54 protein-coding genes, 2 tRNA genes and 2 other RNA genes (1 of these 58 cut by a window edge) are annotated in these 56,592 nt (G+C 57.6%); 33 read left to right on the top strand and 25 right to left on the bottom strand.

Annotation, left to right across the window (positions count from 1 at the left end; all coding sequences use genetic code 11):
- Positions 1–8 precede the first annotated feature (8 nt).
- Positions 9–2,117 carry a DNA polymerase I gene (locus ACRAWE_RS06145; protein WP_432525104.1) on the top strand — a complete coding sequence of 703 codons (2,109 nt, stop codon included), beginning with the start codon at positions 9–11 and terminating at the stop codon, positions 2,115–2,117.
- On the opposite strand, the gene ACRAWE_RS06140 is transcribed toward ACRAWE_RS06145, so the two are convergent.
- On the bottom strand, positions 2,114–2,476 hold the full coding sequence (locus tag ACRAWE_RS06140) for a hypothetical protein (RefSeq protein WP_432525103.1): 363 nt from the start codon (positions 2,474–2,476) through the stop codon (positions 2,114–2,116). The genes ACRAWE_RS06145 and ACRAWE_RS06140 overlap by 4 nt on opposite strands.
- Positions 2,477–2,495: 19 nt before the next feature.
- Between ACRAWE_RS06140 and ACRAWE_RS06135 the strand changes: the two genes are divergently transcribed.
- Genes ACRAWE_RS06135 through ACRAWE_RS06110 form a run of 6 tightly spaced genes read left to right on the top strand, consistent with a single transcriptional unit; the run spans position 2,496 to position 5,027 of the window.
- A complete protein-coding gene (locus tag ACRAWE_RS06135; RefSeq protein WP_432525102.1) occupies positions 2,496–2,756 on the top strand; it encodes a hypothetical protein in 261 nt (86 codons plus the stop codon).
- A complete protein-coding gene (locus tag ACRAWE_RS06130; RefSeq protein WP_432525101.1) occupies positions 2,746–3,042 on the top strand; it encodes a DUF4406 domain-containing protein in 297 nt (98 codons plus the stop codon). Before ACRAWE_RS06135 ends, ACRAWE_RS06130 begins: the two co-directional genes overlap by 11 nt.
- The gene (locus tag ACRAWE_RS06125; RefSeq protein ID WP_432525100.1) at positions 3,039–3,308 is read left to right on the top strand and encodes a VRR-NUC domain-containing protein; all 270 of its coding nucleotides are present in this window, start codon (positions 3,039–3,041) and stop codon (positions 3,306–3,308) included. The genes ACRAWE_RS06130 and ACRAWE_RS06125 overlap by 4 nt, the downstream gene beginning before the upstream one ends.
- Positions 3,305–3,433 (top strand): hypothetical protein, encoded by a 129-nt coding sequence (locus tag ACRAWE_RS06120; RefSeq protein ID WP_275042955.1) that lies wholly within the window; start codon positions 3,305–3,307, stop codon positions 3,431–3,433. The genes ACRAWE_RS06125 and ACRAWE_RS06120 overlap by 4 nt, the downstream gene beginning before the upstream one ends.
- Positions 3,430–4,824, top strand: a complete 1,395-nt coding sequence (locus ACRAWE_RS06115) for an SNF2-related protein (protein WP_432525099.1) — start codon at positions 3,430–3,432, stop codon at positions 4,822–4,824. The genes ACRAWE_RS06120 and ACRAWE_RS06115 overlap by 4 nt, the downstream gene beginning before the upstream one ends.
- Complete coding sequence (locus ACRAWE_RS06110; RefSeq protein WP_046687211.1) at positions 4,824–5,027, top strand: helix-turn-helix transcriptional regulator; 204 nt, start codon at positions 4,824–4,826, stop codon at positions 5,025–5,027. The genes ACRAWE_RS06115 and ACRAWE_RS06110 overlap by 1 nt, the downstream gene beginning before the upstream one ends.
- 1 nt (position 5,028) lies before the next feature.
- Here ACRAWE_RS06110 and ACRAWE_RS06105 read toward each other — a convergent pair whose 3' ends face one another.
- Positions 5,029–6,210, bottom strand: a complete 1,182-nt coding sequence (locus ACRAWE_RS06105; RefSeq protein WP_432525098.1) for a tyrosine-type recombinase/integrase — start codon at positions 6,208–6,210, stop codon at positions 5,029–5,031.
- A gap of 362 nt (positions 6,211–6,572) precedes the next feature.
- Between ACRAWE_RS06105 and ACRAWE_RS06100 the strand changes: the two genes are divergently transcribed.
- Positions 6,573–7,523, top strand: a complete 951-nt coding sequence (locus ACRAWE_RS06100; RefSeq protein ID WP_432525097.1) for an amidohydrolase family protein — start codon at positions 6,573–6,575, stop codon at positions 7,521–7,523.
- Positions 7,524–7,608: 85 nt separating this feature from the next.
- Here the strand turns inward: ACRAWE_RS06100 and ACRAWE_RS06095 are convergent, their stop codons facing one another.
- The 3 genes from ACRAWE_RS06095 to ACRAWE_RS06085 form a co-directional block, all read right to left on the bottom strand.
- On the bottom strand, positions 7,609–9,495 hold the full coding sequence (locus ACRAWE_RS06095) for a hypothetical protein (RefSeq protein WP_248004883.1): 1,887 nt from the start codon (positions 9,493–9,495) through the stop codon (positions 7,609–7,611).
- A 168-nt stretch (positions 9,496–9,663) separates the two neighbouring features.
- Positions 9,664–10,665: a LacI family DNA-binding transcriptional regulator gene (locus ACRAWE_RS06090; RefSeq protein WP_063918448.1), complete on the bottom strand. Its 1,002-nt coding sequence runs from the start codon at positions 10,663–10,665 to the stop codon at positions 9,664–9,666.
- Between the two features lie 71 nt (positions 10,666–10,736).
- Entirely contained in the window at positions 10,737–11,291 is a 555-nt protein-coding gene (locus ACRAWE_RS06085) for a D-lyxose/D-mannose family sugar isomerase (RefSeq protein WP_019452726.1), read from the bottom strand.
- Between the two features lie 228 nt (positions 11,292–11,519).
- Between ACRAWE_RS06085 and ACRAWE_RS06080 the strand changes: the two genes are divergently transcribed.
- The 6 genes from ACRAWE_RS06080 (at position 11,520) to ACRAWE_RS06055 (ending at position 18,210) form a co-directional block, all read left to right on the top strand.
- Positions 11,520–12,554: an NAD(P)-dependent alcohol dehydrogenase gene (locus tag ACRAWE_RS06080; RefSeq protein ID WP_063918449.1), complete on the top strand. Its 1,035-nt coding sequence runs from the start codon at positions 11,520–11,522 to the stop codon at positions 12,552–12,554.
- 4 nt (positions 12,555–12,558) lie between these two features.
- Positions 12,559–14,076 carry a xylulokinase gene (xylB, locus tag ACRAWE_RS06075; protein ID WP_063918450.1) on the top strand — a complete coding sequence of 506 codons (1,518 nt, stop codon included), beginning with the start codon at positions 12,559–12,561 and terminating at the stop codon, positions 14,074–14,076.
- Complete coding sequence (locus ACRAWE_RS06070) at positions 14,073–15,578, top strand: sugar ABC transporter ATP-binding protein (RefSeq protein ID WP_074054059.1); 1,506 nt, start codon at positions 14,073–14,075, stop codon at positions 15,576–15,578. The genes xylB and ACRAWE_RS06070 overlap by 4 nt, the downstream gene beginning before the upstream one ends.
- A gap of 16 nt (positions 15,579–15,594) precedes the next feature.
- On the top strand, positions 15,595–16,632 hold the full coding sequence (locus ACRAWE_RS06065; RefSeq protein WP_043128958.1) for an ABC transporter permease: 1,038 nt from the start codon (positions 15,595–15,597) through the stop codon (positions 16,630–16,632).
- Between the two features lie 33 nt (positions 16,633–16,665).
- On the top strand, positions 16,666–17,673 hold the full coding sequence (locus ACRAWE_RS06060; RefSeq protein ID WP_019452731.1) for a substrate-binding domain-containing protein: 1,008 nt from the start codon (positions 16,666–16,668) through the stop codon (positions 17,671–17,673).
- A 273-nt stretch (positions 17,674–17,946) separates the two neighbouring features.
- A complete protein-coding gene (locus ACRAWE_RS06055) occupies positions 17,947–18,210 on the top strand; it encodes a hypothetical protein (RefSeq protein WP_019452732.1) in 264 nt (87 codons plus the stop codon).
- Positions 18,211–18,257: 47 nt separating this feature from the next.
- Here ACRAWE_RS06055 and ACRAWE_RS06050 read toward each other — a convergent pair whose 3' ends face one another.
- Complete coding sequence (locus ACRAWE_RS06050; protein ID WP_019452733.1) at positions 18,258–18,809, bottom strand: TetR/AcrR family transcriptional regulator; 552 nt, start codon at positions 18,807–18,809, stop codon at positions 18,258–18,260.
- Between the two features lie 128 nt (positions 18,810–18,937).
- Between ACRAWE_RS06050 and smfY the strand changes: the two genes are divergently transcribed.
- Together smfY and ACRAWE_RS06040 are read left to right on the top strand one after the other, a co-directional pair.
- Positions 18,938–20,410, top strand: coding sequence for a multidrug efflux MFS transporter SmfY (gene smfY / locus ACRAWE_RS06045; RefSeq protein ID WP_432525096.1), 1,473 nt, complete (start codon positions 18,938–18,940; stop codon positions 20,408–20,410).
- Between the two features lie 200 nt (positions 20,411–20,610).
- Positions 20,611–21,102, top strand: coding sequence for a Dps family protein (locus tag ACRAWE_RS06040; protein WP_019452735.1), 492 nt, complete (start codon positions 20,611–20,613; stop codon positions 21,100–21,102).
- Positions 21,103–21,147: 45 nt separating this feature from the next.
- Here the strand turns inward: ACRAWE_RS06040 and ACRAWE_RS06035 are convergent, their stop codons facing one another.
- Positions 21,148–21,324, bottom strand: a complete 177-nt coding sequence (locus tag ACRAWE_RS06035; RefSeq protein WP_025159792.1) for a YciY family protein — start codon at positions 21,322–21,324, stop codon at positions 21,148–21,150.
- Positions 21,325–21,566: 242 nt separating this feature from the next.
- Here ACRAWE_RS06035 and cls point away from each other — a divergent pair, with 242 nt between their 5' ends.
- Together cls and ACRAWE_RS06025 are read left to right on the top strand one after the other, a co-directional pair.
- The gene (gene cls / locus ACRAWE_RS06030) at positions 21,567–23,027 is read left to right on the top strand and encodes a cardiolipin synthase (protein ID WP_025159793.1); all 1,461 of its coding nucleotides are present in this window, start codon (positions 21,567–21,569) and stop codon (positions 23,025–23,027) included.
- A 56-nt stretch (positions 23,028–23,083) separates the two neighbouring features.
- The gene (locus tag ACRAWE_RS06025) at positions 23,084–23,407 is read left to right on the top strand and encodes an HI1450 family dsDNA-mimic protein (RefSeq protein WP_004932139.1); all 324 of its coding nucleotides are present in this window, start codon (positions 23,084–23,086) and stop codon (positions 23,405–23,407) included.
- 73 nt (positions 23,408–23,480) lie between these two features.
- On the opposite strand, the gene oppF is transcribed toward ACRAWE_RS06025, so the two are convergent.
- The 7 genes from oppF to ACRAWE_RS05990 all read right to left on the bottom strand — a co-directional run bounded on the left by oppF (position 23,481) and on the right by ACRAWE_RS05990 (position 32,196).
- Positions 23,481–24,482, bottom strand: a complete 1,002-nt coding sequence (oppF, locus tag ACRAWE_RS06020) for a murein tripeptide/oligopeptide ABC transporter ATP binding protein OppF (protein WP_019452737.1) — start codon at positions 24,480–24,482, stop codon at positions 23,481–23,483.
- The gene (locus ACRAWE_RS06015; protein ID WP_074054054.1) at positions 24,479–25,495 is read right to left on the bottom strand and encodes an ABC transporter ATP-binding protein; all 1,017 of its coding nucleotides are present in this window, start codon (positions 25,493–25,495) and stop codon (positions 24,479–24,481) included. The genes oppF and ACRAWE_RS06015 overlap by 4 nt, the downstream gene beginning before the upstream one ends.
- An 11-nt stretch (positions 25,496–25,506) precedes the next feature.
- Positions 25,507–26,415: an oligopeptide ABC transporter permease OppC gene (oppC, locus tag ACRAWE_RS06010; protein WP_019452739.1), complete on the bottom strand. Its 909-nt coding sequence runs from the start codon at positions 26,413–26,415 to the stop codon at positions 25,507–25,509.
- A gap of 14 nt (positions 26,416–26,429) precedes the next feature.
- Positions 26,430–27,350, bottom strand: coding sequence for an oligopeptide ABC transporter permease OppB (gene oppB, locus ACRAWE_RS06005; protein ID WP_004932150.1), 921 nt, complete (start codon positions 27,348–27,350; stop codon positions 26,430–26,432).
- A gap of 82 nt (positions 27,351–27,432) precedes the next feature.
- Positions 27,433–29,070, bottom strand: a complete 1,638-nt coding sequence (oppA, locus tag ACRAWE_RS06000; RefSeq protein ID WP_019452741.1) for an oligopeptide ABC transporter substrate-binding protein OppA — start codon at positions 29,068–29,070, stop codon at positions 27,433–27,435.
- Positions 29,071–29,219: 149 nt separating this feature from the next.
- Positions 29,220–30,857 (bottom strand): ABC transporter substrate-binding protein, encoded by a 1,638-nt coding sequence (locus tag ACRAWE_RS05995; RefSeq protein ID WP_154746315.1) that lies wholly within the window; start codon positions 30,855–30,857, stop codon positions 29,220–29,222.
- 694 nt (positions 30,858–31,551) lie between these two features.
- Positions 31,552–32,196: a YchE family NAAT transporter gene (locus tag ACRAWE_RS05990; protein WP_015378089.1), complete on the bottom strand. Its 645-nt coding sequence runs from the start codon at positions 32,194–32,196 to the stop codon at positions 31,552–31,554.
- 531 nt (positions 32,197–32,727) lie between these two features.
- Here ACRAWE_RS05990 and adhE point away from each other — a divergent pair.
- Positions 32,728–35,400, top strand: a complete 2,673-nt coding sequence (gene adhE / locus ACRAWE_RS05985) for a bifunctional acetaldehyde-CoA/alcohol dehydrogenase (protein WP_019452743.1) — start codon at positions 32,728–32,730, stop codon at positions 35,398–35,400.
- A gap of 118 nt (positions 35,401–35,518) precedes the next feature.
- On the opposite strand, the gene ACRAWE_RS05980 is transcribed toward adhE, so the two are convergent.
- Complete coding sequence (locus ACRAWE_RS05980; RefSeq protein ID WP_063918455.1) at positions 35,519–36,103, bottom strand: thymidine kinase; 585 nt, start codon at positions 36,101–36,103, stop codon at positions 35,519–35,521.
- A gap of 690 nt (positions 36,104–36,793) precedes the next feature.
- Between ACRAWE_RS05980 and hns the strand changes: the two genes are divergently transcribed.
- Positions 36,794–37,201 (top strand): histone-like nucleoid-structuring protein H-NS, encoded by a 408-nt coding sequence (gene hns / locus ACRAWE_RS05975; protein ID WP_004932170.1) that lies wholly within the window; start codon positions 36,794–36,796, stop codon positions 37,199–37,201.
- Positions 37,202–37,387: 186 nt separating this feature from the next.
- On the opposite strand, the gene ACRAWE_RS05970 is transcribed toward hns, so the two are convergent.
- The 5 genes from ACRAWE_RS05970 to rssA form a co-directional block, all read right to left on the bottom strand.
- Positions 37,388–38,398, bottom strand: coding sequence for an NAD-dependent epimerase (locus ACRAWE_RS05970; RefSeq protein ID WP_019452745.1), 1,011 nt, complete (start codon positions 38,396–38,398; stop codon positions 37,388–37,390).
- Between the two features lie 9 nt (positions 38,399–38,407).
- Positions 38,408–39,751 carry a UDP-glucose dehydrogenase family protein gene (locus ACRAWE_RS05965; RefSeq protein WP_432525095.1) on the bottom strand — a complete coding sequence of 448 codons (1,344 nt, stop codon included), beginning with the start codon at positions 39,749–39,751 and terminating at the stop codon, positions 38,408–38,410.
- A 43-nt stretch (positions 39,752–39,794) separates the two neighbouring features.
- Positions 39,795–40,712: a UTP--glucose-1-phosphate uridylyltransferase GalU gene (gene galU / locus ACRAWE_RS05960; RefSeq protein WP_432525094.1), complete on the bottom strand. Its 918-nt coding sequence runs from the start codon at positions 40,710–40,712 to the stop codon at positions 39,795–39,797.
- Between the two features lie 213 nt (positions 40,713–40,925).
- Positions 40,926–41,939 (bottom strand): two-component system response regulator RssB, encoded by a 1,014-nt coding sequence (gene rssB, locus ACRAWE_RS05955; RefSeq protein WP_025159797.1) that lies wholly within the window; start codon positions 41,937–41,939, stop codon positions 40,926–40,928.
- A gap of 103 nt (positions 41,940–42,042) precedes the next feature.
- Positions 42,043–42,945 carry a patatin-like phospholipase RssA gene (gene rssA / locus ACRAWE_RS05950; protein WP_432525093.1) on the bottom strand — a complete coding sequence of 301 codons (903 nt, stop codon included), beginning with the start codon at positions 42,943–42,945 and terminating at the stop codon, positions 42,043–42,045.
- 117 nt (positions 42,946–43,062) lie between these two features.
- On the opposite strand from rssA, the gene ACRAWE_RS05945 reads away from it, so the two are divergent.
- The 9 genes from ACRAWE_RS05945 (at position 43,063) to ACRAWE_RS05905 (ending at position 47,363) form a co-directional block, all read left to right on the top strand.
- On the top strand, positions 43,063–43,527 hold the full coding sequence (locus ACRAWE_RS05945) for a YchJ family protein (RefSeq protein WP_019452750.1): 465 nt from the start codon (positions 43,063–43,065) through the stop codon (positions 43,525–43,527).
- A gap of 67 nt (positions 43,528–43,594) precedes the next feature.
- On the top strand, positions 43,595–44,443 hold the full coding sequence (gene purU, locus ACRAWE_RS05940; RefSeq protein ID WP_019452751.1) for a formyltetrahydrofolate deformylase: 849 nt from the start codon (positions 43,595–43,597) through the stop codon (positions 44,441–44,443).
- A gap of 176 nt (positions 44,444–44,619) precedes the next feature.
- Positions 44,620–44,704 (top strand) — tRNA-Tyr (locus ACRAWE_RS05935).
- 189 nt (positions 44,705–44,893) lie between these two features.
- A tRNA-Tyr gene (locus tag ACRAWE_RS05930) sits at positions 44,894–44,978 on the top strand.
- Positions 44,979–45,025: 47 nt separating this feature from the next.
- Positions 45,026–45,152: non-coding RNA, RtT sRNA (locus ACRAWE_RS05925), on the top strand.
- A gap of 50 nt (positions 45,153–45,202) precedes the next feature.
- Positions 45,203–45,326: non-coding RNA, RtT sRNA (locus ACRAWE_RS05920), on the top strand.
- 112 nt (positions 45,327–45,438) lie between these two features.
- On the top strand, positions 45,439–46,011 hold the full coding sequence (locus ACRAWE_RS05915) for a TIGR00730 family Rossman fold protein (protein ID WP_019452752.1): 573 nt from the start codon (positions 45,439–45,441) through the stop codon (positions 46,009–46,011).
- Between the two features lie 100 nt (positions 46,012–46,111).
- On the top strand, positions 46,112–46,918 hold the full coding sequence (xthA, locus tag ACRAWE_RS05910) for an exodeoxyribonuclease III (RefSeq protein WP_063918456.1): 807 nt from the start codon (positions 46,112–46,114) through the stop codon (positions 46,916–46,918).
- 43 nt (positions 46,919–46,961) lie between these two features.
- On the top strand, positions 46,962–47,363 hold the full coding sequence (locus ACRAWE_RS05905; protein WP_197668031.1) for a pyrimidine (deoxy)nucleoside triphosphate diphosphatase: 402 nt from the start codon (positions 46,962–46,964) through the stop codon (positions 47,361–47,363).
- Positions 47,364–47,384: 21 nt separating this feature from the next.
- On the opposite strand, the gene ACRAWE_RS05900 is transcribed toward ACRAWE_RS05905, so the two are convergent.
- The 5 genes from ACRAWE_RS05900 to ACRAWE_RS05880 form a co-directional block, all read right to left on the bottom strand.
- Positions 47,385–47,681 carry a YnjH family protein gene (locus ACRAWE_RS05900; RefSeq protein WP_063918458.1) on the bottom strand — a complete coding sequence of 99 codons (297 nt, stop codon included), beginning with the start codon at positions 47,679–47,681 and terminating at the stop codon, positions 47,385–47,387.
- Positions 47,678–49,603, bottom strand: coding sequence for a DNA topoisomerase III (locus ACRAWE_RS05895; RefSeq protein ID WP_019452756.1), 1,926 nt, complete (start codon positions 49,601–49,603; stop codon positions 47,678–47,680). Before ACRAWE_RS05895 ends, ACRAWE_RS05900 begins: the two co-directional genes overlap by 4 nt.
- Positions 49,603–50,721 (bottom strand): tRNA 2-selenouridine(34) synthase MnmH, encoded by a 1,119-nt coding sequence (gene mnmH / locus ACRAWE_RS05890; RefSeq protein WP_019452757.1) that lies wholly within the window; start codon positions 50,719–50,721, stop codon positions 49,603–49,605. Before mnmH ends, ACRAWE_RS05895 begins: the two co-directional genes overlap by 1 nt.
- A complete protein-coding gene (gene selD, locus ACRAWE_RS05885) occupies positions 50,721–51,764 on the bottom strand; it encodes a selenide, water dikinase SelD (protein WP_019452758.1) in 1,044 nt (347 codons plus the stop codon). Before selD ends, mnmH begins: the two co-directional genes overlap by 1 nt.
- Positions 51,765–51,922: 158 nt before the next feature.
- Positions 51,923–52,474 (bottom strand): NAD(P)H nitroreductase, encoded by a 552-nt coding sequence (locus ACRAWE_RS05880; protein WP_019452759.1) that lies wholly within the window; start codon positions 52,472–52,474, stop codon positions 51,923–51,925.
- A gap of 160 nt (positions 52,475–52,634) precedes the next feature.
- Between ACRAWE_RS05880 and sppA the strand changes: the two genes are divergently transcribed.
- The 4 genes from sppA to ACRAWE_RS05860 form a co-directional block, all read left to right on the top strand.
- On the top strand, positions 52,635–54,491 hold the full coding sequence (gene sppA, locus ACRAWE_RS05875) for a signal peptide peptidase SppA (protein ID WP_103101069.1): 1,857 nt from the start codon (positions 52,635–52,637) through the stop codon (positions 54,489–54,491).
- A gap of 93 nt (positions 54,492–54,584) precedes the next feature.
- The gene (ansA, locus tag ACRAWE_RS05870) at positions 54,585–55,601 is read left to right on the top strand and encodes an asparaginase (RefSeq protein WP_025159798.1); all 1,017 of its coding nucleotides are present in this window, start codon (positions 54,585–54,587) and stop codon (positions 55,599–55,601) included.
- A gap of 22 nt (positions 55,602–55,623) precedes the next feature.
- Complete coding sequence (gene pncA / locus ACRAWE_RS05865; RefSeq protein WP_063918462.1) at positions 55,624–56,256, top strand: bifunctional nicotinamidase/pyrazinamidase; 633 nt, start codon at positions 55,624–55,626, stop codon at positions 56,254–56,256.
- 232 nt (positions 56,257–56,488) lie between these two features.
- Positions 56,489–56,592, top strand: the beginning of a protein-coding gene (locus ACRAWE_RS05860) for a glycoside hydrolase family 18 protein (RefSeq protein ID WP_019452763.1). 1,174 nt of this gene lie beyond the right edge of the window; the window shows 104 of its 1,278 coding nt (coding positions 1–104); it begins with the start codon at positions 56,489–56,491; its stop codon lies off the right edge, out of view.

Below are 56,592 nucleotides of genomic sequence, written 5' to 3'. Positions count from 1 at the left end.
ACCTACCCATGCAAAAACTCTGGCTCGACCTCGAAACCTTCTGCGAAACCCCGATTAAGAACGGCACCCATGCCTATGCGGAAGACGTCGAGATCATGCTGTTCGCCTGGGCAATCGATGACGGCCCTGTAAGCGTGCACGATTTCACCGAAGACCAGCACCTGCCGGCGCAATTGCTCGCTGCGCTCGGCGACGAGAACGTGCTGATCTACGCGCACAACAGCCATTTCGACCGCACCATGTTGCGCCACGCGCTGCAGCGCTTGCTCCCTGGAGTCGTTGCGGGCGGCGTTGAGCGCTGGCGCGATACGATGGTAAAAGCGCTGGCGCACGGCCTCCCCGGCGCGCTGGGTGCGCTGTGCGAAGTGCTCAACGTCGACACCGATAAGGCCAAAGATAAGGCCGGCAAGCAGCTGATCCAGCTGTTTTGCAAGCCACGGCCGAAGAACAGCAAGCTGCGCCGCGCAACGGCCAAATCGCACCCGGTGGAGTGGCAGCGCTTCGTTGAGTACGCCGGCCTCGATATCCACGCCATGCGCGCCGTCGACGCCAAACTGCCGAGCTGGAACTATCAGGGCGCCGAGCTGGCGCTGTGGCACCGCGATCAGAAGATCAACGACCGCGGCGTATGCGTCGACGTCGAACTTGCCGAAGCGGCGATCGCCGCCGTTGGCGATGAACAGCAGCGCCTGGCCGAGCTGACGCAAGCCATGACTGACGGCGAAGTTCAGGCGGCGACGCAGCGTGACGCCATGCTCCGCCATATTCTCGAAGCTTTCGGCGTCGACCTGCCGGACATGCAAAAAAGTACGCTCGAGCGGCGCATCAACGACCCCGATCTGCCCGCGCCGCTGCGCGAACTGCTGACCATCCGACTGGCGGCCTGCACAACCAGCACCAGCAAGTACAAAGCGCTGATGAAGGGCGTCAGCAGTGACGGCCGGCTGCGCGGCACGTTGCAGTTCTGTGGCGCCAGCCGTACCGGGCGCTGGGCTGGGCGACTATTTCAGCCCCAAAACCTCCCACGCCCAACGCTGGATCAGGAACAAATCGATCAGGGCATCGAGGCGCTGAAACTCGGCGTCGCCGATCTGGTGTTCGACAACATTATGGAATTGACCAGCTCCGCGCTACGCGGCTGCATCATGGCGCCGCCGGGTAAAAAGCTGGTCGTCAGCGACCTGTCGAACATCGAAGGCCGGTTTCTGGCGTGGCTGGCCGGCGAGGAGTGGAAGCTGCAGGCGTTCCGCGATTACGACAACATCATCGGCACCGACGAGAACGGCGAGCCAATACGTGCAGGCCACGACCTCTACAAACTGGCCTACGCCCGCGCGTTCAATATGACACCCGAGGACGTTGATAAGGCAATGCGCCAGATCGGCAAGGTGATGGAACTGGGGCTGGGATTCGGCGGCGGCGTGGCGGCATTCGTGACGTTCGCCCTGGTCTACGGGCTCGACCTTGAAGATCTGGCCGACGCCGCACTGCCGAACATCCCGATCGCCATACAGCGAGAGGCACAGAGTTGGTGGCAGGCGTCGGTTAAGCAGAAAAAAACCTATGGCCTGTCCGAGCGCGTGTTCATCACCTGCGATTCACTGAAGCGTCTGTGGCGCAACGCGCACCCCGAAACAGTCAGTCTGTGGTCAGAACTGGAGAATGCCGTGCGTCGTGCCATAGCGCAGCCTGGCAAGCAGTTCAACTGCCGGCGGCTGAAGGTACGCAAAGACGGCTCTTGGCTGCGCATCGCCCTACCGTCCGGTCGCGTCGTCTGCTACCCCGGCGCGGCGATCGTCAAAGGCGATATCACTTACATGGGCGTGAATCCTTATTCGCGCAAATGGCAACGCCTAAAAACCTATGGCGGAAAACTGGTGGAAAACGTCACCCAGGCCGGCGCGCGAGATGTACTGGCCGGCAATATGCCGGCTATCGAGGCGCGAGGCTACGAGATCGTGCTGACCGTGCACGATGAAGTGATCACCGAGGCGCCGGACAAGGATTTCTACTTCCACGACCAGCTAAGCCGGCTGCTCGCTACTAACCCCGCATGGGCGCCAGACCTACCGCTAAACGCCGGCGGGTTCGAGGCCTATCACTATCGGAAGGATTAATCTGCCAATCCCGCGGCAGCGCGTCTGCGATCAGTATGCTTTTTATTGGTTTCAGCGTATTCAATAACTTCTCGCTGGACTTTGGCGAGAGCTTCCGCGGTGATATCTCCGCTTTCAATTAGCGGTATCAACTTCGCATAACGGAACAAATAAAGCTCTGGTGGCTGCACATCACCACCTTTAGCAAGCGCTATCTTGGTGTGCGTTTCCCATTCCAAGATAGCCATTTTCATAGCGGTTTCACTTAGACGTCTTTTAGTCTCTGCGGAGCGCTGCAAATTACTATTAATCAGAGTAAAAATTCCCGCCACAGCGGCGGAAATCACTGCGCTTGTAGCTGCCACACTGATCCAACCCATTTAACCCCCAGAAACACGAATGATTACCGCAAATTATCACGATCTGGGTCAAAAAGCTGCCCCCGGAGAAAACACCATGAGTACAGTCAAGCACGCTTCAGTCGTCATGCAACTCGATGATGGCCGCATCCTTCAACGTCCGCTGACTATCGAAGAGCGCATGTTCATTATGCCGTTGCTTCAATACGATGGGAGCTTAAAGGTCATCCCATGTGAAGGAGTTGTATTCAGAGGGAAAGAGATTAAACCAGCAACACCGGAGGGCGGCAATGGTGCATAAAGTGTATATCGCCGGCCCTATGACTGGTCTCCCGGAATTTAACCGCCCTGCGTTCTTCAGCATGGCCGAGCACGTCAAATCCTATGGCGGTATCCCGCTTAATCCAGCAACCCTACCTGATGGACTCACGCAGCCAGAATACATGGACATTTGCATAGCAATGATGCGATGCGCCACAAAGGTGATTTTCCTCAATGGCTGGCAAAACTCGCTGGGTGCGCGCGCTGAAATGGCGCTGGCTGAAAAATTAGGTCTGATCATCGAACACCAGGGACATAGCCGATGACCTACACCCGCGAGTCAACGATCGAGCGGCATCTGGTGGCACAGGTTAAAGCCGCCGGAGGCACCGCCTATAAATTTACGTCACCCGGGCGCCGCAGCGTGCCCGATCGCCTGGTGCTGCTCCCCGGCGGCCGGGTGGTGTTTGTCGAGTGCAAAGCGCCTGGCGAACAGCCGCGGCCCGATCAGGTGCGCGAGCACAATCGGCTCCGCGCGCTGGGCTTCGATGTGGTGGTTTTGGACAGTAAAAATCTGGAGGGAATATTGTGAAAGGTTCGAACATTCTCAACTGGACACGGCGCGCCACCTGGTGCGCCGTTTTTGCATTCTGCGCCAGCTTCTGGCTTGGCGCGTTCGGCCTGGTGCTGATTGCTATTGCCGAGTGGGCACAATGAGCGGCCGCGTATTCACCCCTCGCCCCTACCAAAACCTAATTATCGACCACACGCTGCAGGTGCTCCGCTCCAACGTCTGGGCGGGCATGGGGATGGGCAAAACGGTGGGCACGCTCAGCAGCCTGGAGGCGCTCTACTGCTCCGGTGAAGAGACGCAGCCGACGCTTGTGCTGGCGCCGCTGCGCGTGGCGGCCAGCACCTGGCCGGACGAGGTCGCAAAATGGAGCCATCTGCGTAACATCGAAATGCAGCCGATCGTCGGCACCGCCAAAGAGCGGGCAGCAGCGCTGCTCAACAGCAACGCCAGCGTGTTCACTACCAACTACGACAACCTGGTGTGGCTTGTTGAGCAGTTCGGCGGCCGCTGGCCGTTCGGCACGGTGATCGCCGACGAGAGCACCCGGTTGAAGTCGTTCCGACTGCGGCAAGGCGGTAAGCGCGCCGCGGCGCTGGCCAAGGTGGCGCACAAACACGTGCACCGTTGGGTAAACCTCACCGGCACGCCGGCGCCGAACGGCCTGATCGACCTATGGGGCCAAGCATGGTTCGTTGACCGCGGCGATCGGTTGGGGCGCACCTTCGGCGCGTTCACCTCGCGCTGGTTCAACAGCATTCAGTTCCCAGGGCAGCAATGGTCGAAACTGGAGCCCTGGCCGCACGCGCAGGAGCAGATGCAAGCGGCGCTCGCCGACGTGACGATCTCACTTGATGCCGCTGACTGGTTCGACATCGACGAGCCCATCCACAACGTGATCCGCGTTGAGCTGACGTCCAAGGCGCGCCAGCAATACCAGGACATGGAAAAAGAAATGTTCCTCGAGCTGAACGGCACCGATATCGAGGCGCTGAACGCCGCGGCCAAAACAGTGAAGTGTTTGCAGATCGCCAGCGGCGCCATCTACACCGACGACGCAGGCAGCTGGGCCGAAGTACACGACGGCAAGCTGCAAGCGCTGGATAGCATCGTGGCCGAAGCCGGCGGCATGCCGGTGCTGGTTGCCTACCACTGGAAACACGACCTTGAGCGGCTGCTGAAGGCTTTCCCGAAGGGCCGCCAGCTCGACGCAGACCCGCAAACGATCCGCGACTGGAACGCAGGCAAAATACCGGTGCTATTCGCGCACCCGGCCAGCGCTGGCCACGGACTGAATCTTCAGGACGGCGGCAACATTCTGGTGTTCTTCTCGCACTGGTGGGATCTGGAGCAGTACCAGCAAATTATCGAGCGCATCGGGCCGACGCGCCAGGCGCAAGCTGGTCACCGCCGACCGGTGTGGATACATCATATCATCGCCACCGACACCACCGACGAAATGGTGATGGAACGGCGCAATTCTAAACGTGAAGTGCAGGACATCCTGCTGGAAGCCATGAAAAAGAGAGGCATGTGATGGGCGAGAATCCGATCGTGTTCACGCGGGATATTCTGTCCCGCTATCAGATTTCAGAAAAAACGCTGTGGAAATGGCGAGACAAAGACCAATGCCCGAAGGGGTTTAAGTTGCCCTTTCCGGCGCCAACGATCCCCGGTAGTCCGAACCGCTGGCGCCTTTCCGATGTGCTGACCTGGGAAGACGCCAACAGCGCAAAATAAGTTACCCTGTAACCCCCTTCACATACTCCTCCCACACCCCCAACCAATGCCGCTGATCGTCCATGTAGTCGTGCAGATTGTAATGGGCCATCGTCCCTGTCATGAGGTGGCCGAGAATCTTCTCGATTACGTGCGGCGGCGCGCCCTGTTCCGACAACTTTGTTGCCAGCGTTCTGCGCAGATCATGCATGGACCACGGCTTCATTCCGGTGCCTTCGAAGACCCGCCGAGTGTAGTTTGCGGCAACCTGTGGCTGAACAGGCCGATCAAACTCTTTCCCTGGCATGGCCCGCTGCGATGTAACCACATGGCGGGTATTCACCTTTTCGCGATGGGCCAGCAGCAAAGCTTTTGCCAGCGGCGGCAGCGCGCGGCGGACCGCCACGCCAGTTTTATACTCCTCTTTCGGCACCGTCCAGGTGTCATCCTCAAAATCAAACCAGTCCCAGCACGCCCGGCGGATCTCCGCGGTGCGGCACCCTGTCAGCAGCATAAACCGGATAATCAGGCGCGCCTCGTCAGTCTGATGGCCATCCAACCATTGCCATGTTTGCCGAATCTCTCGATCTGCAAGATAGCGTTTTTTACGCGTTGGTGCTGTGCCTACGTCACGCGGTCCCAACCCTTCCAACGGATTGGCCGCGATATACCCCCGATTGACGCAAAACTTGAACGCGCGTTTGCACAGCGATGTCATGTAGTTGGCCATGACGCTGCTGTCGATTGCGTCCAGCACCTCCAGCCAGTGCATCCGGGCGGTTGACTCCATCCGCAGTTCGCCCAGCTTGGGTTTGATGTGTTTGCGATACACCTGCAGGTAATAGTCGATCTTAACCGAACCGTTCGACCGGCAGTATTTGTCGATCCAGTAGTTGAAGGCCTCGTCCACCGTCGGCGAGGCGTTGCGAGAAAGGCGCTCCAAACGAATTTTTTCGCGAGGGTCGAAACCCTCCGTCAACCAACCGCGCAGTACCTGGCGCCGCTCGCGAGCCTGTGCGATAGTCATCGCTGGGTATTCGCCGATCGACAGCTGCACAGGCTCCTTCACCCACCGGTAGCGGTAAAAGAACGTTATTTTGCCGGCTTTACTGATCCGGGCGTTCAGTCCGTGGCTATCGGAAATGATCTCTATTGCATCGCGTTTTTTACCCAGCGATTTTTTCAGCTTCGTGTCTGTCAACATAGGGGTTGGCTCGTGTTTTTATGTACGCATTAGTGTACACAAAATTAAAGCCTTGCAGATAAATCGAGGGTAAAAACTTAGAGATGAAAGGTAATGACTTGCCCTATCAAGCCAGATACAACGGGACTTAAAAGGTAAAGGCGTGAAAGGCGGATACTGAGGGGGAAACCTGCCAAAATACTTTTCAAGCAGGTATTCTGACCTCATTACCTGACCGGGAGCGGCGTACCGTTCCCGGATCAATGCGTGCTCTCGTCCGCCCTCATCGGTAGAAAAAATGCCTTCCCTTCGGGCGCTGTAGCGCCGCCTGCCTATACTCTCCTGAACCCGCGGCATCGCCGCGTACTCCGGGAGATCGACCGATGCGACTCGATGTTCACGCTCACCTGTGGAGCACAGAGTATCTGGATCTTTTGCAATCTCATGGCCTGCACGAAGTCGCCGCCTATCGGCAATTGGGCGCCGGCCGCAGCGATCGCGAGCTGGCAGCCCGCTTCGCCCTGCTGGACAGCGCCGGCATCGACATGCAAATCTTGTCGGCGACGCCGCTGTCGCCGCACCTGGAAGACGAACAGGCGGCCGTTGATGCCGCGCGCCGGATCAACGATGAATATGCGGAGCTGGCAGCGCGTTATCCCACCCGCTTCCGGGCCATCGCTTCTTTGCCGCTGCCGCACATCGACGCTGCGTTACGCGAGCTGGACAGAGCCTTGACCCAGCTCGGCATGCTGGGCGCCTGCATCACCACCTCAGTACTCGGGCTCTCTATCGCCAACCCGCTGTTCGAGCCGCTCTATCAGGAACTCAACCGCCGCCGCAGCGTGCTGGCCATTCATCCCGCCGGCCGCGGCGCGCACTCGCCGCTGATCGCCGATTACGCCTTGACCTGGTCGATCGGTGCGCCGATCGAAGACACGGTCGCCGCCATGCACTTTATCCTCAACGGTATCCCTCTACGCTTTCCGGAGATGAAAATCATCGTTCCGCATCTGGGCGGCCTGCTGCCAATGACGCTGGAACGCCTCGACCAAACCGTCGCGTGGGAAGCGCCGGATACGCCGGAACCCCCGAGCCGCGCCGCCCTGCGCATGTGGTACGACACGGTAGGACACGATCAGGTGCCTGCGTTGCAAGCGGCAGCAGCGACATTCGGCACCGAGCGGCTGCTGTTCGGCACCGATTTTCCGTTCCAGCCGGGCGAACTGTTTCAAACCACGGTGGACTACATCCGGCATGCCGGATTGCCGGAGAAAGAAGCGAACGCCATTTTGGATCGCAATGCGGCTGCGCTGTTTGGGCTGGGTGCGGACTGAAGATCCGTCCTCATTCCATGTCGCACCCCCCCGTAATAACGGGATGTGCGACATGTCGTGAACCGGTCAATGTTAGGAAACTGCGTCAGACCTGTCGCAGGTAAACATCCGTAATGCGCAGGTCAAAGTTGCTTTTCATTTCGGTGACGTCAATAAGCAAGAAAGCGTGCGTAGCCCAGTCCGGCGCTCGCTCGAAGGCGGGAGGCTGCGTAGGATAACCCTGCATTTGGCCTGGGATGATAACGCTCTTCAGATCGGATTCATTGCCGCTAAATTGATAGGTGTAAACGTGACCGGTTTGCTGCTTGAGAATTTGGGGTTCCACGTCTTGTTGCGGACCATATTCGCGCAGCTTCGCCCATAGGATTTTGACCTGGCAGAGTTGTCCATCACCCGCGTAAGTGTTGGCGCGAACATGGTGAATAACGCTGCCGTAACCTTTCAGGCTGATGGTTCCCAGCACCGCCTGGAACACACCACTACCAGCGGCCGCGTTGCGCCCCAATGAAACGAAACCGGCCTGGCGAATAAGGCTGAAATTGGTGCTGTTAGTCGTACCCCACCCGTAGCGAGATTTACGCACCGTATTAACGCCTCCCGGCGGCAGAACCCAAACTTCCTCAGTCCATTTGTCGCTACCGTTGCTATACGTCGTGCCATCCAGCCAATTGTCCTGTACGGCGGTATCGGTTCGCACCTGAGTTAACAGATAAGGCCAGGAAATGGGCAGTTGCGTGTTGTGCAGCGAGACAGAACCTGTGCCATCAATCCAGCCGCTGACGTTAGCATCACCGCCTTGCTGCATCTCGCCAATATTGACCTTATCAAAGACTACCCTAGCCAGACTGCCGACATAGAAGGGATTGGAGGTTGTCGGATAGGTCGTTGGGCTGCCGCCGGCTTTGAAGGTAAACAGACCGCCGATAACGTTGACTTTGCAACTTTTGGCATCCGGGATATTCAGGATGTAATTTTGCGGTCCATAACCTTCAACGTGACAATCACGGAAAATATGTTGCCCCCCCTCGATATGCATATACTTTCCGACATGACTGGTTGGGGTTTGCGGCCCGTTTTTACCGTAAATGTAATCGAAGGAACAGTTGAAGAAATAACTATACCCTCCCATCAATTTCACGCCACAGTTGCTCTGACCGAAGACGCAACTGTGGAAGTTCATCTCTTCGCCGGAATTGAAAGTATTGTCCGGGAAGTAGTAGCAAATGTCGCAGTGATTGAAACTAAAGCCGTACATACGCAGAAAGTAGAAATCGATGGTGCCGGTAATGCCATAAGCAAAACCTTCGATACCGCCGCCGATAAAGGTCAACGAATTGCGTCCATAGTTTGCCGAGAATGAAGTAGAAAACGTCATGCCATCGACAAAGGAATTGGGGCCAGGTCCCATCATGCGCAGATTTTTCACGCTGAGATTACCTTGGGTATATCCGGCGCTGTTTTGCCATTGAATGGCGGCTTTCCGCTTGACGTTATCGCCCGGAGTCATGGCGCTAAAATCCAGCAACGCACCGGAAAAATCGTAATCAACAGTTTTCAAATCCAGGTTCAGCGTTTTCGTGCATTTGAATTGCCCGCTACCGAACTGCAGATTACCGTTTTTCAACACGCGTGAGCCGCTGGAGACAGCCTGCGAACTGGCATAGTCGTGAGCAGCCTGAATTGCAGCGGCATCCTCTGAAATACCATCACCTTTCGCACCGAACATATAGGGCGACACCGTACCGGCAACATCCAGGACGCGTACCCATAACCAACCGGCGTTGGGGCGGATGAACATACCGCCGTCATCCATCGCTGTCGATTGTGCTTTGGCGACGAAGGTGCCACCACCGGTTGGCTGGCGATTGCTGGCGTTCCAATCGCCGTAGTATGCAGTCACAGCGATCAATTCGCCTGCAGCGGTAGGCAGAGTGTTTCGTAGCGTGGCGATATCAGGGCAAGTATTCATCATGTTATCCTCATAGTTTTACTGTATTTATATACAGCCAAGTAACTCTATGAGTGGATGAACCTTGCATCAATAGCAGGGATGTTGTGCTCTTGACCCGCGAACATAGCGGTCTATCTGGTGTACCGCCTCTTTCTGTTGCATTTATCGCTCATACAAAGGCAGCAGCCGTCAGATGACTAATTTGCCCCGCACCACCACCTTGCCCGGTTTAATGTCAGGATCGGCAATGCGGCGAATTGCCAGATTTAAGGCCTGCCAGGCGATCTCTTGCAAATCATGCGACACGCAGGGGAAATGAAAACCGTAAATCTCGGCATGCGAAACCTCATCGATGCTGAACAGCGACACCTCCTGCATCAACGGCAGCCGATGTTCGATGCAGGCCTTGATGATGCCCAGGGAGATTTGGTTGTTGCAGCCGACGAAAAAGTCCGGGGCGCGGTTGTTGGCCAGCCAACGGCTCGTCTCTTGCCAGGCGACATCCATAAAAAAATCGGCGTACAGCACTTCCAGCGACGCCACTTTGCCTTGCAAAGCCGCTTGCAATCCAGTGACCCTGTCACGCGCCACATTGGAATTCTCCGGCCCGGAGACCACCACTACCCGCTGCGCCTGCTGTTCCAGCAGCCAACGCCCCGCCTGGAGACCGCAGTCCAGGTTATCGATATACACCCCGCTGCAATGGCGGCTGTCCAATTCCCTATCGATCAGCACCACCGGGATATTGAGCGTTTCCAAGCGTTTCAGATAGGAAGGCTGGTACAAATGATCGTTGGAAATGACCGATAGAATGATCGCATCGACGTTGTAGCCAATGAGTTTGTCGATGATTCTGTCTTCGCTTTCCTGAGACTCATAGGAGTCGAACACCAGGGTGTCGTACCCCATTTTTTGCGCTTCGAGCGTCATCAGGCGCGTCAGGCCGCCAAAGAATGGGTTGGCCATATCAGGATTGACGATACCGATGGTTCTGCTGCTTTTCGCTCGCAGATTGCGCGCGGCGGCATTGACCACGTAACCGAGTTCGGCGGCAGTCTCGCGAATTCTCCTCAACGTTTCCGGATGGACCTTGTCCGGCTGTGAAAACGCCCGCGAAGCGGTTATTTTGCTGACATTCGCCTGTGCGGCGACGCTGGCCAGCGTCGCTTTCCGTCCTCGATCCACTGCCAAATGCAGCTCCTTAGCTTGAAGATATCATTTCGTACCATTCTCGGCATCATGACAGAACTTTGCCCATGGCGCTAATGGTTTACGCCTGCAAGGCGGTTAATGCGCGGATCGGTAAAAATATCCAGCTCGTCGCGGCTCTCGGAAGAGAACTCGGAGACCACCGCGCCCTGCTTTCCCGCCTGAAACCAGTGCCGGGTGTTGGGGGCGATGGTGTATTGCTCACCCGGCCGCAGAAGGATATAGCGATCGCAGGTATACCACTGCTCCGCCCCTGCGGGCACCCGACATGCCAACTCACCGCCGCGATCGTTGGGCGTCAGGTTTTCATCATCGACAAACAGAAATACCTCCCCCCAACGGCAACGAAAAGTCTCTTGCTTACCGGGCGTGCCGGCGAAAGGCGGATGCAAATGCTCTGGGCAGGTCTGCCCCGGAAAGAGCACCAACTCTTTCGCACAATACCGGGGGGAGTTGACGTAAGTCAGCAGCTGCAATCCCGACACGGGATAGTCAGCCAGACCAAAGGTTGCAATTTCAATACGTTGCTGCTCGTCTTTCGTCAGGACAATGTCCGCCTGGCGCAAATATTCCAGCGTGGCGGCTTTGGCGTTTTGTTGTTTGTTCATCATTTTCCTTGCAAAGTAACGGTATCGATATCAACACGCCGATATTAAAACCGTCATTGCCCCGCCGGTTTTGTGACCGCCATCTCCATATTGAATAACAACCCCCCAGCAAAATTAACTCTCGTCGAGCAATTCCAACATTGATCACAGTTTAACCACCCGCTTTGGCCCACTATCGCCGCATTGAAATGATATCGTTACCATAAAAATGATTCACCAGGAGGCAATATGAAAGCATTAGTGTTGGCCAAGGCGGGGCAAATCGCTATTGAGGACGTCCAGCTGGCCGAGGCGCTGGGGCCCGATGATGTGCAGATTAAAATTCATTCCGTAGGTATCTGCGGCAGCGATGTGCACTATTACCAGCATGGCCGCATTGGCCCGTTCGTGGTTAACGCCCCGATGGTGCTCGGCCATGAAGCTTCCGGCGTGGTGCTTGCGACTGGCGAAAATGTCACTCACCTCAGCGTCGGCGATCGCGTTTGCATGGAGCCCGGCATTCCCGATCTCAACTCGGCCCAAACGCGCGCCGGTATTTACAACCTTGACCCGGCCGTTCGCTTCTGGGCAACGCCGCCGGTGCACGGCTGCCTGCGCGAAACCGTCATCCACCCCGCCGCGTTCACGTTCAAATTGCCGGACAACGTCAGTTTTGCTGAAGGCGCCATGGTTGAGCCCTTGGCTATCGGTATGCAAGCGGCCACCAAAGCCGGGATTAAACCCGGCGACATCGCGCTGGTGATCGGCGCCGGGCCGATCGGCGTGGTAACGGCCCTTGCCGCACTGGCGGGCGGCTGTTCGGACGTCATTATTTGCGACCTGTTTGACGAGAAACTCGCGGTGGCGGCCAGCTACGAAGGGTTGCACGCCGTCAATATCAAAACCGGCGACCTGGCGGGGAAAGTGGCCGCGCTCACCAGCGGCAACGGCGCCGATGTCGTGTTTGAATGCAGCGGCGCAAAACCGGCTATCGCAACGCTGGCTGAGCATGCGGCGCCGGGCGCGACCGCGGTGCTGGTCGGCATGCCGATCGACGCTGCGCCGATGGATATCGTCGCGGCGCAGGCCAAGGAAATTACCTTCAAGACCATCTTCCGTTACGCCAACATGTATCCGCGCACGCTGCGGCTGTTGAGCAGCGGCAAATTGCGCGTCCAGCCTTTAATCAGTCAGACCTACAAGTTCTCCGACAGCGTGGCCGCCTTCGAACGCGCGGCGGCGGGGCATGCCTCAGACATCAAAATCATGCTGGAGATGGAGTAAACCTATGACGCTCTATGCTGGCATAGACTGCGGTACGCAAGGCACGAAAGTCGTGATTGTCGACAGCGCACAGGGCGTGATCCTCGGTGAGGGCAGCGCCCCTCACCGCCTCATCAGCCATTCCAACGGCCGGCGCGAACAAGAGGCCGACTGGTGGGTTGACGCGCTGATCATCGCGTTTCAACAAGCGGTGACCAACGCCGGCGTCGACGCACGGGAGATTAACGCGTTGGGGGTTTCGGGCCAGCAGCATGGCTTCGTGCCGCTGGACGCACAAGGCAACGTGCTGCACAGCGTCAAGCTGTGGTGCGATACCGAAACCGCAGAGGAAAACGAACGGCTGCTGCAGCGGCTCGGCGGCGCCAACGGCTCGCTGGAAACACTCGGTCTGCGGGTCGCCACCGGTTACACCGCGTCGAAAATCCTTTGGTTCAAGACGCACCACCCGGCGCTCTGGGCAAAACTGCACACCGTGCTGCTGCCCCATGATTATTTAAACTTCTGGCTGACCGGGGAACGCGTGGCGGAATACGGCGACGCCTCCGGCACCGGGCTGCTCGATGTGCGCACCCGCAGCTGGAGCAAAACCGCCGTCGATCTCATCGACGACAGCGGCCGCCTGTGGCAAGCCCTGCCGCCGCTCAAAAGCGCGGAATGCTGCATCGGCACAGTGCGCCCTGTCGCGGCGGAAAAGCTCGGCCTCAGTCCCACCGCCAGGGTCTCGACCGGCGGCGGCGACAATATGATGGCGGCCATCGGCGCCGGCAACATCGAGGCAGGCGCCGTCACCCTGAGCCTGGGCACTTCCGGCACGCTATTCGCCTGGTCCGCCGCGCCCGTCGTGGCGGAGTCGGACATGATTGCCGGTTTCTGCTCCAGCACCAACGGGTGGTTGCCGTTGATATGCACCATGAATGTCACCTCGGCCACCACCGCGATGCAAACGCTGCTGGACGAAGATCTTGCCGGCTTCAACGCCCTATTGGCGCAGGCCGCACCGGGCGCCGGCGGCGTCGAGATGCTGCCGTTCTTCAACGGCGAACGCGTTCCGCCGCTGCCCCACGCGCGCGCCAGCCTGCATAACCTGGATAGCGACAATTTTACCCGTGCCAACCTCTGCCTGGCCGTAGTAGAGAGCGCCACCTACGGCCTGCGCTATGGCATCGAGCTGTTCCGCCGCCAGGGCATCGAAACGCGCGAGATCCGTCTCACCGGCGGCGGCGCCCGCAGCGCCGCCTGGCGACAAATCGTCGCGGACGTGATGGGATGCCCGGTGGTCTGTCTGAAAGTCAAAGAGACCGCCGCGTTGGGCGGCGCCATTCAGGCGATGTGGGCGACATCGTTGGCCGATCGCCCGAACCAGAGCGCCGCCGAATTATTGGCTGAACTGTGCCAACGCTTCGTTTCACTGGATGAAGCCACGCGCGCGACGCCAAACGCCGACCGACAAACGCAATACGAGACGCTTTATCAACGGTACCTGCAGCGTTTGCAACGAACCTACCCGGAGGTGCAACTGTGACGCAAGATCCCCATACGTCAGCCCCCGCCTACCTGCTGGAAGTCAGCGGCGTCAGGAAAGCCTTTGGCCCGGTCGTGGCGCTTAAAAATGCAGAGTTTTGCCTGCGGCGCGGGTCCATCCATGCCCTGTGCGGCGGCAACGGCGCGGGTAAATCCACCTTTCTCAGCATTCTGATGGGCTTTATTCAACCCGATGGCGGCGACATTTTTATCCATGGCCAACGCTGCGAATTTCATCATCCCCGCGATGCCCTCAACGCCGGCATCGCCATTGTGCAACAGGAGTTGAGCGCGATCCCGGACCTGACGGTGGCCGAGAACATTTGGCTGGGCCGCGAGCCGAGGCGCCTGGGGTTCGTCGACTTCGCGACGCTCAACCAGCGCACGACCAGCCTGCTCAATGAACTGGATTTCAAAATCGACGCCCGGGAAAAGATGCGCAATCTGAGCGTCGCCGAGCAACAGCTGGTCGAGATCGCCAAGGCGCTGTCGCATGCCAATGCCGACATCATCATCATGGATGAGCCCACCTCGGCGATTGGCGAAGAAGATGCGCAGAAAATCTTTCAGACGCTGCAGCAACTGGCGGCGAAAGGCAAAGGCATTATCTATGTGTCTCACCGCTTGTCAGAGATCTTCCAGATCGCGGACAGCTACACCATTTTTCGCGATGGCGCCTACATCCATGAAGGCTATATCGCCGACATTACCCGTGAACAGCTGATAGAACACATTATCGGCGGCGAGTACGACAGCGAGTTCGCCAAATTCAATCAACCCGGCGAGGCGGTGTTGCTGGAAGTTAACAACCTGTGTTGGCGCGACAAGATCAAAGATATCAGCCTGCAGCTTAAGCACGGCGAAATCCTGGGCATCTACGGCCTGGTGGGATCGGGCCGCAGCGAGTTCCTCGATCTTATCTTCGGCGTTCAGCATGCCGACAGCGGCACGATTCGCTTGGGCGACAAAACGCTGAGCCGTCACTCCCCGCGCGAAGCCATCGACAGCGGTATCGCCTATGTAACGGAAGACCGTAAGGAAACCGGCCTGGTGCTGTGCCGCTCCGTCAGCGAAAACATCAATATCGCCTCTTTCGCCGACATCAGCCGGATGGGATTTGTCAGCGAGAAACGGGAGCAAGCGCGTACCCGCGACATGATCCAGCGCTTCAACGTTAAAACCCACGACGGCGAGCAGCCGGTGGGCAACCTGAGCGGCGGCAACCAGCAAAAAGTGGTGCTGGGCCGCTGGGCGCTGCTGGATCCGGAGGTTTTGCTGCTCGACGAGCCGACGCGCGGCATCGACGTCGGCGCCAAAAAAGAGATCTATCGATTCATGTCGGAATTCGCCTTGCAAAACAAAGGGATCATCATGGTTTCCTCCGAACTTTCGGAAATCATAGGCATGAGCGATCGCATATTGGTGTTCCGTGACGGGCAGTTGGCCGGCGAGCTTTCGGCAACCCATGCGACTCAGGCAGCACTGATGAAACTCGCGGTTTAACAGAGAGAGAATAACAATGAGCAGCGCCCACTCCTTATCACCAGGAATGTCATTTTTCACCCGCAATAAGCGCCGTATGCACAAATACGGCATTATCATCGCCTTTTTCGCCCTGTGCCTGACCGTGGCGCTGATTGGCGAATATCAGGTCGCCCAGGGGGCCTGGAGCAGCAATTATTTTCTCAGCAATGAAAACACCCTGATCGTCCTGCGCCAGGTCTCGATCAACGGCATTCTGGCAATCGGCATGACCTTCGTCATCATCACCGCCGGCGTCGATCTCTCCGTGGGTTCGGTGTTGGCGTTAAGCGGGATCGTCGCCGCCCGTTTCGCCACCAACAATAGCGGATTGGCTATCGGCGATACCGCGACCGCCGTCATGGCACCGCTGATTGTGGCGCTGGGCATCGGCATCGTCTGCGGCCTGGTGAACGGCACCGTGTTAGCCCGCTACCGGCTGCAACCCTTTATCGTCACCATGGGCATGCTCTCTGCGGCGCGCGGTTTAACCATGCTGACTACCAACGGCAATCCGGTTTCGCAATTGAACAGCGATTTCCGCTGGTTGGGCAATGGTTATGTCGGCGGCGTTCCTGTGCCCGTCATCATCTTCATCGTGCTGTTCGCCCTCGCCTGGCTGGTGCTGAATAAAACCCTCTTCGGGCGCTACATCTACGCCGTCGGCGGCAACCCGAAAAGCGCACGCACCTCAGGGATTAACGTCACTCGTATCAAGATACTGGTGTATACGCTGTGCGGCGCGCTGGCCGGCATCGCCGGTTTGATCCTCACCGCGCGCACCGGTTCGGCGCAAACCAACGCCGGCGCAGGCTATGAGCTGGACGCCATCGCCGCGGTGGTGATCGGCGGCACCAGCATGGCGGGCGGCGTCGGTACGCTGGTCGGCACCTTCTTCGGCGTGCTGATCATCGGGGTGATGAATAACGGCCTCGATCTGCTTGGCGTGCAATCGTATTACCAACAAATTATCAAAGGCGCATTGATCGTTCTTGCCGTCTTGCTCGACCCATCGCGTAAGCAACAGCGCGATTAATAACATCAGACCCAACTCTACCAGGAGAAAACCATGAATAAGACCAAGATAGCGTTGTTTGCCTCTGCCATGATGTTCGGCAGCCTGTCGGCTGCTCAGGCGGCCCCGGTTAAAATCGCGGTATTGATGTACGGCAACAAAGCCGAATTCGTGCAATTGATGGAAAGATTCGGCAAGGAACACCCGGCGGTGAAAAGCGGCGAAGCCGTGCTGACCTTCTACGATGGGCGCTATGATGCATCGGTGCAAAACGATCAGGCCGCCACCGCGATCCAGACGCGCGCCGACGCCATTATCGTCAACCCCATGGATTTTGAGGCCAATATCGATATCGTCACCAATGCCAACGAAGCCAAAATCCCGGTGGTGGTCACCAACGCGCGTCTGAACACGGACGCGATGACCTCTGAAGTGGTGTCTAACGATGAGCTGGGGGGCTATCTCGAGGCCAAAGCCGTCCTGGACAAACTCGACTGCAAGAACCATAAGGTGAACGTGGTGATTATCGAAGGCCCGAAAGGCGGCAGCGGCGAGATCCAGCGCGGCAAGGGCAATGACAAAGCGATTGCCGAGTGCGGCGCCGGCCAGGTCACCGTGCTTGAACGCAAAACGGCCAACTGGTCGCGCGCTGAAGCGCAGCCGCTGATGGAAAACTGGCTGCAGAAACATCGGGGTAAAATCAACGGCGTGATTGGCCAGAACGACGAGATGGCGCTGGGCGCGATTGAAGCGATTAAAGGCGCCGGCCTGAATGTTAAGGACTTCGCGATCGCTGGCGTGGACGGCGTTTCCGACGCGATTCATGCGGTGCAGGCCGGTGAAATGGTCTCCATCCTGCAAGACGCCAAAGGCCAGATGCAGGGTTCCATCGACGTCGCATTGCGCGCCGTGAAAGGTGAAAGCTATCAACCACAGTCGGATATCTGGAAACAATACGCCAAGGATCTGAAATGGGAAGGCGGCACGCAGAAGCATTACTACATCCCGTGGACCGTCGTCACCCCAGAGAATGCCCAATCGCTGTTGGATGCCCGTAAATAACCCTTCGCCCCCCTCTCCGGGGGCCTGCCCGCACGTAAACAAAAAAAAGCCAGCACGGAGTGGCTGGCTTAAAGGTTCTTCGAGGGAATATCTTGTTCGATAAACATACGCCTGCCGCTGCCCATTGACTAACTATCAGTGTGATAGGCGCAGCCGTCAGCGGCGATTTATTATTGCCGCCGCAGAGCAAACCGCCGCCGCTGATCTACACTTTAGCCGTAGTTCAGATGCAGTTACGGGTCATTTTTATTTTCGAATCGAAAAGGAATAATTATGAAGGCAACTAAATATCTCTTGGCACTGCTGGCGTTCACCTCTTTCTCATCGCTGGCGGCGATTGAAATCACCCGGGAAGAGGCGGCGAAACATACCGAGATTGGTCCGGTGACCATTTCGCAAGACGGCGACGACACCGTGGGGATCGATCACGCGCGCCTGTCGAAAGCGGTGGACGAAAAAGGCGGCAAGTATTACGTCATTATTGGCCGCGAGGGCAAAACCACCTTCGAAACCATCAATGCGATAGCCTATAAATAATCGGGTTTATCCTGCGGCAGGCTGACACCTGCCGCTTAATTCATTCGTTATTTATCTCCGTCCGCCAGTATCAACGCCTGCATATCGGCGAACATCGTTTCCCACTCCGCCTGGTCGATATCCATCAAACCGAAATAACGCAGCATAAAAGCGCCTTCGGTGGCGAGAAACGCCAGGCGCGCGCGCTTGCCCTCTTCGCTCGCCAAATCGAGCCCGGCGATGCGGCTGCGGTACCATTCGCGCGTACTCGCCAGATGCTCCGGCGTTTGAATCAGCGTCGCCATCAGCCCGGCGGCCTTGGCGCTGGCGGTCTGATCCGAACTTTGGGTCGCCAACATATGCGCCCGCACGCCGGTCTGTGGCGAAGGGTCGGCGCCGGCGATATCCGCGAACAGCGCTTCATAGGCGCTGCCCCAGCGATCGAACATGGCGTCGATCAAGGCGTCCTTGCTACCGAAGCAATACTGCACCCCACCCTTGGAGATCCCCATCGCTTTGGCGACGGCGTCGATGGTCAAGCCGGCGGCGCCCTGAGTGGCGACGATCTCTTCGGCGGTGTCCAAAACCTTATCGCGATCGATGCTGCGTTGACGTCCCATTAAGAAACCCTTCTTTTCAATACGAACGTATGGATATATATTATCAACCAGTATACCACCCGGCGTCGCCGGAGGGTTACCGGAATGGCGGCGCCTTCGCGCCGCCCACTTTAGTGGATGAATGACTTATGTACGCCAAGAACCGCTGGCTGATCCTGGCCCTGATCGCCAGCGCCCTTTTCCTGATCGTTATCGATATGACGGTGTTATATACCGCGCTGCCGCGCTTGACCCAGGCGTTGGATGCCAGCGCCTCGCAGAAACTGTGGATCGTCAACGCCTACCCGTTGGTGGTGGCCGGGCTGTTGCCCGGCGCCGGGATGCTGAGCGACCGCATCGGCCATAAGCGGCTGTTTCTGGCCGGGCTGCCGGTGTTTGCCGTCGCTTCGCTGTGCGCCGCCTTCTCGCCAACCGCCGAGTGGCTGATCGCCGCACGGGTGTTCCTCGCCGTTGGCGCGGCGATGATGATGCCCGCCACGCTGTCCATCGTGCGCCACGTCTTTACCGACGAACGCGAGCGTGCGCTGGCGATCGGCATCTGGGCCTCGGTGGCCTCCGGCGGTGCGGCCATCGGCCCGGTGGTCGGCGGCCTGCTGCTGGAGTATTTCTGGTGGGGTTCGGTGTTCCTGATCAACGTGCCGGTGGTGCTGCTGGTCTGGCCGCTGGCGTGGAAACTGATCCCACGCTGCGGCGGCGATAACCCGCGCCCTTCCGACATCCTCGGTTCGGTACAGATCATGATCGGCCTGGTCGGCGCTATCTACGCGCTGAAGGAGCTGAGCAAGCCGGCGCCAGACGTCGGCGCCTTGATCGCGGCGGCCCTGATCGGCGTGCTGTTCCTGGCGATGTTCGTGCGCCGCCAGCAGCGCAGCGCCAATCCGATGATCGATTTCTCCCTGTTCCGCAACCGGCTGTTCGCCGGCGGCATCGGCGTAGCGCTGCTGTCGATGGTGGCGCTGATCGGCGTCGAGCTGGTACTCAGCCAACGCTTGCAGCTGGTGCTCGGCCTCAGTCCGCTGCAGGCGGCGCTGTTTATCTTGCCGATCCCGCTAGCTTCGGCGTTGGCGGGGCCGATGGCCGGTTTGCTGTTGCCGCGCTACGGCGAACGCAGCATCATCCTCGGCGGTTTCGCCCTGACCGCTTTCGGCATCGCCGCCCTCGCCCTGCTGTCTCAGAGCGGCATGGCGCCGCAGCTGGTGAGCCTGGCGTTGGTGGGCTTTGGCCTCGGCGGCGTGATCACCGCCGCGTCCACCGCCATCATGTTGAATGCGCCGGAGGAGAAATCCGGCATGGCCGCATCGATCGAGGACGTCTCCTATGAGCTGGGCGGCGTGCTGGGCGTAACGTTGCTCGGCGGGCTGATGACGGCGGTTTACAGCCACAGTCTGGCGCTGCCGGCGGAACTGCCGGTCAGCGATTTGGCCTACGACAGCATCGACGAAGCGTTGCGTCTGGCGGCCGGGATGGCGGCCGATCGCGCGCAGCAGCTGACCCAGCTGGCGCGTTTGGCCTTCGATCGCGCATTTATTACGGTGTTGATCGCCGCCGCGCTGTTGATGGCGCTGGGCGCCGGCGCGGTAAAACTGGCGCTGCGCAAGTAACCGATAAAAGCGGCTTTTTTCGCCTGCGGATCCTGCGTACACTGATTCGGCAATTTGCTCGACGGATTTATCGTCATCGGTTTGAGCGATGGCAATGATGACTGATATCGTGTTTAACCCTGCGATAAATCCGGTTACTGTAACAGCTATGGAAATGAATTCTGTCTACCCTTGGAACGAATAATCAGGAGAAGATTATTATGGCAACGGCGAAGAAAGCAGCGAAAACCCATATCGGCCTCGACAGTAAACAATCGGCAAAACTCGCCGAAGCGCTGAATGCGCTGTTGGCGAATTATCAGGTGCTATATATGAACGTGCGCGGCTATCACTGGAATATTACCGGCCCGCAATTCTTTGAGCTGCACGCAAAATTCGAAGAAACTTACAACGATCTGCTGACCAAGGTGGATGAGCTGGCGGAACGCATTCTGACGCTGGGCTCGCAGCCGCGTCACGCTTACAGCGACTATCTGAAAACCGCCGATATCAAGGAACACACCAACGTGACCGATGATAAAGGCACGCTGCGCGGCCTGTTGGAAGGGTATTCAATCTTGCTGCAACAGCAGCGCGAACTGCTGACGGTGGCGGCCGATGCCGGCGACGAAGGCACCGCGTCGCTGATGAGCGATTACATCAAAGAACAGGAAAAACAGGTCTGGATGCTCAACGCCTATCTAGGCAAATAACCCAGGCGCCATGACAAAACAGTCCCTCACGGGACTGTTTTCGTTTTACCACTCGCAGGATACCGCAAACAGCAGCGCACGCCGGTGCTGATCGTCCAGGCGGCGGCGCACCCGGATGATATGGCGATTGCTGCACGACTGGCGCTCCAGCCAGCGATGCCGGCGGCGTTGGCTCTGCCGCAACATGCGCCAGCGGCCCACTTCATTTCTACTGCGTCTCATAATTCCGTCACTCGTTCGTCTAATGCCAACCGCGGACATTATAGCCCTTTCGGCTCATGATCCAAGTCGCCGTTATCGGCGGCACAGCGGACGCCACACGGGCAAAAGCCGCCCTTTCATTTTCAGCAAGTGCCTTAACTTCATCATATTTATGTAACATAAGCGCCGATAAAAGGTTTCGCCTTGACCGATCTGTGCGTACACTCATCATTGGTGGTTTGCGAACGGGATTTTTCGCCTTTATGACAACATTTTATACCGTAATCAGTTGGCTCATGGTGTTCGGCTACTGGCTGCTGATCGCCGGCGTGACGATGCGCATTTTGATGAAACGCCGTGCGGTTCCCTCCGCCATGGCCTGGCTGCTGGTTATCTATATTCTGCCGCTGTTCGGCATCGTAGCCTATTTATCCTTCGGCGAGCTGCACCTGGGCAAACGCCGGGCCGAGCGCGCCAAAGCCATGTGGCCGTCGACCGCACGCTGGCTGAAGGAATTGAAAGAGAGCCGCCGCATCTTCGCCACCGAGTATAGCGAGGTCGCCGAGCCGCTGTTCCAGCTGTGCAACCGCCGCCAGGGCATCGACGGCGTCAAGGGCAACCAGCTGCAGCTGCTCACCACCACCGACGACACGCTCAAAGCGTTGATCCGCGACATCGAACTGGCGCGCCACAACATCGAGATGGTGTTCTATATCTGGCAGCCCGGCGGCCTGGTCGATCAGGTGGCCGAATCGCTAATGGCCGCCGCCCGACGCGGCGTACACTGCCGCCTGATGCTGGACTCCGCCGGCAGCCTGCAATTCTTCCGCAGCCCCTACCCGGCAATGATGCGCAACGCCGGCATCGAAGTGGTCGAAGCGCTGAAGGTCAATCTGCTGCGCGTATTCCTGCGCCGCATGGATCTGCGCCAGCACCGCAAGGTGGTGCTGATCGACAACTACATCGCCTATACCGGCAGCATGAACATGGTCGACCCGCGTTACTTCAAGCAGGATGCGGGCGTCGGCCAATGGATCGATCTGATGGCGCGCATGGAAGGCCCGGTGGCCACCACCATGGGCATCGTCTATGCCTGCGACTGGGAAATTGAAACCGGCAAGCGCATTCTGCCGCCGCCGCCGGACGTCAACATCATGCCGTTCGAGCAGGAGAGCGGCCACACCATTCAGGTGATCGCCTCCGGCCCCGGCTTCCCCGAGGAGATGATCCACCAGGCGCTGTTGACCGCGGTCTATTCCGCGCGCGAGCAGCTGATCATGACCACGCCGTATTTCGTACCGAGCGACGATCTGCTGCACGCCATCTGCACCGCCGCCCTACGCGGCGTCGAGGTCAGCATCATCGTGCCACGCGACAACGATTCGATGATGGTGCGCTGGGCCAGCCGGGCGTTCTTCTCCGAGTTGCTGGAAGCCGGCGTGAAAATCTATCAGTTCGAAGGCGGCCTGCTGCATACCAAAAGCGTCCTGGTGGACGGCCAGCTCAGCCTGGTCGGCACCGTCAATCTGGATATGCGCAGCCTGTGGCTGAACTTCGAAATCACGCTGGTGATCGACGACGACGGCTTCGGCAGCGATCTGGCCTGCGTGCAGGAAGATTACATTGCCCGCTCCAAGCTGCTGAACGCTAAAGAGTGGTTGAAGCGGCCGTTCTGGCATCGCCTGGTCGAACGCCTGTTCTACTTTTTCAGCCCGCTGCTGTAAAAGCCGCGGCGAGCGTGCTTTAATAGCGCCAAATCATTTGTTATCAGGATTTTTTTATGGATTTGAATAACCGCCTTACCGAAGACGAAACGCTGGAACAGGCCTACGATATCTTCCTCGAATTGGCCGGCGACAATCTGGATCCGGCGGATATTCTGCTGTTCAATCTGCAGTTTGAAGAGCGCGGCGGCGCCGAACTGTACGATCCCTCCGAAGACTGGAGCGAGCACGTGGATTACGACCTGAACCCGGACTTCTTCGCCGAAGTGGTGATCGGTCTGGCGGACAGCGACGGCGAGCCGATCAATGACGTGTTCGCTCGCGTGCTGATCTGCCGCGAGAAAGACCACAAGCTGTGCCACATTCTGTGGAAAGAGTGATTCGCCGCTGGCGTCTCGGATAAAAAAAGCCCCGCTCAGTCAGCGGGGCTTTTTGTTGCCGGCTAACGGCACATTACAGCGGGTCGACCTTCAGGCAGGAAACCGCGTGGCGGAAACTGCCCTCCAGCAGCGGACGCGTTTTGGCGCACTCCGGCCCGGCGATCGGGCAGCGGGTACGGAACACGCAGCCTGACGGCGGGTTGATCGGCGAAGGCAGTTCCCCTTCCAGCAGCTGGATCTGCTTTTCCTTCTCCTTGTCCGGATCCGGGATCGGCACCGCCGACATCAACGCCTTGGTGTAAGGGTGCTGCGGATTGTGGTACACCTCGTCATAGGTGCCCAGCTCCACCGCATGGCCCAGGTACATCACCAGCACGCGATCGGAAATGTGCTTTACCACCGCCAAATCGTGGGCGATAAAGATCAACGACAGGCCCATCTCGCGCTGCAGCTGCTGCAACAGGTTCACCACCTGCGCCTGAATCGACACGTCCAGCGCGGAGACCGGCTCGTCGCAGATCACCAGCTTCGGCTCGAGGATCAGCGCACGCGCGATGCCGATGCGCTGGCACTGGCCGCCGGAGAACTCGTGCGGATAACGGTTGATCAGGTTAGGCAGCAGGCCGACCTTCAGCATCATCGCCTTGACCTTGTCCTTCACTTCCTGACGCGGCATTTTCGGGTAGTAGGTGCGCAGCGGCTCGGCGATGATCTCGCCGATGGTCATGCGCGGGTTGAGCGAAGCCAGCGGATCCTGGAAGATCATCTGAATATCGCTGCGGGTTTTGCGCCAGTCGGCGTCGCTCATGCCCAGCAGATCTTTACCCAGCCAGGCGACGCGCCCGCTGGTGGCCTTCACCAGGCCGATGATGGCGCGCGCGAAGGTGGATTTGCCGCAGCCGGATTCGCCGACCACGCCGAGGGTCTCGCCCTCGAACAGCCGCAGCGTAACGCCATCGACCGCCTTCAGGGTTTTCGGCGGTTGCCAGAACCACTGCTTGTCGTCATGAATGTCGAAGTGTACTTTCAGATCGGCCACTTCGAGCAGCACTTTCTTGTCGGTTACCGCTGTCATACCAACGCCTCCACCGGTTTAAAGCAGGCGCGCAGGCGCCCTTCCCCAAATTGCTCCAACGGCGGAGCGCTCGCGCACTGTTCCATGGCATGCGGGCAGCGCGGCTGGAACGGGCAGCCTTTCGGCAACCGCAGCAGGTTCGGCGGGTTGCCGGGAATGGTCAGCAACGCCTCGCCTTCAGCGTCGAGACGCGGCACCGCGTTCAACAGGCCGATAGAGTACGGGTGGCTCGGCTGGTAGAACACTTCACGCGCGCTGCCGTATTCCATGGTGCGGCCGGCGTACATCACCAGCACCTTGTTGCAGATGCCGGCCACCACGCCCAGATCGTGGGTAATCATGATGATGGCGGTGTTGAACTCACGCTTCAGCTCGTTCAGCAATGTCATAATCTGCGCCTGAACGGTCACGTCCAATGCGGTGGTCGGCTCGTCGGCGATCAGCAGCTTCGGCCGGCACAGCAGCGCCATGGCGATCATCACGCGCTGGCGCATGCCGCCGGAAAACTCGTGCGGGTACATGCGCATGCGCTTGCGCGCCTCCGGCATTTTCACCGCGTCGAGCATGCGCACCGACTCTTCGAAGGCTTCGCTTTTGCTCATTTTCTTATGCAGCATCAGCACTTCCATCAGCTGCTCGCCAACGCGCATATAAGGGTTAAGCGAGGTCATCGGGTCCTGGAAGATCATCGAAATCTCTTCTGCCCGCAGCTTGTTGAGCTGATTTTCCGGCAGGTTGAGGATTTCGCGGCCGTTGAATTTGGCCGATCCGCCGATGCGGCCATTGCTGGCCAGCAGCCCCATCAGGGCGAACGCGGTCTGCGATTTGCCGGAACCGGATTCACCGACGATGCCCAGCGTTTCGCCGGCGCGCAGATCGAAGTTCAGATCGTTCACCGCCGTCACGTCGCCGTCCGGGGTCGTGAACGTGACGCGCAGATCTTTCACGTCCAGCAGCGGCGAGGTTTTGACGCCGGCGCCGGTTTGCAACTCAGGATGTTCAATGGTGCTCATGATTGCACTCCTTAACGATCTTTCGGGTCGAGGGCGTCACGCAGGCCATCGCCGATAAAGTTGAAACAGAACAGAGTGACAACCAGGAAACCCGCCGGGAACAGCAGCAACCACGGTGAAACTTCCATTGAGTTGGCGCCGTCGCTGAGCAAGGCGCCCCAGCTGCTGAGCGGCTCTTGCGTGCCCAGCCCCAGGAAGCTGAGGAAGGATTCGAACAGGATCATGCTCGGCACCAGCAGCGACGCATACACCACCACCACGCCGAGCACGTTCGGCACGATATGCCGCAGCACGATATTGCGCGTGGAGACGCCGCACACCAGCGCCGCTTCGATAAACTCCTTACGCTTCAAACCGAGGGTTTGGCCGCGCACGATACGCGCCATATCCAGCCACGACACCATGCCGATCGCCACGAAGATCAACAGGATATTTTGGCCAAAGAAGGTCACCAGCAGGATCACGAAGAACATGAACGGGAAGGAGTTGAGGATCTCCAGCAAGCGCATCATCACCGAATCGATCTTGCCGCCCAGATAGCCGGACATCGCGCCGTACAGAGTGCCGACGATCACCGCCACCAGCGCCGCTGCCACGCCGACCATCAGCGAGATGCGCCCGCCGATCGCCACGCGCACCAGCAGATCGCGCCCGGAGGAGTCGGTGCCGAAATAGTGCCCCGATTCGAAGCTCGGCACCGCGGACATCATCGCCCAGTCGGTATCGTCATAGGCAAATTGCGACAACATCGGCGCCAGCACCACAAACAGCGTGATCAGCGCCAGTACGAACAGGCTGCTGACCGCCGCGCGGTTGTGCATAAAGCGCCGACGCGCGTCTTGCCACAGGCTGCGCCCTTCCACTTCCAGCTTCTCGCTGAAGTTTTCCAGAGCTTCGCTGTTCTTTTTAGTCAACATCATTCGCGTGCTCCAGATTAATAACGGATTTTCGGATCGATGACCGCATACAGCACATCGACGATCGCGTTGAACAGAATGGTCAGGGCGCCCACCAAAATGGTCAGGCTCAGCACCAGGGAGTAATCGCGGTTCAGCGCGCCGTTAACGAACAGCTGGCCGATCCCCGGCAAACCATAAATGGTTTCGATCACCATCGAACCGGTAATGATGCCGACGAAGGCCGGGCCCATGTAGGACAGCACCGGTAACAGCGCCGGCTTCAGCGCATGGCGGAAAATGATGCGGCGCATCGGCAAGCCTTTGGCGCGCGCGGTGCGAATGAAGTTGGAGTGCAGCACTTCGATCATCGAGCCGCGCGTGATACGGGCGATACTGGCGATATAGGCCAGCGACAGCGCCACCATCGGCAAGATGATGAACTTTGGCGCACCGCCGTTCCAGCCACCGCCCGGCAGCCATTTCAGCGTGATGGCGAAGATCAGCACCAGCAGCGGCGCCACCACGAAACTGGGTATCACCACCCCGGTCATGGCGAACCCCATCACCGTATAGTCCCATTTGGTGTTCTGATTCAACGCGGCGATAACGCCAGCGCTAACGCCCAGCACCACCGCCAGCAAAAATGCGGCCAGGCCGAGTTTGGCGGAAACCGGGAACGAGCTGGCGACCAGATCGTTGACCGAATAGTCCTTGTATTTAAAGGATGGGCCGAAGTCTCCCTGCGCAAGCTGCGCCAAATAATGACCGTACTGTTTCCAGATAGGATCGTTCAAATGATATTTGGCTTCGATATTGGCCATGACTTCCGGCGGCAAAGCGCGCTCCCCGGTAAAGGGGCTGCCGGGCGCCAGACGCATCATGAAGAATGAGATGGTGATAAGGATAAATAGTGTCGGGATCGCTTCCAACAAGCGACGAAGTATAAATTTAAGCATTGCCCTAACCCTGTGCGACAGCCTGATGACGGCTTATTATTCTCAACATGGGCCGGCGGCTGCGCCGCCGGCTCTTACCGTATCAATGCTTGATGATGTACAGGTTTTTGTCGTACACGTTATCAAGCGGGTCTTTGCCGGTGTAGCCACCGACGTAAGGTTTCACCAAACGGGCGTTCACGTAGTAATACAGCGGAACGATGGCGGAATCTTTATCCAGCTGAACTTCCGCTTTCTGATACAGATCGGCGCGCTCGTCTTTGGTCTTCGCGGTCAACACGTTCGCCATCAGCTTGTCGAACTCGGCGCTCTTGTAGTGCGGGGTGTTACTGCTGCTGTCGGACAGCATCATGTTCAGGAACGAGCTCGGCTCGTTGTAATCGGCACACCAGCCGGCGCGCGCCACGTCATAGGTACCCTGATGGCGGGTATCCAGGAAGGTTTTCCACTCCTGGTTCACCAGCTTCACGTCCACGCCCAGGTTTTTCTTCCAGATGGAGGCGGCGGCGATCGCCAGCTTCTTGTGCAAGTCGGAGGTGTTGTACAGCAGGGAGAAAGTCAGCGGTTTACCCGGGCCGTAGCCGGCGTCCGCCAGCAGTTTCTTCGCCACTTCGTTGCGTTTTTCCTGCGTCCAACCGAACCACTCTGGCGGGGTCAGCTTGGCGCCGTCGGTGTATGGCGGCGTAAAGCTGTAGGCCGGCAGATCGCCCTGGTTTTTCACCTTGTTGACGATAATGTCGCGGTCCATGCCCAGCTTCAGCGCTTCACGCACGCGCGCATCGGTGAACGGCGCCTTCTGGTTGTTGATTTCGTAGTAATAGGTGCACAGATAAGGATCGACGTGCACCTCTTTCGGGATCTCTTTCTTCAGCTTCTGGAACAGTTCGATCGGCATGTTGTTGTAGGTCATGTCGATTTCACCGGTGCGGTAGCGGTTAACGTCGGTCACTTCCGACGAAATAGGCAGGAACGTCACTTTATTGATGATGGTTTTGGCATTGTCCCAATATTCCGGGTTGCGCTCCAGCACGATGCGTTCGTTGACGATCCAGTCTTTCAGTTTATAGGCGCCGTTGCTGACGTAGTTGGCCGGCAGCGTCCACTTCTCGCCGAACTTCTCCACCGCGTCTTTATAAACCGGCTTCATGGCGTAGTGCGGGGTCATTTCAACCAGATAAGGCACCGGCTCGCTCAAGGTTACCTGGAAGGTGTGGTCGTCGATGGCCTTCACGCCCAGCGTCGATTTGTCTTTTTTGCCGGCGATGATGTCATCGACGTTTTCTACGTGAGCGTATTGCAGATAGCTGGCGTAAGGCGAAGCGGTTTTCGGATCGACCACGCGCTGCCAGCTGTAGACGAAATCTTGCGCCGTCACCGGCTTGCCGTTGGACCATTTGGCGTCTTTACGCAGGTGGAAGGTCCAGACTTTGAAATCCTTGTTATCCCAGCTTTCCGCAACCCCTGGCACGATAGAACCGTCCGGGCTGTTGTTCGCCAGGCCTTCCATCAGATCGCGGGTGACGTTATTTTCCGGCACGCCCTCGATTTTATGCGGATCCAGCGACTGCACTTCGGAACCGTTGTTTTTGACGATTTCTTGCTTGTCGGCCAGCTGCACGCCCGCAGGAACGTCAGCGGCGAAAGCGCCCGCGGTTGCTGTGATGCCCAGCGCGGCGATAACGCCAGCGGCAATGAGAGTTTTCTTCGTGATGTTGGTCATGCTTATCGACTCCAGTTTTTATTATCACAGGCTCTCCGTGGAGCCTGCGTTGCCCGTTAGCGGACTCTGTTTTCCCGCCGCCGCGGAACGAATGCGGCGGCCGGCCTTCCCCCATATTCCTCTGCGGTTCGACGCGAGGAATACCCCTTTTACTGCTTGATAATGTACAGATTCTTAACGTCGGTATAGTCCAGCGGATCTTTGCCGGTGAACCCGCCCACCGTCGGTTTGATCAATCGCGCACTGACGCGGTAATAAACCGGGATCAACGCGGAGTCTTTATCCAGCTGCGCTTCCGCCTGCTGGTAGAGCGCGGCGCGCGCAGCTTCATCCGGCGCCTTCAACGTCGCGGCCATGATGGCGTCGAACGCCGGGCTCTTATAAAACACGGTATTGATGCTGCTGTTGGACAACACCAGATTCAGGAAGGCGCTCGGTTCGTTGTAATCCCCGCACCAGGTGGCGCGCGCCACGTCGTATTGCCCCTGATGGCGGCTTTCCAGCGAGGTTTTCCACTCCTGATTGCGCAGCGTGACGTCGGCGCCGAGATTCTTCTTCCACATCGACGCGGCGGCGATCGCCTGCTGTTTGTTTTGATCGGAGGTGTTGTACAACAGCGAGAATTTCAGCGGTTTGGCGTCGCTGTAGCCCGCTTCCGCCAGCAGTTTTTTGGCTTCGGCATTGCGCTGTTCCTGGCTCCATCCGGCCCACGCCGGCTGAGTGAAGTTGGCGCCTTCCGTGAAGGTCGGCGTAAAGCTGTAGGCCGGGATCTGCCCCTGGCCCATGATCTTGTTGGCGATGATGTCGCGATCCAGCGTCATTTTCACCGCCGCGCGCACGCGCGGATCGGTGAACGGCGCCCGCTGGTTATTGAGCTCGTAATAGAAGGTGCACAGATAAGGGTTAACGTGCAGCTGCTCGGGCACTTCGCGTTTCATTTTGACGTACAGATACGGCGGGATGGCGCTGTTGGTGATGTCGATCTCGCCGCTGCGGAAGCGGTTGACGTCGCTGACTTCCGAAGCGATCGGCAGGAAGGTCGCCTGATTGATCACCGTCTGCTTGTCATTCCAATAGCTCGGGCTGCGCACCAGTACGATGCGTTCGTTCACCACCCACTCTTTCAGGCGGTAAGCGCCGTTGCCGACATAGTTGGCGGGCAGCGTCCATTTGTCGCCAAATTTCTCCACCACCGCGCGTTTGACCGGCTTGAGCGACGTGTGGCTCAGCATGCTGATGAAATACGGCACCGGCTCGCTCAGGGTCACCTGCAGCGTCTGGTCGTCCAACGCCTTGACGCCGAGCGTCTGCGGGCTCTTTTTGCCGGTCAGGATGTCGTCGATATTCTCGACCTTGGTGTATTGCAGATAGCTGGCGTACGGCGAGGCGATTTTCGGATCGGCCAAACGCTGCCAGCTGTAGACGAAGTCTTGCGCGGTCACCGGGCTGCCGTCACTCCACACCGCGCCAGGGCGCAGGTGGAAGGTCCACTGCCGATAATCCTGATTTTCCCAGCGGGTCGCCGCCGCCGGCACCACATGCCCGTTGGCGTCGGTGCTCACCAGCCCTTCCAGCAGGTTAAGAATGATATTGCTTTCCGGCACCCCCTCGACCTTATGCGGATCCAATGAAGCCACTTCGCTGCCGTTGTTAATCACAATATTCTGCTGCTGCGCCAATTGGACGCCGGCTGGAACCTCAGCCGCCAAACTGCTATTTACGGCGCCGACGCTCAACGCGCCGCTAATCAACAAGGTCAAAGAAGTGCGCTTCAGGGTTTGCTGCATAATCGAGGCTCCTTTTCACCGACAAGCATCGCTTATCGAAGTTTGTGAAGTGTTTATAAGAATTCTAAATAAACGGATACCAGCAAAAATCATTCCCGTTTTTGTGGCGCATTTCAGTTAATTGACCACGGGAAAGTTGCTCGGAAATTAGCAGAAGCCAAATTCCATAGCCAATAAATTTTACGAAAATGTTAAGCAATTCTCTTTTATCGCACCAAGCCTCGTCCGCCCCCTGAGATCGGGGCCGCGTAAAGGCAATCTCATGACTTTGATTTTAAAGATAAAAAAACAAAAACCATTTCATTTGAAACCGTTAGTGCAATCTCACCGCCACACAAAGAAACATTCAGTTAACAATCTGGCCATTCAAAGAACAAACACCTGCCAATGGGGCGGTTAATCACTAATAACACCTGGATGAAAGTGAGACAAGCCCCACAGAATGATGTGATTAATTTAACAACAGCTTGACCGTTGAACGGGGGCAAAAATGGCAGAAATGGGGAAGGAAAAGTGTTTGAAATAATGCTTAGCGTTTTTTTTGAGCAGCAACATGAGATTTATGCAACATAAGAGTGCAACGGCTTAAATTTTATTCACTCCATGCACTATAATAATGCGAACTAATAAATAATTTAAATTTTAAAATTAACTTTAGCCGCGCCAATAGGCGAGACGCGGCTAAACGCGGCTATCACAACAGACCGGGGAATATCGCCTTAATGCCGGTCACGATAAATTCGATTCCAAGCGCCATCAGCAACAGGCCCATGATACGGGTGATTACGTTAATGCCGGTCTGCCCCAGCAAGCGTACCAACAGCGGCGCGGCACGGAACAACAGCCAGCAACAAAATGCGAACAAAGCGATCGCCACCGTGAAGCCGAGCAGGCTTTGCCAGTTGTGATAGCGGGAACTCCAGACGATGGTGGAACTGATGGCCCCCGGCCCCGCCATCAGCGGCAGCGCTAACGGCACCACGCCGATGCTCTCGCGGATCGCGCTCTCCGATTTTTCCTGCTTGTTCTGTTTGTCTTCCCCCAGCTTGCCGCTGATCATCGACATGGCTATGGTCACCACCAGAATACCGCCGGCGATGCGAAACGAATCGATAGAGATGCCGAACATGCGCAAGATCCCTTCACCCAGGAACAACGACGTCCACAGAATGATGGCGACCGACAGGTTGGCGGTCAGGTTGGTTTTGTTGCGCCCGGCTTCCGCCTGGTAGCTGGTCATGCTGATAAACACCGGCAAAATGCCGACCGGGTTGACCAGCGCAAACAGACCGACAAAGAACTTGATAAAGCCGGAAAGATCCAACAGAGATTGGCCCACAGATGGCTCCGCATTAATCGCTATGAAAAGGTGTGCTGCCTATGCGCGCTAATGTAATGGAATTGGCGCGGGTAATCCATCCGGCCCGAGCAGCATTTTTGACTGCCAGCAAGTTATGAGACGAAACAAATGCCCTTTGTTAAAGTGATGTATGGCCTTTTGATTTTTTGTGTTGAAAAAAGAGTCACCGCTCACAGTTATCAAGAATGATTCCCAACACCAGCAAGCTGAAAGGTGTCAGCTTGCACTTTTCATGATTTAGATCACAAATAAACTACCCAACAGTGGGTAAGCTCTTAGTCGTAGTCAGGGAGTAGAACAAAGTAGGTGGCCACATCGCCGGTTCCGTTCTCCTCACTGCCTGCCCCTCCGGTTGGCGTAGGGTAAAGCTCTTTAAGCAAATCAGCAGCATGCGAAGAAATAACGCGGGAAATCCCCGGTATTCGAATCACCGTTTATCCGCGTTATGACTATACTAGTGGCTCGCACGGCTTATTTACTGAAAGAGTTTAACATTATCAGGAGAGCATTATGGCTGTAACGAATGTCGCTGAACTGAACGAGCTTGTCGCACGTGTCAAAAAAGCCCAGCGCGAATATGCCAACTTCACTCAAGAGCAAGTGGACAAAATCTTCCGCGCTGCCGCCCTCGCCGCTGCTGATGCCCGTATCCCGTTGGCCAAAATGGCCGTGGAAGAATCCGGAATGGGTATCGTCGAAGACAAAGTGATCAAAAACCACTTCGCTTCCGAGTACATCTACAACGCCTATAAAGACGAAAAAACCTGTGGCATCCTGTCTGAAGATGACACTTTCGGTACCATCACCATCGCCGAGCCTATCGGTCTGATTTGCGGTATCGTCCCTACCACCAACCCAACTTCTACCGCGATCTTCAAAGCGCTGATCAGCCTCAAAACCCGCAACGGCATCATCTTCTCGCCACATCCGCGCGCGAAGAATGCCACCAACAAAGCCGCCGATATCGTGCTGCAGGCCGCTATCGCCGCCGGTGCGCCAAAAGACATCATCGGTTGGATCGATCAGCCTACCGTCGAGCTGTCCAACCAGCTGATGCACCACCCTGACATCAACCTGATCCTGGCCACCGGTGGCCCGGGCATGGTGAAAGCCGCCTACAGCTCAGGCAAACCGGCGATCGGCGTAGGTGCCGGTAATACGCCGGTGGTAGTAGACGAAACCGCAGACATCAAACGCGTGGTCGCCTCTATCCTGATGTCCAAAACCTTCGACAGCGGCGTCATCTGCGCCTCCGAGCAGTCGGTCATCGTCGTTGACTCCGTCTATGATGCGGTGCGCGAACGCTTCGCCTCCCACGGCGGCTACCTGCTGCAGGGTAAAGAGCTGAAAGCGGTGCAGGACATCATTTTAAAAAACGGCGGCCTGAACGCGGCCATCGTGGGTCAATCCGCGCCGAAAATCGCCGAGATGGCAGGCATTAAAGTGCCGGCCAACACCAAGGTGCTGATCGGTGAAGTGAAACTGGTCGACGAAACCGAACCTTTCGCGCATGAAAAACTGTCGCCTACCCTGGCGATGTACCGCGCCAAAGACTTCGAAGACGCGGTCTCCAAAGCCGAAAAACTGGTCGCCATGGGCGGTATCGGCCACACCTCCTGCCTGTACACCGACCAGGATAACCAAACGGCTCGCGTCGCCTACTTCGGCGATAAAATGAAAACGGCTCGCATCCTGATCAACACCCCGGCTTCTCAGGGCGGCATCGGCGACCTGTACAACTTTAAACTCGCGCCTTCGCTGACGCTGGGTTGCGGTTCCTGGGGTGGTAACTCCATCTCTGAAAACGTCGGACCTAAACACCTGATCAACAAGAAAACTGTAGCGAAGCGAGCAGAAAACATGTTGTGGCATAAACTTCCGAAATCGATCTACTTCCGCCGTGGCTCGCTGCCTATCGCGCTGGAAGAAGTGGCGACCGACGGGGCGAAACGCGCCTTCATCGTGACCGACCGTTTCCTGTTCAACAACGGCTATGCCGACCAGATCACCAAGGTTCTGAAGTCACACGGCATCGAAACCGAAGTGTTCTTCGAAGTAGAGGCCGATCCGACGCTGAGCATCGTGCGTAAAGGCGCCGAGCAGATGAACTCCTTCAAACCGGACGTCATCATCGCGCTGGGCGGCGGTTCGCCGATGGACGCCGCGAAAATCATGTGGGTGCTGTACGAACATCCTGAAACCCACTTCGAGGATCTGGCGCTGCGCTTCATGGACATCCGCAAGCGTATCTACAAATTCCCGAAAATGGGCGTGAAAGCGAAAATGATCGCCATCACCACCACGTCAGGTACCGGTTCAGAAGTCACACCGTTCGCGGTCGTGACCGACGACGCCACCGGACAGAAATACCCGCTGGCCGACTATGCGCTGACCCCGGACATGGCGATTGTCGACGCCAACCTGGTGATGAACATGCCGAAATCCCTGTGCGCCTTCGGTGGCCTGGATGCGGTGACCCACGCGCTGGAAGCTTACGTGTCGGTGCTGGCGAACGAATACTCCGACGGCCAGGCGCTGCAGGCGCTGAAACTGTTGAAAGAGTATCTGCCGGCCAGCTACAAAGAAGGCGCGAAAAACCCGGTTGCCCGTGAACGCGTGCACAACGCCGCCACCATCGCCGGTATCGCTTTCGCCAACGCCTTCCTCGGGGTTTGTCACTCCATGGCGCACAAACTGGGTTCGGAGTTCCACATTCCGCACGGCCTGGCCAACGCGATGCTGATTTCCAACGTCATTCGCTACAACGCGAACGACAACCCGACCAAGCAGACGGCCTTCAGCCAGTACGACCGCCCTCAGGCACGCCGTCGCTACGCTGAAATCGCTGACCACCTCGGTCTGAGCGCACCGGGCGACCGCACCGCGCAGAAGATTGAGAAACTGCTGGCCTGGCTGGATGAGCTGAAAACAGAGTTGGGCATCCCAACCTCCATCCGTGAGGCGGGCGTGCAGGAAGCGGACTTCCTGGCGAAGGTCGACAAGCTGTCGGAAGACGCTTTCGACGACCAGTGCACCGGCGCCAACCCACGCTATCCGCTGATTGCCGAACTGAAGCAAATCATGCTGGATACCTTCTACGGCCGCGAATTCAGTGAAACGGTAGAAGAGGAAGCGGCAGCACCGGCAGCTGCCAAAGCTGCGGTAAAAAAGTCCAAGAAATAACGGTTCCGTGAACCGATGAAAAAACCCGCCGAACGGCGGGTTTTTTATTGCGCCTGACGCGCTGTTTTCTGACCCCGCCGCCAAAGCGCCTCAGCCGGCCCTGGCGACGTTTTCGGCCCTACTCCAGGGAGTGAATCGCCTCTTTATAATGCTTGCGGCAGACAGAGACATAGCTCTCGTTACCGCCAATCACCACTTGCTCGCCGGCGTGCATCGCCTTGCCATTCTCATCCAACCGCAACACCATATTGGCTTTGCGCCCGCAGTGACAGATGGTTTTCAATTCCACCAGCTTATCGGCCCAGGCCAGTAAATATTGGCTGCCGATAAACAGTTCGCCGAGAAAATCGGTTCGTAAGCCGTAACACAATACGGGAATGTCCAGTTGATCCACCACGTCGCACAATTGTTCAACCTGTGCTTTGGTCAGGAACTGGCTTTCGTCCAGCAGCACGCAGTGCACCGGCTGCTGCTGATGCTCTTGCTGAATCATGGCGTACAACATCGAGTCATTGTTATAAAGCTGGGCCTGCGAGGATAAGCCGATGCGCGAACTGACTTTGCCCACGCCAAAGCGATGATCGATCTCCGCAGTGAACACCAGCGTGCGCATACCACGCTCTTGATAGTTATATGAAGACTGTAGCAGCGCGGTGGACTTGCCGGCATTCATCGCAGAGTAATAAAAATAAAGTTGAGCCATGGCCCCGCAACTCCGATGGTATAAGAAATATTCAAATGTTGATTAGGACGGCAAGTGTACCATAACCCGGCCCCGGGCTCAGCCCAAAGCGAGTGAATATTGCGTTCGCCGTAATAATGCGCTTTCAAGCGAAACATATCGTTCTGTCGGTATGTTCTTTTTACAGCTATTTACAGGATAATGTATGCCTGTCATCACTATTAATTCTTGCTAATGGTTATCACACATTAATGCACAGCCGCCCTTTACCCACCGCAGGCGCGGCAGCCGTGACGGCAGCTCTGGCTATTATACTGCGGCCAATATCGGGCATTTAATCACCTTCACAAGCCCCCCGACGTTTCCTGACGTGATCTTTACCAATATACCCCTATTGTTTACAATGTCTGCAGTGCCACGACGTGATTAAGCCCACAGAACTCATTGTAATATTGATATAAATTGCGGCGATAACTTATCGAGGAAAGCCTTGCGGCACGTATCTTTTAAAGCATGTCTGCTGAAATTTTGGCTTAAGCAAGATGAGGGTAATAGTTAACAGCCCTTCCTATTATTAGTCGTCCGGATCCGATTAACGGTTTCTTTAAAGGTAAATTTGAGTATTCATGTCAATTTGGCTATTGCAGAAAAGAAAAGAGCACTCTATTATTATCGAGACGCCCCCCACCAATATAATTTGAGACTAGGACAATGAGCGAAGCATTAAAGATTTTGAACAACATCCGCACTCTGCGCGCCCAGGCAAGAGAATGCACGCTGGAAACGCTGGAAGAAATGCTCGAGAAACTGGAAGTTGTTGTGAACGAACGTCGCGAAGAAGACAGCCAGGCTCAAGCAGAAATCGAAGAACGCACTCGTAAACTGCAGCAATACCGCGAAATGCTGATTGCTGACGGTATCGACCCGAATGAACTGCTGCAAACTATGGCTGCCAACAAGGCTGCTGGTAAAGCAAAACGCGCAGCACGCCCGGCTAAATACCAATATAAAGACGAAAACGGCGAACTGAAAACCTGGACCGGTCAAGGCCGTACTCCTGCGGTGATCAAGAAAGCTATCGAAGAGCAAGGTAAATCTCTGGACGATTTCCTGCTGTAATAGCGACGCAGTCCGTATCTGAAAGGCTCCCTTCGGGGGGCCTTTTCATTTTAAAGCTTATCGTTCGACTCCCGCCCTCTCTCGCCTTTTAGTAAATATCCTAATTCGTTTTTCCTTCTAGCATGAAATTTCAGTGAAAAAAAAGGGACCCTAAGGTCCCTTTATCGCATTCACACCCACGTTCAATTATTGAACCTGATAGAATGCCTTATACCAGTCAACGAAGCGCTTTACGCCCTCTTCAACACTGGTTTCCGGTTTAAAACCGATGTCACGATAAAGCTCTTCCGTATCCGCGCTGGTATCCATCACGTCTCCAGGTTGCATCGGCAGCATATTCTTACGGGCAGTCACCCCCAATGCCAGCTCCAATGCACGGATATATTCCATCAGTTTAACAGGCGTGTTATTGCCGATATTATAAACATGATACGGCGCGGAACTGGTCGCCGGCGATCCCTGTTCAACGGTCCATGACGGATCTGCCTGCGGAATAACCGCCTGCAGCCGTACAATCGCCTCAGCAATATCATCGATGTAAGTAAAGTCACGGTGCATTTCACCGTGGTTATATACATCGATGCTCTCCCCCGCCAATATAGCCTTGGTAAACTTGAACAGCGCCATATCCGGACGCCCCCAAGGACCATAAACGGTAAAGAAGCGCAGCCCCGTCGTAGGGAGACCGTATAAATGGGAGTAACTGTGCGACATCAGCTCATTGGCCTTTTTAGTTGCCGCATACAGTGACACCGGATGATCAACCGAATCTTCGGTTGCAAACGGCAGCTTGCGATTCAGGCCATATACCGAACTGGAAGAGGCATAGAGCAAATGCTCAACTTTATTATGACGGCAACCTTCCAGAACGTTTAAATGGCCGATCAGGTTAGCATCCGCATAAGCCAACGGATTGACCAACGAATAACGCACGCCGGCCTGAGCTCCCAAATGAATGACTCGTTGGAACTGATGCTCGGCAAACAATGCCGCCATACCTTCACGATCGGCCAAATCCAGCTTAATAAAGCGGAATCCCGGCTTATCCGCCAGTCTGTCCAGACGGGCCATTTTCAGGCCCACGTCATAATAGTCGTTCAGGTTATCAATGCCGACAACCTGATGACCGGCGGTCAACAAACGCTCTGCAACGTGATAGCCGATAAACCCTGCGGCGCCTGTAACCAGGAATTTCATGCCCACTCCTTAAATAACCGGTTTAATCGAGGCACCGCGGCCAATCGCGTAGTAGGTAAAGCCGCGATTCTGCAAACGCTCCGGATCGTACAGGTTACGTCCATCGAAGATCACCGGCTGCTTCAGTTCACTTTTGATCACGTCGAAGTCCGGTGCGCGGAAATTCTGCCATTCGGTGCAGATCACCAGTGCATCGGCGCCGTGCAGCGCAGCCTCTTTGGTACCCATCAGCTTCAAGTCATCACGCTGGCCATAGATGCGTTGAACTTCATTCATCGCTTCCGGATCGTAAGCCTGAACGGTGGCGCCGGCAGCCCACAGTTGTTCCATCAGCACGCGGCTGGAGGCTTCACGCATGTCATCGGTATTCGGCTTGAACGCCAGGCCCCACAGCGCGAAGGTTTTGCCCTTCAGATCGCTGCCGAAGTAGTCGTTGATAAAGCTGTTCAGCTTGTCTTTCTGTTGGTAGTTGACCTGCTCAACCGCCTGCAGCAGCTTCGGTTGGTAACCGATCTGCTCCGCCGTGCGGATCAGCGCCTGCACGTCTTTCGGGAAGCACGAGCCGCCGTAACCGCAGCCAGGGTAGATGAAGTGATAACCGATGCGAGAGTCGGAACCGATGCCCTGACGCACTTTCTCAATGTCCGCCCCCAGCATTTCCGCCAGATTGGACATTTCGTTCATAAAGCTGATTTTAGTCGCCAGCATGCAGTTAGCGGCGTATTTGGTCAGCTCCGCGCTGCGGATATCCATCATGATCATGCGATCGTGATTGCGGTTAAAGGGTTCGTACAGCTCGCGAATAGGTTCGATCACATCTTTATTATCGGTACCGATGACGATGCGCTCAGGACGCATGCAGTCTGCCACCGCCGCGCCTTCCTTCAGGAATTCCGGGTTAGACACCACGTCGAACGGCACATTGCTGCCGCGCTTCGCCAGCGTTTCAGTCATCACCTGGCGCACCTTGTCCGCCGTACCGACCGGCACGGTGGATTTGTCGATCACCACTTTGCGATCGGTCATGTGCTCGGCGATGGTGCGCGCCACCGCAGTGACATATTTCAGGTCGGCGGAACCGTCTTCATCCGGCGGCGTACCGACGGCGATGAACTGGATATTCCCGTGCGCCACGCCCGCTTTGGCATCGGTGGTGAAATGCAGGCGGCCGGCCTCATAGTTTTGCTGCACCAACGGGGTCAGGCCCGGTTCAAAAATCGGGATATTACCATTTTTCAGGTTTTCGACTTTTCGTTCGTCGACGTCGATGCACATCACGTCATGGCCGACTTCAGCCAGCACGGCGGCCTGCACCAGACCCACATAGCCAATACCAAAAACTGTTACTTTCATGTGAAAATCCTAGTTTTTCAAATTAAGCCCCAAGAGCTCTCAATTATTGCTTGTCAGCGGCAACAACCTGTTGCAGCCACTGAGAAAATTCTTTGCCCAGGCTGGCATGACGCATGCCGTATTCCACAAACGCCTGCATATAACCCAGCTTGTTGCCGCAGTCATGGCTCACGCCTTTCAGGTGATACGCTTCCACCGTTTCCTGCTGCATCAACATTTCGATGCTGTCAGTCAGCTGAATTTCATCGCCGGCGCCCGGAGGCGTTTTCGCCAGCAGCGGCCAAATATCGGCGGACAGCACGTAACGACCGACGATCGCCAGGTTGGAAGGCGCTTTATCCGGCGACGGCTTCTCGACCACGCTGACCATCGGCGCGCTTTCACCAGGCTGCAGATCGACGCCCTTGCAGTCGGCTACGCCGTAGTTTCCGACATCCTTATGCGGCACGGGTTCAACCATGATCTGGCTGACGCCGGTGGTTTCGAAGCGCTGCAACATCTCGCGCAGATTGTCTTTTTTCGGATCGGCGCTGTATTCGTCGAGGATCACGTCCGGCAACACCACGGCGACCGGCTCATCGCCCACCATCGGGTAAGCGCACATGATTGCGTGCCCCAAACCTTTCGCGTTCCCCTGGCGGACTTGCATCACGGTAACGCCTTTCGGGCAGATCGACTGAACTTCATCCAGCAATTGACGCTTGACGCGTTTTTCCAGCATCGCTTCCAGCTCGAAACTGGTATCAAAATGGTTTTCGATCGAGTTCTTGGAGGAGTGAGTGACCAGCACAATCTCGTTAATCCCTGCCGCAATGCACTCATTGACGACGTATTGGATCAGCGGTTTATCAACCAGCGGCAACATTTCTTTTGGAATGGCTTTGGTGGCCGGCAACATCCGCGTACCCAAGCCTGCAACCGGGATCACGGCTTTTCTGACTTTGCGATTTACAGCAGGCATTATTCCCTCTCTTAAAGCTAAAGCGCTCATTTTATGAGCTTGGGCTCGATATAAAAAAACCTTCGGAGTATACCAGCTTATGCGCGCCGAGCATTAGCCAGAACACAAATAGAAAACATTTAGGACTATTACCCGCTCTGATAATCGGGGGAATAAATAAACGGTTTAATTACCGATAAGTGAATAGCTTAAGATCTCGCCACTCGGCACCGATTATTCAGCGCTGAGCATCAGTCGCAATCGGCCTCCGCTCCCCCATACCTGACATTGCCAGGCAGTGCAGCGTTGGCTGATCTGATTCATGTAGGTGGCGCCCAGCGTACCCAGCGGCACGCCGTTGCTCAGCTGAATTTGATTGTCGCCGGTATTGACATTGGCGTGTAGCCCGGCGGAAACCAGAATCAGGTTTTTATTTTCGGCGTGATAATATCCCAGCAACAGCGGGAATTGCCCCTCCAATTTCCCCTGTCGCAATAATTGATTAACCTGCTTTAACAATGCCGACATTTGCGGCAAGCGATGTTGTTGATTAGCCAGATGGTCTTGCAGCAATCCATTAAATAATGCGCGCAACAGCAACGCCGCCAATACGCCATTATCGCCGGCGCGGGTGACGTCCAGACAATAGAACGCCAGATCCTTTTCTGACAGCGCTGCGATATCCAATACCAGGCCGGGATTCTCTCCCGTGGTCAACTGCCGATAATTGATCCGGCAATGCGCAATGGTCTGTTGTACCGGCGGCTGCAGCTGTTTAAGCAATTTAATCGCTTCGGAAGGATTTTTGCTCAACGCATCCCAATCTTGAAACAGCTCGACCTCTTCAATGGCTTGGGAGGTGAACATATTGGGATATAAACACGCCAACACCGCTTCACGCAGGCGATTCAGATCGGTCAGCGGCTTCAGCAACACATCCTGCACGCCCAGCCGCAATACCTTGGCGATGTCAGCCATCTTGTCGGTGGCCGAGATCACCAGCACCGGGATCTGCACCCCCTGCAGACGCAGGTGCTCGACAAATTCAATGCCGCCCATTTCCGGCATCGCGAGATCGCACAGAATCAGATCCGGCTTGAAATCATCCACGGCACTCAGCGCCTGCAAACCGTTGGTCGCTTCGCCGGTTTCTGCGCCCAGCGAGGTCAAGTACCCGACCAGCACGGAACGAAAAACCTGTTCGTCCTCCACGATCAAGATGCGCTTGTGAGTGAGTGGTAATGCCATCAGCCGAGCCTCGTCCCTTTCCATAGTGTAATAGTGGCTCAAAAAGGTCACTTATGCTCGTCTGAAACAGACCGACCGTGCATTGCCAACCGAGAACCGAGAATTATCTATTTTTTATCAACGGCAACAACCGATCCAGTTGTTTTTCCACCGCCAGCAGTCCCGCCTCGATCGCCTCTTCGGCGCGATGGAAATCCAACGTCGAAATCTGCGGACAGAAAGGTTGGATCAAGACGTCCGGCGGATCGCTCGCCATCCGCGTGCGTTTCAAACGATTTTCCAACATTTGAATCGACGTGCCCATAATCTCCATCGCCGTCGGCGCCGTCGTCGGTTTGCGCTGCCGCATTCTGCCAACCCGCTCTCGCAGACGCCCGCGCCAATTGCCTACGGGGGCATCATCCGCACTTTGGTCCTCACCGCGTACCGAGAACAGATCCTGCTGCATCAGATGCGCGTCATGCTGCAGATCGACAGCGATGACGATGTCGGCGCCGAGCGCCCGGCAGAGCGACACCGGTACCGGATTCACCACCGCGCCATCCACCAGCCAATAGCCGTCGGCCCACACCGGCGCCAACAGGCCGGGCATGCTGCAAGAAGCGCGCACCGCCTGATGAATATCGCCCTCGGTCAGCCACAGTTCGCGGCCGGTGCTGAGGTTGGTCGTCACGGCGCCGAACTTCAGCGCACACTCGGCGATGTCATTGATCTTCAACAGCTGCCCGACGGCATTAAATACGCGTTCGCCGCGCAGCAAACCGCCGCGCTGCCAGGAAAAATCCATCAACCGGATCACGTCCCAATAGCTGAACGACCGCACCCACTGCTCCATCGCCGGCAAACGATGGCTGGCGAACGCCGCGCCCACCAGCGCACCGACAGAGCAACCCGCAACGATATCGACCTCAATCCCCAGTTTCTTTAACGCATTAATCACGCCGATGTGGGCCCAGCCTTTGGCCGAGCCTGCCCCCAACGCCAGTCCGATCTTGATTTGCCGCATAGCGCCATCCTCTCGGTAAAGGGTTGCCTCTGCTTTCAGGGTAGATTGTCACCAACGAATATTGTTAGGTAACATATGCGCTAAATTCATTTTCTGCCTCGTCTTTCAGGAGTTATTTTGCCCGAATCATGCCCATGCGGCAGCGGACTGACCTACAACGCGTGCTGCGCCCTTTTTATCAATGGCAGCCAGCCGGCGCCGACCCCGGGTCAGCTGATGCGTTCACGCTTCACCGCCTACGTTAATCATAACGTCGACTATCTGATCGCCACCTGGCACCCCGATTGCGGCGCCGAAGCGTGGCGCAATGCCATCGTCGACAGTTTTAAAAACACCGAATGGCTGGGCTTGACGATCGTGGAAGAGAAAGCCGGCCATGAAGCGGATGAGGGCTTCGTCGAATTCATCGCCCGTTTTACCGACGGTGACAGCGGTACCCCTAAGGCGATGCATGAGCGCTCACGCTTCCTTCGCCGCGATCAACGTTGGTATTATATCGACGGTACCCAACCCCAGCCCGGCAGAAATGCAATTTGCCCCTGCGGCTCTGGGAAAAAATATAAGAAGTGCTGCGGGCGCTAGCCGGCCGGCGCTTCACGTTTATGCCTGCGCAGACAGGCCATTCAGTTCAGACAGGATCCCCAAGCTCATGCCACACCAAAATGTACAACGGAAAGTGTTACGCACCATCTGCCCGGACGCCAAAGGGCTGATCGCCAAGATCACCAACATTTGTTACAAGCACGAACTCAATATCGTCCAGAACAATGAGTTCGTCGATCACCGCACCGGGCGTTTCTTCATGCGCACCGAGCTGGAAGGCATTTTCAACGACAACACGCTGCTGGCCGATCTGGACAGCGCGCTGCCGGAAGGTTCACTGCGCGAGCTGCACAGCACCGGACGCCGGCGCATCGTGGTGCTAGTCACCAAAGAGGCCCACTGCCTGGGCGATCTGTTGATGAAAAGCGCCTATGGCGGTCTCGACGTTGAAATCGCCGCCGTGATTGGCAACCACGACACCTTGCAATCGCTGGTGGAGCGTTTCGACATTCCTTTCCACCTGGTGAGCCACGAAGGCCTGACGCGCGAACAGCACGACCGCGAAATGACGGCCAGGATCGATCAATATCAGCCGGATTATGTAGTGCTGGCCAAATATATGCGCGTACTGACGCCGGCCTTCGTACAACATTATCCGAATCAGGTGATCAACATTCACCATTCGTTCCTGCCGGCGTTTATCGGCGCGCGTCCTTATCACCAGGCCTACGAGCGCGGCGTGAAAATCATCGGCGCCACCGCCCACTACGTTAACGACAATCTCGACGAAGGCCCAATCATCATGCAGGACGTGATCCACGTCGATCACACCTACTCCGCCGAGGATATGATGCGCGCCGGCCGCGACGTTGAGAAAAATGTGCTCAGCCGCGCGCTGTACCAGGTACTGGCGCAGCGTGTCTTCGTCTACGGCAATCGCACCGTTATTCTGTAATCGCTCAATAAATCGGTGCATTTCGTTCAGGGATGCACCGCCAAGAATAAAAAAACGGCAAACGATTCATTTTCTGCATTTCAATGCTTTACACATCCGCTTCATTTGATATGATGCGCCCCGCTTACCGAGACAGCGCTCTCGCAAGCAAGGCCAGTTAAATAGCCATGTAATATGGTGGGGTTCCCGAGCGGCCAAAGGGAGCAGACTGTAAATCTGCCGTCACTGACTTCGAAGGTTCGAATCCTTCCCCCACCACCATCTTCTCTTTGTTGATGAACTTGAAGCGAAAGCTGAAATCTCATTAAACGCTGAGGGGGAGGATGAGAAGCTTCGACAAGGTTCGAGCCGAGCGTAGCGAGACAACGCGCTTTAGCGCGGTAATCCTTAGAAGCACACAACAGGAATTTAGCCCATTCCTTAAAAAATCAGTAAATCCATGAATATCATGGTGGGGTTCCCGAGCGGCCAAAGGGAGCAGACTGTAAATCTGCCGTCACTGACTTCGAAGGTTCGAATCCTTCCCCCACCACCATTCCTTGCACAAAACTCCAAAACCCACTTAAAGCACATCACATCCATAATGCTCCGTACTGGGGAAGGATGAGAAGCTTCGACAAGGTTCGAGTCTCACGCAGTGAGACAACGCGCTTCAGCGCGGCCCGCAGGGTGAGTCGCGCAGCGACGAATCATCCTTCCCCCACCACCATTCCTTGCACAAAACTCCAAAACCCACTTAAAGCACATCACATCCATAATGCTCCGTACTGGGGAAGGATGAGAAGCTTCGACAAGGTTCGAGTCTCACGCAGTGAGACAACGCGCTTCAGCGCGGCCCGCAGGGTGAATAGCTCTCGTATCAATAAACTCAATTTATCTCCCTTTATCGCCGCTTTCACCTTGATGTTTTATCTCCACACTCCCAGCAGTAACTTGAACTCCGGCCGACAATTCGCTATACCACTGGCTTCTTTAGTGCAGTAAGGAACAGGTGGATGCGAAACAATATTTGCGTTTTTTGTGGCGCCAGCGAAGGCGTCAACCCCGCTTATGCCGAGCAGGCCCGTCAACTGGGGCAACTGCTGGCCGGACAGGGGCGCCGGTTGATCTACGGCGGCGGCAAAAAAGGGTTGATGGGCATCGTGGCGGACGCCGTGTTGGCCGCAGGCGGTGAAGCTGTCGGCATTATCCCTGAGCGCCTGGTTGAAGCGGAAACGGCGCATCGCGGCCTGACCGAGTTGGAAGTGGTGCCTGACATGCATACGCGCAAAGCCCGTATGGCGGCGCTGGCGGACGGTTTTATCGCCCTGCCCGGCGGCATCGGCACGCTGGAAGAGCTGTTTGAAATCTGGACCTGGGGACAGATCGGCTATCACAACAAACCGGTCGGCCTGCTGAACGTTAACGGGTTCTACCGCCCACTGAGCCAGTTCCTCGAACATGTCGCCGATCAGGGCTTCATGCGTCACGACTATCTCGGTACGCTGCACATCAGCGAATCGGCGCAAACGCTGCTGCAACAGTTTGACGACTATCAGCCTAAAAATTACGACCGCTGGGCGAAATAACCGGCTGCGCAGTCAGCGGGCCCGCCGCTGTCTGCGTTACATTTCCCGCCAAACTCTGCTACTATCACAGCACATTTTTCTCGTGAAAACGGCACCGCTCATGAAGTTTGTCTCTTTTAATATCAATGGACTGCGCGCGCGTCCGCACCAGTTGGCGGCAATTATCGAGCAGCACCAGCCCGACGTGATCGGTCTGCAGGAAACCAAAGTTCACGACGACATGTTCCCGCTGGAAGAAGTCAGCCAGCACGGCTACCACGTGTTCTATCACGGGCAAAAAGGCCATTACGGCGTGGCGCTGCTGACCAAAGCGGAACCGTTGGCTGTACGCCGCGGCTTCCCGACCGATGAAGAAGACGCACAGCGTCGCATCATCATGGCCGATCTGGCGACCCCGCAGGGTACGCTGACGGTGATCAACGGCTACTTCCCGCAGGGAGAAAGCCGCGATCACCCGATCAAGTTCCCGGCTAAGACGCGCTTCTATCAGGACCTGCAAAACTACCTGGAGCAACAGCTGTCGGCAGAATCCCCGGTGTTGATCATGGGCGACATGAACATCAGCCCCAGCGATTATGACATCGGCATCGGCGAAGACAGCCGTAAACGCTGGCTGCGCACCGGTAAGTGCTCCTTCCTGCCGGAAGAGCGCGAATGGATGGATCGCCTGCTGAACTGGGGCCTGGTGGACACCTATCGCCACGCCAACCCGGAGCGCAATGACGAGTTTTCGTGGTTCGACTATCGCTCAAAAGGCTTCGACGATAACCGCGGCCTGCGCATCGATCTGCTGCTGGCCAGCACCCCGCTGGCTTCGCGCTGCATCGCCACCGGCATCGACTATCAAACCCGCGGCATGGAGAAACCTTCCGACCACGCGCCGGTTTGGGCGGAATTTACGCTGTAACCCATCACCCCGGCGCTCGCCGGGGTTTTACTTTGTGAAGCCAATGAAAATTATCGACGTGGTAGCCGCTATTTTGGAACAGAACGGCCGCATTTTGCTGGCCCAGCGCGGCCCAGGCAGCGATCAGGCCGGTCTGTGGGAGTTTCCCGGCGGCAAGGTTGAGCCGGGCGAGAGCCAGTCAGAGGCGCTGGCGCGCGAGCTGGATGAAGAATTGGGGATTTGCGCCCGTGTCGACGCCTATGTGGGCAGCAATCAGTGGCAGCAAGGCGAACGCGTCATCCGGCTGCACGCCTGGCGAGTCGTGGATTTCTCCGGCGAACTGCAACAGCGTTGCCACTCGGCGCTGGTCTGGGTCACGCCGCAACAGGCACAGGAATTCACTCTGGCGCCCGCCGACGTTCCACTGCTGGCGGACTATATCGCCGCGCAAAGCGATGCACGCTGAGCGCGGCAATAGGTTACATCGTCACTTTTTCAGGCGCACCCAAATCAAGGGGTTGGTGCCGATGGTGTTGGGCTCACGCACGCACTGCAGCACCTCCCCCTCCACTTTGAGCACCGCGCCTTCGGAATAGTTTTGATTCTGGTAGACGCAGCAACGGTTGCAGGGCTGCGCCGGCGGCGGATTGACGCCGTTTTTCGCCGTACCCCAGATTTCTGGAGAGACCGGCAACACCACGTCCACATCGCCACGGTTGGCGGCGGCCTGGCCGGAAAACGCCAGCGCAGCGGCGGCCAGCAATCCCATGAGTCCGTGCTTCATTCACTCTTCTCCTGCGCCTTACCGGCGCTTTTTCTGCGTTTTTTGCCCCCGCTGGCAGGCGGCGGTGGCAATCCACGAAACGCCATGCTCGCCCGGCTCTGCTTGGCCTGATAAATCAGCTCTTGCAGCGTGCCGACCAACGGCTGCATAAAGTCCTGATAACGACAGGATTTCTCGCTGATTTGCGTCAGCGTAGCCTCCCAGTTGGCCGTCATATCAGGACGAGCAGCAAGATCCGGCAGCGAGTGAATCAACGCGCGCCCGGTTTCGCTGGAGTGAATATAGCGCCCCTTCTTGTACAGAAACGCCCGCTTGAACAGTAATTCGATGATCCCCGCTCGCGTCGCTTCCGTCCCTAAACCATCGGTCGCTCGCAGGATTTTCTTTAGCGCTTTATCTTGTACGAACCGCGCGATGCCGGTCATGGCCGACAGCAGGCTGGCGTCGGTAAACGGCCGTGGGGGCTGGGTCTGGCGTTCTACCACTTCACCGCGCTCGCACAGCAGCTCATCATCTTTAGCCACCACCGGCAGCGGCGCACCTTCGTTTTCCTCGTCGCGCTCCTTGCTGCCCAACAGCGTACGCCAGCCGGCTTCCGCCAGGAAACGCGCCTTGGCGATAAATTTGCCGCCGGCGATATCCAGCTCGATCACGCATTTGCGGAATACCGCATCCGGACAAAACTGCATCAAGTACTGACGTGCCACCAGCCCATACACGTTCCGCTCATCCTGCGTCAGGTTGACCTTGCCGGCGCGGGCGGTGGGAATAATGGCGTGGTGGGCATCGACCTTTTTATCGTCCCAGCAGCGGTTGCGGCGATCGCTGTCGATCACCGGCTGCGGGTACAGCTCAGGTTGATGTACGCTGATTGCGTTTAGCACCGCGTGACGGCCGGCGAAATGCTCTTCCGGCAAGTAACGGCAGTCGGAACGCGGATAGGTGATCAATTTGTGGGTTTCATACAGCCGCTGGCAAACATCCAGCACCTGCTGCGCACTGAGGTTATAACGCCGGGCCGCTTCGATTTGCAGCGTAGAGAGCGAAAATGGCAGCGGTGCGGTATCTGATTCCCGTTTATCATTATAGGCGGTGACCAGGGCCGGTTGGCCTTCGATGCGCTTAACCACGTGCTCCGCCAACGGCCGATGCAGCAAACGCCCCTCTTCATCCTGATAAGGCTCGCAGGATTCGCTGGGCTGCCACAGCGCCACAAAGCGCTCTTCTTTCGGCGTGACGATGTGCGCTTTGACCTCGAAGAAGTCTTTCGGCACAAAGTTTTCTATCTCTTCGTCGCGCCGCACCACCAACCCCAGCACCGGCGTCTGCACCCTGCCCACCGACAGCACGCCGTCATAACCGGCATTGCGGCCCAGCAGCGTATAGGCGCGGGTCATATTGATGCCATAGAGCCAGTCGGCGCGCGAACGCGCCAGTGCGGACACGCACAGCGGAATGAAATCACGGTTGTCGCGCAGGCGTTCGACAGCACGCTCCACCGCCTGCGGGTTGAGATCGTTGATCAGACAGCGGCGCACGTTCTGGCGCTTTTCTGCCGTCAAATCCAGATAGTCCAGCACCTCATCCACCAGTAACTGCCCTTCGCGGTCCGGGTCTCCGGCGTGCACAACTTCATCGGCTTCGAGCAGCAACTTTTTAATCGCATTGAGCTGTTTGCTGACCGAAGGGCGCGGCTGCAATCGCCATTTTTCAGGAATGATCGGCAGATCCGCCAACGACCAACGCGCATAGCGGCTGTCATAGGCGTCAGGCTGGGCCTGCTCCAACAGGTGACCAACGCACCAGGTCACCACATCGTTGTTGCCGCAGGCGATATAACCGTCGCCGCGGCGATGCGGCTTGGGCAATACGTCGGCAATGGCGCGCGCCAAACTCGGTTTCTCGGCTATGAACAGTCGCATTATTCACCGTTTTTCTGGCTGAACGTCATCAAGAATTCTCTTACTTCTGCATAGTTCCCGCGGAAGACGATCCGCTGGGCTTTCTTTTCCAACTGATAGCAATACATCGGATCGTAGTACTGCTGCAACAGGGGCGCCAACCATTCGCGGTGCGCGTCGCCCTGGCCGCTGAGGCGCTGTATCCGCAACGCCGCTTCGAGTCGCAGCGTCAACTGCTGGAAACGCTCCAGCCCCAGACGACGGCGTATGGCGAACAGGCCATGGTGCAAATAGTCGTCGTATTGCCGCCAACCCTCTTCTGCACCATAGGTTTGTTCGAACTGTTCGCGCATGCCGTCGATATATTCCGCCTGCAGGCGCGCCAGGCGAATGTCGAACGGATCGTCGATCACCGCTACCGGCGCCTGCTGCATGCCATTGAACAACGGCAACGGCAGATTGTTGCTGCCGATGATCCGCCCTTCGTCTTCCAGCACCCAACGGCGGCTGCCACCATGCTGTTTTTTCAGCAATAACACAGCCAGACGATTCTCAAAATCGATCTGCGAGCTCTGGCCCGCCAGCGTTCGGCCAAAAGATGAACCGCGATGGCGCGCCGCGCCTTCCAGATCGACGCCATCGGCCAGTTCGTTGACCAGCAGCGTCTTGCCGCTACCGGTATTGCCGCCGACCAGGGCCATCGGCAGCTCGGCGCTTTGCGCCAGCACGCCGAGCAGATAATTGCGCAGCGCCTTGTAGCCGCCGACGATGCGCGGGTAGTCCACGCCGGCCTCATGCAACCATTGCTGCACCAGTTGCGAGCGCAACCCGCCGCGGAAACAGTAAATATAGCCTTCGGGCCGCTGCGCGCAGGCCGTCAGCCAGGCGGTAGTGCGCTGTTCGCGCAGTTTGCCGTTCACCAGACTGTGGCCGAGCGCAATCGCCGCTTGCTGGCCATGCTGCTTATAGCAGGTACCGACCGCCTGCCGCTCGCTGTCGACCATCAGCGGCAAATTCAGCGCCTGGGCGAAGGCGCCCTGCTGGAATTCAATCGGCGCACGCACGTCAATCAGCGGCACGTCCTGCAGGAAAATGCGTGGGTAATCGTCGCTGTCCGGCCTTCCTTGCACGTTGGACACTACTCGACCTCGATCAGCGGCTTACCGGCCGAGGCCGCATGCAACTCGCCGATGGCGTTGAGCGTGATGCCATGCTGCTCGGCAATCGCCAACACCTGCGCTTCCGCCTCGGGCAGCACCGCCAACAGCAGCCCGCCGGAGGTCTGCGGATCGCACAGCAGCTGGCGTTGCAGGTCGCTCATCTCACCCACCAGATGGCCATAGCTGTCGAAGTTGCGCCCGGTGCCGCCCGGCACGCAGCCCTCGGCGATGTACGCCTCGACGTCCGGCAGTTTCGGCACCCGATCGAACCAGACCGTCGCCTGCAGACCGGAGCCCTGACAAACTTCGCTCAGGTGGCCCAACAGGCCAAAGCCGGTGATGTCGGTCATCGCCGTGACGCCCGCCACTTCGGCAAAGTCGGCGCCCGGTTTATTCAGGCGGCACATCACCTCCGTCGCCAGGCCCTGATGCTCCGGGCGCAGCTTGCTTTGTTTTTCGGCGGTCGTCAGCACGCCGATGCCGAGCGGTTTAGTCAGATAGAGTTTCGCCCCGGCCTGTGCGGCGCTGTTTTTCTTCACCCGCTCGGTATTGACCACGCCGGTGACCGCCAGGCCGAAAATGGGCTCCGGCGCATCGATGGAGTGGCCGCCGGCCAGCGCGATCCCCGCCTGCTGGCAGGCGAAACGGCCGCCGTCGATCACCTGCTGCGCCACCTCCGGCGGCAGTTTGGCGATCGGCCAGCCGAGAATGGCGATCGCCATGATCGGTTTACCGCCCATGGCGTATACGTCGCTGATGGCGTTAGCGGCGGCGATGCGGCCGAAATCGAACGGATCGTCGACGATCGGCATGAAGAAGTCGGTGGTGCTGATGATGCCGACGCCGTTGCCGATGTCGTACACCGCCGCGTCGTCGCGGGTTTCATTGCCGACCAGCAGGCGCGGATCGACAAATTTTTCCCGCTCGCTGTGCAAGATGGTTTCGAGAACTTTCGGTGAGATTTTGCAGCCGCAGCCAGCGCCATGGCTGTACTGGGTTAAACGGATCGCTGGCGATGTCATAGTCCACTCCCTTCGATAACGGCACTCAAGATAACATAGGGTAGCGCTTGCCGAGGGGATTGATAAGAGCGGGCCGCCGATAAGCGAACGGCCTGCTCAGAAACCATGCGATTTTGCGGGGTTTGGCGCATTTTCACCGCGCCCCGCGGGGAACAAACTCAGAAATAGCTGACGAAAGGCGCGCTGTCCGGCGGCGTCACCTTGGTGGCGGCCTTCAGCTGCGGCGTACCCAGATAGAGGAAGCCGACGATCTCGTCCTGCTCGCGGCAACCGAAGGCTTCGCGCACCAGCGCATGCTCGGTCCAGGCGCCGGTGCGCCAGATACCGTTAAAGCCCTGCGCCAGCGCCGCCATCTGCATCGCCTGCACCGCGCACCCGGCGGAAACCACCTGCTCCCAGCGCGGCACCTTGGTCTCTTCGGTGCAGTGCGCGATGACGGTGATGATCAGCGGCGCGCGGAACGGCGCTTTAGTGGCCTTCTCGATCGCCGCGTCGTCCAGTTGATCCTGCTTCGCCGCCGCCTGCAGCAGCTGGCTGAAGCGCTCCAGACCCTGATTCTCGATCATCACGAAACGCCACGGCTGCAGCGCGCCGTGATCGGGCGCACGCAGGCCCGCGTTGATGATATTTTGGCGCACTTCACCCGCCGGCGCCGGTTCCGCCAGGCGCGAAGCCGAGCGGCGATTCAATAAAAGATCCAGAGCATCCATCGTAAACTCCTGATAACAATTTTCATTCCGGCCACGTTAACATAGCTAAACGACGAGTTACAGCCTCGGCGATAGCGTCCGTGTGCCACGATTTAAAGCTGACATTTACCCGGCCGCTCATTAGGATAGCGGAACATTCTCGACTCTTGTTGGAGAGCACATGCGCACATTGTGGCAAATTATTGCCGGCATTTTCCGGTGGACATGGCGTCTGCTGAATTTTATCAGGGAACTGATCCTTAACCTGTTCCTGGTATTGCTGATCCTGGTTGGGGTCGGCATCTATCTATCCTTCCAAAGTTCTTCCACCTCGACGGCTCCGGCGCGCGGCGCACTGCTGGTCGATTTAAGCGGCGTAGTGGTCGATCAGCCTTCGGTCAACAACCGGGTACGGCAATGGGGCCGCGAACTCTTGGGCGCCTCCAGCAGTCGTCTGCAGGAGAATTCGCTGTTCGACGTGGTGGACAGCATCCGCAAGGCCAAAGACGACAAAAACATTACCGGCATGGTGTTGCAGCTGAATGACTTCGCCGGCGCCGATCAGCCGTCGCTACGTTATATCGGCAAGGCGCTGCGCGAATTCCGCGACAGCGGCAAACCGATCTTCGCCATCGGCGACAGCTACAACCAGACGCAGTACTACCTGGCCAGCTACGCCAACAAGGTCTACCTGTCGCCGCAGGGCGCGGTCGATCTGCACGGCTTTGCCACCAACAACCTGTACTACAAGTCGTTGCTGGACATGCTTAAGGTCACCACCAATATCTTCCGCGTCGGCACCTATAAATCGGCGGTAGAACCGCTGATCCGCGACGATATGTCGCCGGCGGCGCGTGAAGCGGACAGCCGTTGGATTGGCGGCCTGTGGCAGAATTACCTGGAGACCGTGGCAGCCAACCGTCAACTGACGCCGCAGCAGCTGTTCCCGGGCGCGGCCGGCGTGTTGAGCGGCCTGCAGGCGGCCGGTGGCGATACCGCCCGCTATGCGCTGGACAATAAGCTGGTGGATGAGCTGGCGTCGCGCACCGCGATCGAAAATCAGCTGGTCAAAACCTTTGGCTGGGACAAACAGGCGAACGATTTCAACGCCATCAGCATCTATGATTACCAGCCGAAACCGGATGCCAACCAGGGCGGCAAGATCGCCGTGGTGTTCGCCAACGGCGCCATCATGGACGGCCCGCAGACGCCGGGCAACGTCGGTGGCGACACCACCGCCGCCGAACTGCGTCAGGCGCGCCTGGATCCGGCCATCAAGGCCGTGGTGTTCCGCGTCAACAGCCCTGGCGGCAGCGTCAGCGCGTCCGAAGTGATCCGCTCCGAACTGGCCGCCGTGCGCGCCGCCGGCAAGCCGGTGGTGGTTTCCATGGGCGGCATGGCCGCATCGGGCGGCTACTGGGTCTCGACGCCGGCCGACTACATCATCGCCAGCCCGAGCACGCTGACCGGCTCCATCGGCATTTTCGGCATCATCAACACCTACGAGAAAACCCTGGATACGCTGGGCGTGCACACCGACGGCGTGGCGACCTCGCCGCTGGCCGACATCGCGGTCACCAAGGCGTTGCCGCAGGAGTTCTCGCAGATGATGCAGCTGAACATCGAAAACGGGTATAAGAACTTCCTCGATCTGGTCGCCAAATCGCGCAAGATGACCCCGCAACAGGTTGACCAAATCGCACAAGGCCACGTGTGGCTCGGCAGCGACGCCAAGGCCAACGGCCTGGTCGATCAGTTAGGTGATTTCGACGACGCGGTGAAGAAAGCCGCCGAGCTGGCGAAACTGCAACAGTGGCAGCTCGACTGGTTCGTCGACACCCCAAGCCTGAGCGATATGGTGCTCAGCCAGTTCGGCGTTTCCATTCACGCCATGCTGCCGGCGGCGATTCAGGCCATGCTGCCCGCCCCATTGGCGTCGGTCGCCAACGCGGTGAAAGAACAGCCGGGCTTGTTTAATAACCTGAACGATCCGCAAAACCGCTATGCGATCTGCCTGACCTGCGGAGAAGTCCGCTAACAAATAATTCTGCAGCCCGGCCATCGCCGGGCTTTTTTTCTGCCGCCATGCCCCTATAATTCAGCCCATCTTATCTTTGTTAAAATCATGACCATGCAAAAGAAATCCATTTACGTCGCCTACACCGGCGGCACCATCGGCATGCAGCGTTCCGATCACGGCTATATCCCGGTTTCCGGCCACCTGCAGCGCCAGCTGGCGCTGATGCCCGAATTCCATCGGCCGGAGATGCCGGATTTCACCATTCATGAATATGCGCCGCTCATCGACTCTTCGGACATGACGCCGGAAGACTGGCAACACATCGCCGACGATATCAAACAGAACTACGACCGCTACGACGGCTTCGTGATCCTACACGGCACCGACACCATGGCGTTCACCGCCTCGGCGCTCTCCTTTATGCTGGAGAACCTGGCCAAACCGGTGATCGTCACCGGTTCGCAAATTCCCCTGGCGGAACTGCGATCAGATGGCCAAACCAATCTGCTGAACGCACTGTATCTGGCGGCCAACCATCCGGTGAATGAAGTCAGCCTGTTCTTCAACAACAAGCTGTTCCGCGGCAACCGCACTACCAAAGCGCACGCCGACGGCTTCGACGCCTTCGCTTCCCCCAATCTGCCGCCGCTGCTGGAAGCCGGCATCCATATTCGCCGCCAGCACGGCATCGACAGTCCGGCGTGTGACGGCGCGCTGCAAGTGCACGACATCACGCCGCAGCCGATCGGCGTGGTCACCATCTATCCGGGCATTTCCGGCGCGGTAGTGCGCAACTTCCTGCTGCAGCCGGTCAAAGCGCTGATCCTGCGCTCCTACGGCGTCGGCAACGCGCCGCAGAAGGCCGAGCTGATCGACGAGTTGCGCGCGGCGTCCGAACGCGGCATCGTAGTGGTCAACCTGACGCAGTGCATCTCCGGGCGCGTCAATATGGAAGGCTACGCCACCGGCAACGCGTTGGCGCACGCCGGAGTGATCAGCGGTTTCGACATGACGGTGGAGGCCGCACTGACCAAACTGCACTATCTGTTGAGTCAGCCGCTGACGCCGGAACAAATCCGCACGCTGATGCAGCAAGACCTGCGCGGTGAACTGAGCATCAACGGTTAATCCACTGACCTAGGGAGTGGCGATGAAAACGGCCTTGTTGTTGATCGATCTGCAAAACGATTTCTGCCCCGGCGGCGCGCTGGCGGTCACGGAGGGCGACGCCGTCATTCCGGTCGCCAATCGGGCGATCGCCGCCTGTTTGGCGCGCGGCGAGCCGGTGGTGGCCAGCCAGGACTGGCACCCGGCCAATCATCGCAGCTTTGCGGTGAATTCACATGCGCAAGTCGGCACCCTCGGCGAGCTGGAAGGCCTGCCGCAGGTGTGGTGGCCGGTGCACTGCGCGCAAGGGAGCCACGGCGCCGATTTTCATCCCCAGTTGCAGCGGCAACACATCGATGCCGTTTTTCGCAAAGGACAGGATACGGATATCGACAGCTACAGCGCGTTCTTCGATAACGGCCACCGGGCGCAGACCGAACTGCACGATTGGCTGCAATCGCAGGGTGTCCGACAGTTGGCGATCATGGGCCTGGCGACCGATTACTGCGTGAAGTTCAGCGTGCTGGATGCGCTGGCTGCCGGCTATCCAACGCAAGTGATCGTCGACGGCTGCCGCGGCGTTAATCTGCAGCCGGGCGACAGCGAAAAGGCGCTGCAGGACATGGCGCACGCCGGCGCACAACTGGTTACCCTGTCACAGTTCCTCGCCAGCTAAATCCTCTCGGGTGCCATCGGCGCCCTTTTTGCGCGGCGGCGAAAATATCGACGCCGCTCACAATACCGCCCTTCTTCTCCGCCAGCCGCTTGTGACCGACAGACGCTTTTGCTGTTATGACTGCGACGCTTTTGACGTCAATCGGTTATACGCATCCGGGGCCCGCTTAGCCCGGCTTTATTGTGACCGCCGCTGGCGGTACGGTCGGCCTTGCCGACCCAAGGAGACAAACATGAAATTAACCCGAAAACTGCTGCCTTTGCTGGCAGCGGTGCAGTTGGCTATGGCCGGCGTCGGCTCGGCGCAGGCAGGCTATCTCTCCGTCGGCTACTTCAA

This window comes from Serratia sp. BFP-2025 (assembly GCF_050880365.1).
Lineage (GTDB): Bacteria > Pseudomonadota > Gammaproteobacteria > Enterobacterales > Enterobacteriaceae > Serratia > Serratia surfactantfaciens.
The sequence above is the reverse complement of the archived record's forward strand: the minus strand, read 5'-3'. Positions and strand labels throughout refer to the sequence as shown.

Coding starts and splice junctions, on each gene's coding strand:
- ACRAWE_RS05915 (WP_019452752.1), top strand. CDS start 45,439: ATGCGAAACAATATTTGCGTTTTTTGTGGCGCCAGCGAAGGCGTCAAC.
- rssA (WP_432525093.1), bottom strand. CDS start 42,945: ATGCGGCAAATCAAGATCGGACTGGCGTTGGGGGCAGGCTCGGCCAAA.
- ACRAWE_RS06040 (WP_019452735.1), top strand. CDS start 20,611: ATGGCAACGGCGAAGAAAGCAGCGAAAACCCATATCGGCCTCGACAGT.
- ACRAWE_RS06025 (WP_004932139.1), top strand. CDS start 23,084: ATGGATTTGAATAACCGCCTTACCGAAGACGAAACGCTGGAACAGGCC.
- ACRAWE_RS06145 (WP_432525104.1), top strand. CDS start 9: ATGCAAAAACTCTGGCTCGACCTCGAAACCTTCTGCGAAACCCCGATT.
- ACRAWE_RS06050 (WP_019452733.1), bottom strand. CDS start 18,809: ATGGGACGTCAACGCAGCATCGATCGCGATAAGGTTTTGGACACCGCC.
- ACRAWE_RS05970 (WP_019452745.1), bottom strand. CDS start 38,398: ATGAAATTCCTGGTTACAGGCGCCGCAGGGTTTATCGGCTATCACGTT.
- ACRAWE_RS06135 (WP_432525102.1), top strand. CDS start 2,496: ATGATTACCGCAAATTATCACGATCTGGGTCAAAAAGCTGCCCCCGGA.
- galU (WP_432525094.1), bottom strand. CDS start 40,712: ATGCCTGCTGTAAATCGCAAAGTCAGAAAAGCCGTGATCCCGGTTGCA.
- rssB (WP_025159797.1), bottom strand. CDS start 41,939: ATGGCATTACCACTCACTCACAAGCGCATCTTGATCGTGGAGGACGAA.
- ACRAWE_RS05905 (WP_197668031.1), top strand. CDS start 46,962: ATGAAAATTATCGACGTGGTAGCCGCTATTTTGGAACAGAACGGCCGC.
- ansA (WP_025159798.1), top strand. CDS start 54,585: ATGCAAAAGAAATCCATTTACGTCGCCTACACCGGCGGCACCATCGGC.
- ACRAWE_RS06060 (WP_019452731.1), top strand. CDS start 16,666: ATGAATAAGACCAAGATAGCGTTGTTTGCCTCTGCCATGATGTTCGGC.
- pncA (WP_063918462.1), top strand. CDS start 55,624: ATGAAAACGGCCTTGTTGTTGATCGATCTGCAAAACGATTTCTGCCCC.
- ACRAWE_RS06125 (WP_432525100.1), top strand. CDS start 3,039: ATGACCTACACCCGCGAGTCAACGATCGAGCGGCATCTGGTGGCACAG.
- ACRAWE_RS06095 (WP_248004883.1), bottom strand. CDS start 9,495: ATGATGAATACTTGCCCTGATATCGCCACGCTACGAAACACTCTGCCT.
- cls (WP_025159793.1), top strand. CDS start 21,567: ATGACAACATTTTATACCGTAATCAGTTGGCTCATGGTGTTCGGCTAC.
- ACRAWE_RS06110 (WP_046687211.1), top strand. CDS start 4,824: ATGGGCGAGAATCCGATCGTGTTCACGCGGGATATTCTGTCCCGCTAT.
- oppC (WP_019452739.1), bottom strand. CDS start 26,415: ATGATGTTGACTAAAAAGAACAGCGAAGCTCTGGAAAACTTCAGCGAG.
- ACRAWE_RS06080 (WP_063918449.1), top strand. CDS start 11,520: ATGAAAGCATTAGTGTTGGCCAAGGCGGGGCAAATCGCTATTGAGGAC.
- ACRAWE_RS06035 (WP_025159792.1), bottom strand. CDS start 21,324: ATGAGACGCAGTAGAAATGAAGTGGGCCGCTGGCGCATGTTGCGGCAG.
- ACRAWE_RS05995 (WP_154746315.1), bottom strand. CDS start 30,857: ATGCAGCAAACCCTGAAGCGCACTTCTTTGACCTTGTTGATTAGCGGC.
- ACRAWE_RS06100 (WP_432525097.1), top strand. CDS start 6,573: ATGCGACTCGATGTTCACGCTCACCTGTGGAGCACAGAGTATCTGGAT.
- ACRAWE_RS06140 (WP_432525103.1), bottom strand. CDS start 2,476: ATGGGTTGGATCAGTGTGGCAGCTACAAGCGCAGTGATTTCCGCCGCT.
- oppF (WP_019452737.1), bottom strand. CDS start 24,482: ATGACAGCGGTAACCGACAAGAAAGTGCTGCTCGAAGTGGCCGATCTG.
- selD (WP_019452758.1), bottom strand. CDS start 51,764: ATGACATCGCCAGCGATCCGTTTAACCCAGTACAGCCATGGCGCTGGC.
- ACRAWE_RS06065 (WP_043128958.1), top strand. CDS start 15,595: ATGAGCAGCGCCCACTCCTTATCACCAGGAATGTCATTTTTCACCCGC.
- purU (WP_019452751.1), top strand. CDS start 43,595: ATGCCACACCAAAATGTACAACGGAAAGTGTTACGCACCATCTGCCCG.
- sppA (WP_103101069.1), top strand. CDS start 52,635: ATGCGCACATTGTGGCAAATTATTGCCGGCATTTTCCGGTGGACATGG.
- ACRAWE_RS06130 (WP_432525101.1), top strand. CDS start 2,746: ATGGTGCATAAAGTGTATATCGCCGGCCCTATGACTGGTCTCCCGGAA.
- ACRAWE_RS06015 (WP_074054054.1), bottom strand. CDS start 25,495: ATGAGCACCATTGAACATCCTGAGTTGCAAACCGGCGCCGGCGTCAAA.
- ACRAWE_RS05965 (WP_432525095.1), bottom strand. CDS start 39,751: ATGAAAGTAACAGTTTTTGGTATTGGCTATGTGGGTCTGGTGCAGGCC.
- ACRAWE_RS05980 (WP_063918455.1), bottom strand. CDS start 36,103: ATGGCTCAACTTTATTTTTATTACTCTGCGATGAATGCCGGCAAGTCC.
- smfY (WP_432525096.1), top strand. CDS start 18,938: ATGTACGCCAAGAACCGCTGGCTGATCCTGGCCCTGATCGCCAGCGCC.
- hns (WP_004932170.1), top strand. CDS start 36,794: ATGAGCGAAGCATTAAAGATTTTGAACAACATCCGCACTCTGCGCGCC.
- ACRAWE_RS06085 (WP_019452726.1), bottom strand. CDS start 11,291: ATGAACAAACAACAAAACGCCAAAGCCGCCACGCTGGAATATTTGCGC.
- adhE (WP_019452743.1), top strand. CDS start 32,728: ATGGCTGTAACGAATGTCGCTGAACTGAACGAGCTTGTCGCACGTGTC.
- oppA (WP_019452741.1), bottom strand. CDS start 29,070: ATGACCAACATCACGAAGAAAACTCTCATTGCCGCTGGCGTTATCGCC.
- xthA (WP_063918456.1), top strand. CDS start 46,112: ATGAAGTTTGTCTCTTTTAATATCAATGGACTGCGCGCGCGTCCGCAC.
- xylB (WP_063918450.1), top strand. CDS start 12,559: ATGACGCTCTATGCTGGCATAGACTGCGGTACGCAAGGCACGAAAGTC.
- ACRAWE_RS05880 (WP_019452759.1), bottom strand. CDS start 52,474: ATGGATGCTCTGGATCTTTTATTGAATCGCCGCTCGGCTTCGCGCCTG.
- ACRAWE_RS06105 (WP_432525098.1), bottom strand. CDS start 6,210: ATGTTGACAGACACGAAGCTGAAAAAATCGCTGGGTAAAAAACGCGAT.
- oppB (WP_004932150.1), bottom strand. CDS start 27,350: ATGCTTAAATTTATACTTCGTCGCTTGTTGGAAGCGATCCCGACACTA.
- ACRAWE_RS05895 (WP_019452756.1), bottom strand. CDS start 49,603: ATGCGACTGTTCATAGCCGAGAAACCGAGTTTGGCGCGCGCCATTGCC.
- ACRAWE_RS06055 (WP_019452732.1), top strand. CDS start 17,947: ATGAAGGCAACTAAATATCTCTTGGCACTGCTGGCGTTCACCTCTTTC.
- ACRAWE_RS06115 (WP_432525099.1), top strand. CDS start 3,430: ATGAGCGGCCGCGTATTCACCCCTCGCCCCTACCAAAACCTAATTATC.
- ACRAWE_RS05900 (WP_063918458.1), bottom strand. CDS start 47,681: ATGAAGCACGGACTCATGGGATTGCTGGCCGCCGCTGCGCTGGCGTTT.